This is a genomic window from Dinoroseobacter sp. S375, assembly GCF_049800775.1.
Lineage (GTDB): Bacteria > Pseudomonadota > Alphaproteobacteria > Rhodobacterales > Rhodobacteraceae > Dinoroseobacter.
Genome location: NZ_JBNAFR010000002.1, coordinates 112,257 through 168,493, shown reverse-complemented (window position 1 = coordinate 168,493; position 56,237 = coordinate 112,257). Strand labels below are relative to the sequence as shown.

Annotated in this window: 54 protein-coding genes (2 of these 54 cut by a window edge); 28 read left to right on the top strand and 26 right to left on the bottom strand. The window is 66.0% G+C overall.

Annotated elements, in window-relative coordinates:
* Together ACP150_RS05675 and ACP150_RS05670 are read left to right on the top strand one after the other, a co-directional pair.
* On the top strand, positions 1-667 hold the 3' portion of the coding sequence (locus ACP150_RS05675; protein ID WP_424965590.1) for an alpha/beta fold hydrolase. Its footprint begins 158 nt before the window's first position; the window shows 667 of its 825 coding nt (coding positions 159-825); its start codon lies beyond the left edge, outside the window; its stop codon occupies positions 665-667.
* Positions 664-1,671: a threonine ammonia-lyase gene (locus tag ACP150_RS05670; RefSeq protein WP_424965589.1), complete on the top strand. Its 1,008-nt coding sequence runs from the start codon at positions 664-666 to the stop codon at positions 1,669-1,671. Before ACP150_RS05675 ends, ACP150_RS05670 begins: the two co-directional genes overlap by 4 nt.
* A gap of 9 nt (positions 1,672-1,680) precedes the next feature.
* Here ACP150_RS05670 and ACP150_RS05665 read toward each other — a convergent pair whose 3' ends face one another.
* Positions 1,681-2,022 (bottom strand): hypothetical protein, encoded by a 342-nt coding sequence (locus ACP150_RS05665; protein ID WP_424965588.1) that lies wholly within the window; start codon positions 2,020-2,022, stop codon positions 1,681-1,683.
* Between the two features lie 203 nt (positions 2,023-2,225).
* The gene (hemC, locus tag ACP150_RS05660) at positions 2,226-3,182 is read right to left on the bottom strand and encodes a hydroxymethylbilane synthase (protein ID WP_424965587.1); all 957 of its coding nucleotides are present in this window, start codon (positions 3,180-3,182) and stop codon (positions 2,226-2,228) included.
* Positions 3,183-3,286: 104 nt separating this feature from the next.
* Between hemC and hemE the strand changes: the two genes are divergently transcribed.
* The 4 genes from hemE to ACP150_RS05640 all read left to right on the top strand — a co-directional run bounded on the left by hemE (position 3,287) and on the right by ACP150_RS05640 (position 9,065).
* Positions 3,287-4,321 carry a uroporphyrinogen decarboxylase gene (hemE, locus tag ACP150_RS05655; RefSeq protein ID WP_424965586.1) on the top strand — a complete coding sequence of 345 codons (1,035 nt, stop codon included), beginning with the start codon at positions 3,287-3,289 and terminating at the stop codon, positions 4,319-4,321.
* A gap of 60 nt (positions 4,322-4,381) precedes the next feature.
* Positions 4,382-5,596, top strand: coding sequence for an MFS transporter (locus tag ACP150_RS05650; protein WP_424965585.1), 1,215 nt, complete (start codon positions 4,382-4,384; stop codon positions 5,594-5,596).
* A 54-nt stretch (positions 5,597-5,650) separates the two neighbouring features.
* Positions 5,651-7,369, top strand: coding sequence for a methionine--tRNA ligase (gene metG, locus ACP150_RS05645; RefSeq protein WP_424965584.1), 1,719 nt, complete (start codon positions 5,651-5,653; stop codon positions 7,367-7,369).
* 154 nt (positions 7,370-7,523) lie between these two features.
* Positions 7,524-9,065 carry an ATP-binding protein gene (locus tag ACP150_RS05640; protein WP_424965583.1) on the top strand — a complete coding sequence of 514 codons (1,542 nt, stop codon included), beginning with the start codon at positions 7,524-7,526 and terminating at the stop codon, positions 9,063-9,065.
* Positions 9,066-9,074: 9 nt separating this feature from the next.
* On the opposite strand, the gene msrB is transcribed toward ACP150_RS05640, so the two are convergent.
* Complete coding sequence (msrB, locus tag ACP150_RS05635; protein WP_424965582.1) at positions 9,075-9,551, bottom strand: peptide-methionine (R)-S-oxide reductase MsrB; 477 nt, start codon at positions 9,549-9,551, stop codon at positions 9,075-9,077.
* A 136-nt stretch (positions 9,552-9,687) separates the two neighbouring features.
* Between msrB and ACP150_RS05630 the strand changes: the two genes are divergently transcribed.
* Together ACP150_RS05630 and cobS are read left to right on the top strand one after the other, a co-directional pair.
* Positions 9,688-10,908 carry an NAD(P)/FAD-dependent oxidoreductase gene (locus ACP150_RS05630; protein ID WP_424965581.1) on the top strand — a complete coding sequence of 407 codons (1,221 nt, stop codon included), beginning with the start codon at positions 9,688-9,690 and terminating at the stop codon, positions 10,906-10,908.
* A gap of 128 nt (positions 10,909-11,036) precedes the next feature.
* Positions 11,037-12,020: a cobaltochelatase subunit CobS gene (gene cobS / locus ACP150_RS05625; RefSeq protein ID WP_424965580.1), complete on the top strand. Its 984-nt coding sequence runs from the start codon at positions 11,037-11,039 to the stop codon at positions 12,018-12,020.
* Between the two features lie 168 nt (positions 12,021-12,188).
* On the opposite strand, the gene pssA is transcribed toward cobS, so the two are convergent.
* Entirely contained in the window at positions 12,189-12,962 is a 774-nt protein-coding gene (gene pssA / locus ACP150_RS05620; RefSeq protein WP_424965579.1) for a CDP-diacylglycerol--serine O-phosphatidyltransferase, read from the bottom strand.
* Positions 12,959-13,648 (bottom strand): phosphatidylserine decarboxylase, encoded by a 690-nt coding sequence (locus ACP150_RS05615; protein ID WP_424965578.1) that lies wholly within the window; start codon positions 13,646-13,648, stop codon positions 12,959-12,961. The genes pssA and ACP150_RS05615 overlap by 4 nt, the downstream gene beginning before the upstream one ends.
* Before the next feature lie 401 nt (positions 13,649-14,049).
* On the opposite strand from ACP150_RS05615, the gene ACP150_RS05610 reads away from it, so the two are divergent.
* Entirely contained in the window at positions 14,050-15,402 is a 1,353-nt protein-coding gene (locus ACP150_RS05610) for a DEAD/DEAH box helicase (RefSeq protein ID WP_424965577.1), read from the top strand.
* Positions 15,403-15,416: 14 nt separating this feature from the next.
* Here ACP150_RS05610 and ACP150_RS05605 read toward each other — a convergent pair whose 3' ends face one another.
* Complete coding sequence (locus ACP150_RS05605) at positions 15,417-15,929, bottom strand: hypothetical protein (protein ID WP_424965576.1); 513 nt, start codon at positions 15,927-15,929, stop codon at positions 15,417-15,419.
* A 66-nt stretch (positions 15,930-15,995) separates the two neighbouring features.
* On the opposite strand from ACP150_RS05605, the gene ACP150_RS05600 reads away from it, so the two are divergent.
* The 6 genes from ACP150_RS05600 (at position 15,996) to ACP150_RS05575 (ending at position 22,375) form a co-directional block, all read left to right on the top strand.
* Positions 15,996-16,517, top strand: coding sequence for a DUF2975 domain-containing protein (locus ACP150_RS05600; RefSeq protein ID WP_424965575.1), 522 nt, complete (start codon positions 15,996-15,998; stop codon positions 16,515-16,517).
* Position 16,518: 1 nt separating this feature from the next.
* Complete coding sequence (locus tag ACP150_RS05595; RefSeq protein ID WP_424965574.1) at positions 16,519-16,767, top strand: helix-turn-helix domain-containing protein; 249 nt, start codon at positions 16,519-16,521, stop codon at positions 16,765-16,767.
* Positions 16,768-16,825: 58 nt separating this feature from the next.
* A complete protein-coding gene (gene cobT / locus ACP150_RS05590) occupies positions 16,826-18,700 on the top strand; it encodes a cobaltochelatase subunit CobT (protein ID WP_424965573.1) in 1,875 nt (624 codons plus the stop codon).
* A 178-nt stretch (positions 18,701-18,878) separates the two neighbouring features.
* Positions 18,879-20,006: an endonuclease/exonuclease/phosphatase family protein gene (locus ACP150_RS05585; protein ID WP_424965572.1), complete on the top strand. Its 1,128-nt coding sequence runs from the start codon at positions 18,879-18,881 to the stop codon at positions 20,004-20,006.
* Between the two features lie 140 nt (positions 20,007-20,146).
* Complete coding sequence (locus ACP150_RS05580; protein ID WP_424965571.1) at positions 20,147-21,946, top strand: aminopeptidase P family protein; 1,800 nt, start codon at positions 20,147-20,149, stop codon at positions 21,944-21,946.
* 87 nt (positions 21,947-22,033) lie between these two features.
* Positions 22,034-22,375: a DUF427 domain-containing protein gene (locus ACP150_RS05575; protein WP_424965570.1), complete on the top strand. Its 342-nt coding sequence runs from the start codon at positions 22,034-22,036 to the stop codon at positions 22,373-22,375.
* Positions 22,376-22,559: 184 nt separating this feature from the next.
* Here ACP150_RS05575 and ACP150_RS05570 read toward each other — a convergent pair whose 3' ends face one another.
* From ACP150_RS05570 to ftsY, 3 genes are all read right to left on the bottom strand, one after another.
* Positions 22,560-23,171, bottom strand: a complete 612-nt coding sequence (locus ACP150_RS05570) for an inner membrane-spanning protein YciB (protein WP_424965569.1) — start codon at positions 23,169-23,171, stop codon at positions 22,560-22,562.
* Between the two features lie 14 nt (positions 23,172-23,185).
* Complete coding sequence (locus ACP150_RS05565; RefSeq protein ID WP_424965568.1) at positions 23,186-24,088, bottom strand: EamA family transporter; 903 nt, start codon at positions 24,086-24,088, stop codon at positions 23,186-23,188.
* A gap of 93 nt (positions 24,089-24,181) precedes the next feature.
* Complete coding sequence (ftsY, locus tag ACP150_RS05560) at positions 24,182-25,555, bottom strand: signal recognition particle-docking protein FtsY (protein WP_424965567.1); 1,374 nt, start codon at positions 25,553-25,555, stop codon at positions 24,182-24,184.
* Positions 25,556-25,735: 180 nt separating this feature from the next.
* Between ftsY and ACP150_RS05555 the strand changes: the two genes are divergently transcribed.
* Entirely contained in the window at positions 25,736-26,137 is a 402-nt protein-coding gene (locus ACP150_RS05555; RefSeq protein WP_424965566.1) for a hypothetical protein, read from the top strand.
* A gap of 3 nt (positions 26,138-26,140) precedes the next feature.
* Here the strand turns inward: ACP150_RS05555 and xseA are convergent, their stop codons facing one another.
* Complete coding sequence (gene xseA / locus ACP150_RS05550) at positions 26,141-27,739, bottom strand: exodeoxyribonuclease VII large subunit (protein WP_424965565.1); 1,599 nt, start codon at positions 27,737-27,739, stop codon at positions 26,141-26,143.
* A 78-nt stretch (positions 27,740-27,817) separates the two neighbouring features.
* On the opposite strand from xseA, the gene purD reads away from it, so the two are divergent.
* On the top strand, positions 27,818-29,080 hold the full coding sequence (purD, locus tag ACP150_RS05545) for a phosphoribosylamine--glycine ligase (protein ID WP_424965564.1): 1,263 nt from the start codon (positions 27,818-27,820) through the stop codon (positions 29,078-29,080).
* A 7-nt stretch (positions 29,081-29,087) separates the two neighbouring features.
* On the opposite strand, the gene ACP150_RS05540 is transcribed toward purD, so the two are convergent.
* Both ACP150_RS05540 and ACP150_RS05535 read right to left on the bottom strand, forming a co-directional pair.
* Complete coding sequence (locus ACP150_RS05540; protein ID WP_424965563.1) at positions 29,088-29,858, bottom strand: FG-GAP repeat domain-containing protein; 771 nt, start codon at positions 29,856-29,858, stop codon at positions 29,088-29,090.
* Positions 29,858-30,181, bottom strand: a complete 324-nt coding sequence (locus ACP150_RS05535) for a 2Fe-2S iron-sulfur cluster-binding protein (protein WP_424965562.1) — start codon at positions 30,179-30,181, stop codon at positions 29,858-29,860. The genes ACP150_RS05540 and ACP150_RS05535 overlap by 1 nt, the downstream gene beginning before the upstream one ends.
* A 109-nt stretch (positions 30,182-30,290) precedes the next feature.
* Here ACP150_RS05535 and ACP150_RS05530 point away from each other — a divergent pair, with 109 nt between their 5' ends.
* On the top strand, positions 30,291-30,683 hold the full coding sequence (locus ACP150_RS05530; RefSeq protein ID WP_424965560.1) for an OB-fold nucleic acid binding domain-containing protein: 393 nt from the start codon (positions 30,291-30,293) through the stop codon (positions 30,681-30,683).
* A 75-nt stretch (positions 30,684-30,758) separates the two neighbouring features.
* Here ACP150_RS05530 and ACP150_RS05525 read toward each other — a convergent pair whose 3' ends face one another.
* The 7 genes from ACP150_RS05525 to ACP150_RS05495 all read right to left on the bottom strand — a co-directional run bounded on the left by ACP150_RS05525 (position 30,759) and on the right by ACP150_RS05495 (position 37,780).
* Positions 30,759-32,174 (bottom strand): Do family serine endopeptidase, encoded by a 1,416-nt coding sequence (locus ACP150_RS05525; protein ID WP_424965559.1) that lies wholly within the window; start codon positions 32,172-32,174, stop codon positions 30,759-30,761.
* Positions 32,175-32,439: 265 nt separating this feature from the next.
* Positions 32,440-32,634 carry a DUF2065 domain-containing protein gene (locus tag ACP150_RS05520; protein ID WP_424965558.1) on the bottom strand — a complete coding sequence of 65 codons (195 nt, stop codon included), beginning with the start codon at positions 32,632-32,634 and terminating at the stop codon, positions 32,440-32,442.
* Entirely contained in the window at positions 32,634-33,518 is an 885-nt protein-coding gene (gene hflC, locus ACP150_RS05515) for a protease modulator HflC (RefSeq protein ID WP_424965557.1), read from the bottom strand. Before hflC ends, ACP150_RS05520 begins: the two co-directional genes overlap by 1 nt.
* A complete protein-coding gene (gene hflK / locus ACP150_RS05510; protein ID WP_424965556.1) occupies positions 33,518-34,675 on the bottom strand; it encodes an FtsH protease activity modulator HflK in 1,158 nt (385 codons plus the stop codon). The genes hflC and hflK overlap by 1 nt, the downstream gene beginning before the upstream one ends.
* A 66-nt stretch (positions 34,676-34,741) precedes the next feature.
* Positions 34,742-36,193 (bottom strand): FAD-dependent oxidoreductase, encoded by a 1,452-nt coding sequence (locus ACP150_RS05505; RefSeq protein WP_424965555.1) that lies wholly within the window; start codon positions 36,191-36,193, stop codon positions 34,742-34,744.
* A 44-nt stretch (positions 36,194-36,237) separates the two neighbouring features.
* Entirely contained in the window at positions 36,238-37,020 is a 783-nt protein-coding gene (gene rpiA / locus ACP150_RS05500; protein ID WP_424965554.1) for a ribose-5-phosphate isomerase RpiA, read from the bottom strand.
* 103 nt (positions 37,021-37,123) lie between these two features.
* Complete coding sequence (locus tag ACP150_RS05495; RefSeq protein WP_424965553.1) at positions 37,124-37,780, bottom strand: thiamine diphosphokinase; 657 nt, start codon at positions 37,778-37,780, stop codon at positions 37,124-37,126.
* Positions 37,781-37,955: 175 nt separating this feature from the next.
* On the opposite strand from ACP150_RS05495, the gene ACP150_RS05490 reads away from it, so the two are divergent.
* A complete protein-coding gene (locus ACP150_RS05490) occupies positions 37,956-40,139 on the top strand; it encodes a hypothetical protein (protein WP_424965552.1) in 2,184 nt (727 codons plus the stop codon).
* 96 nt (positions 40,140-40,235) lie between these two features.
* Here the strand turns inward: ACP150_RS05490 and ACP150_RS05485 are convergent, their stop codons facing one another.
* Both ACP150_RS05485 and ACP150_RS05480 read right to left on the bottom strand, forming a co-directional pair.
* Complete coding sequence (locus tag ACP150_RS05485) at positions 40,236-40,466, bottom strand: DUF2842 domain-containing protein (protein ID WP_424965551.1); 231 nt, start codon at positions 40,464-40,466, stop codon at positions 40,236-40,238.
* A 14-nt stretch (positions 40,467-40,480) separates the two neighbouring features.
* The gene (locus ACP150_RS05480; RefSeq protein ID WP_424965550.1) at positions 40,481-41,776 is read right to left on the bottom strand and encodes an adenylosuccinate synthase; all 1,296 of its coding nucleotides are present in this window, start codon (positions 41,774-41,776) and stop codon (positions 40,481-40,483) included.
* Positions 41,777-41,934: 158 nt separating this feature from the next.
* On the opposite strand from ACP150_RS05480, the gene ACP150_RS05475 reads away from it, so the two are divergent.
* The 4 genes from ACP150_RS05475 (at position 41,935) to ACP150_RS05460 (ending at position 45,570) form a co-directional block, all read left to right on the top strand.
* Positions 41,935-42,330, top strand: coding sequence for a DUF6524 family protein (locus ACP150_RS05475; RefSeq protein WP_424965549.1), 396 nt, complete (start codon positions 41,935-41,937; stop codon positions 42,328-42,330).
* Between the two features lie 74 nt (positions 42,331-42,404).
* Complete coding sequence (gene secG / locus ACP150_RS05470; protein WP_424965548.1) at positions 42,405-42,773, top strand: preprotein translocase subunit SecG; 369 nt, start codon at positions 42,405-42,407, stop codon at positions 42,771-42,773.
* 188 nt (positions 42,774-42,961) lie between these two features.
* Positions 42,962-44,605, top strand: coding sequence for a CTP synthase (locus ACP150_RS05465; protein ID WP_424965547.1), 1,644 nt, complete (start codon positions 42,962-42,964; stop codon positions 44,603-44,605).
* 104 nt (positions 44,606-44,709) lie between these two features.
* Positions 44,710-45,570, top strand: coding sequence for a PhzF family phenazine biosynthesis protein (locus ACP150_RS05460; protein WP_424965546.1), 861 nt, complete (start codon positions 44,710-44,712; stop codon positions 45,568-45,570).
* A 100-nt stretch (positions 45,571-45,670) separates the two neighbouring features.
* Here the strand turns inward: ACP150_RS05460 and ACP150_RS05455 are convergent, their stop codons facing one another.
* Positions 45,671-45,931: a hypothetical protein gene (locus ACP150_RS05455; protein ID WP_424965544.1), complete on the bottom strand. Its 261-nt coding sequence runs from the start codon at positions 45,929-45,931 to the stop codon at positions 45,671-45,673.
* A 108-nt stretch (positions 45,932-46,039) separates the two neighbouring features.
* On the opposite strand from ACP150_RS05455, the gene ACP150_RS05450 reads away from it, so the two are divergent.
* Complete coding sequence (locus ACP150_RS05450) at positions 46,040-46,654, top strand: gamma-glutamylcyclotransferase family protein (RefSeq protein WP_424965543.1); 615 nt, start codon at positions 46,040-46,042, stop codon at positions 46,652-46,654.
* Here ACP150_RS05450 and ACP150_RS05445 read toward each other — a convergent pair.
* The gene (locus tag ACP150_RS05445) at positions 46,592-47,977 is read right to left on the bottom strand and encodes an MATE family efflux transporter (protein WP_424965542.1); all 1,386 of its coding nucleotides are present in this window, start codon (positions 47,975-47,977) and stop codon (positions 46,592-46,594) included. The two genes, ACP150_RS05450 and ACP150_RS05445, sit on opposite strands and share 63 nt — an antisense overlap.
* Positions 47,978-48,097: 120 nt before the next feature.
* Entirely contained in the window at positions 48,098-49,420 is a 1,323-nt protein-coding gene (gltX, locus tag ACP150_RS05440) for a glutamate--tRNA ligase (protein ID WP_424965541.1), read from the bottom strand.
* A gap of 169 nt (positions 49,421-49,589) precedes the next feature.
* On the opposite strand from gltX, the gene ACP150_RS05435 reads away from it, so the two are divergent.
* Complete coding sequence (locus ACP150_RS05435) at positions 49,590-51,065, top strand: class I adenylate-forming enzyme family protein (protein ID WP_424965539.1); 1,476 nt, start codon at positions 49,590-49,592, stop codon at positions 51,063-51,065.
* Positions 51,050-53,056: a 3-hydroxyacyl-CoA dehydrogenase NAD-binding domain-containing protein gene (locus ACP150_RS05430; protein WP_424965538.1), complete on the top strand. Its 2,007-nt coding sequence runs from the start codon at positions 51,050-51,052 to the stop codon at positions 53,054-53,056. The genes ACP150_RS05435 and ACP150_RS05430 overlap by 16 nt, the downstream gene beginning before the upstream one ends.
* A gap of 7 nt (positions 53,057-53,063) precedes the next feature.
* Here the strand turns inward: ACP150_RS05430 and ACP150_RS05425 are convergent, their stop codons facing one another.
* Positions 53,064-54,377 carry a cytochrome-c peroxidase gene (locus ACP150_RS05425; RefSeq protein WP_424965537.1) on the bottom strand — a complete coding sequence of 438 codons (1,314 nt, stop codon included), beginning with the start codon at positions 54,375-54,377 and terminating at the stop codon, positions 53,064-53,066.
* On the opposite strand from ACP150_RS05425, the gene ACP150_RS05420 reads away from it, so the two are divergent.
* Together ACP150_RS05420 and ACP150_RS05415 are read left to right on the top strand one after the other, a co-directional pair.
* Positions 54,360-54,845 (top strand): tetratricopeptide repeat protein, encoded by a 486-nt coding sequence (locus ACP150_RS05420; protein WP_424965536.1) that lies wholly within the window; start codon positions 54,360-54,362, stop codon positions 54,843-54,845. The genes ACP150_RS05425 and ACP150_RS05420 overlap by 18 nt on opposite strands.
* A gap of 34 nt (positions 54,846-54,879) precedes the next feature.
* The gene (locus ACP150_RS05415; protein ID WP_424965535.1) at positions 54,880-55,599 is read left to right on the top strand and encodes a hypothetical protein; all 720 of its coding nucleotides are present in this window, start codon (positions 54,880-54,882) and stop codon (positions 55,597-55,599) included.
* Between the two features lie 36 nt (positions 55,600-55,635).
* On the opposite strand, the gene dctP is transcribed toward ACP150_RS05415, so the two are convergent.
* Positions 55,636-56,237: the 3' portion of a TRAP transporter substrate-binding protein DctP gene (gene dctP, locus ACP150_RS05410; protein WP_424965534.1), read on the bottom strand. It continues 457 nt past the right edge of the window; 602 of the gene's 1,059 nt are visible here — the last part of the coding sequence; the start codon falls outside the window, past its right edge; it ends in the stop codon at positions 55,636-55,638.

Sequence of the window (56,237 nt, the reverse complement as noted above, 5' to 3'; positions counted from 1 at the left end):
TCGGGGGCGCGGACAAAGCGACTGGGCCGATCACGCCAGCTACACCTTGCAGCAGGAGGGGACCGACGCGCTGCAACTGCTGGATCATCTCGGCATCGACAAGGCCGCGATCCTCGGGACCTCACGCGGCGGGCTGATCGCCATGGGGCTTGCGGCAGTGGTCAAGGACCGGCTCCTGGGCGTGTGCCTGAACGATATCGGGCCCGAACTCGACCCCAAGGGGATCGACGTGATCAAGGGCTATCTGGGACATAACCCGGCCTTCAAGACTCATGCGGAAATGGCCGCCGAACTGCCCAAGCTGATGCGCGGCTTCGCCAATGTGCCCGCCAGCCGCTGGATGGAGGAAGTGACCAAGCATTATACCGAGACCGAGCGTGGGCTGCAGATCACCTATGATCCGAAACTGCGCGATGCGGTGCTGGAATCCGGCGCGACCCCGGCCCCGGATCTCTGGCCGTTTTTCGATGCCTTCGAGGGGCTGCCATTGGCGATCATCCGCGGGGCCAATTCGGATCTTCTCAGCGCCGAGACGGTGGCCGAAATGAAGCGCCGCCGCCCGGACATGATCGTGGCCGAGGTGCCGGACAGGGCCCATATCCCCTATCTTGACGAGCCGGAAAGCATCGCGGCGCTGCGTGCTTTCATCTCAGCGCTCGGCGCATGATCGCACCGGACCCCGGGATGATCCGCGCGGCTGCCGCGCGGCTTGCGGGGCATATCCGGCGCACGCCCCTCCTGCACGCGCCCGCGCTCGACGCAGTTGCCGGGCGCAGGGTCTGGGTGAAGGCCGAAGCGCTGCAGCATACGGGCTCTTTCAAGGCGCGGGGAGGCTGGGCGGCGGTGTCCGCCCTGACGGAGACCGAGCAGAGGCGCGGTGTGCTCGCCTATTCCAGCGGGAACCATGCCCAGGGGGTGGCGCGCGCCGCCAAGGCCTTTGGCGTGCCTGCGCTGATCATCATGCCCCGCGACGCCCCCGCGATCAAAGCGGAGACGACCCGGGCGCTGGGGGCGGAGCTGGTCTTTTACGATCGCGCCACGGAGAACCGGGAGGAGATCGGCGCGGCGCTCATGGAGGCGCGCGGTCTGACCCTGATCCCGCCCTATGACCATCCGCAGGTGATGGCCGGTCAGGCCACGACCGGGCTGGAGATTGCCGAACAAGCGGCCGAGGTCGGGGTCGACACGGCGGATGTGCTGGTCTGTTGCGGGGGCGGCGGTCTCAGTGCCGGCACGGCGCTGGCACTGGCGGACACCGCGCCGGATCTGCGGGTGCGCACCGTGGAGCCGGAGGGATTCGACGACATGGCCCGCTCCCTCGCGGCGGGGACGCGGGTGACCAATGCGCAGCGCAGCGGTTCGATCTGCGATGCGATCCTGACGCCGACCCCAGGGCAGCTGACCTTTCCTGTCCTGCAGGCGCGGGCCGGGCCCGGGCTGGTGGTCAGCGAAGATGACGCGCTGCGGGCCATGGCCCTTGCCGCGCAGCATCTGAAACTGGTGTTGGAACCGGGCGGCGCAGTGGCCCTGGCCGCGGCGCTGTTCCAGCCGGAGGCTTGCGCAGGCCCGGATGTGATCGCCATCGCCACGGGCGGAAATGTCGAGCCCGGGATGCTGGCCCGCGCCTTGGCACGGGGACCCGCGCAAAGCTCGGCGTCCGCCAAGTCCTGAGATGCCGTGTCAGGCGGCCTCGACCCGCGCGGCGAGCCCGTTCACCAGATAGGCGAGCGACGCGCGCTTGCCCCGAGGCACCCGGCTGGAGATCAGGAAGGCCACGCTGGCGCTGTCACAGGCAATGGATCGCTCGACCAGACGCAGCAGCCATGTCTCGTCAAAGGTGATGCTGCCCGCTTCGGGCCCATGCCATTCGGGCGCGCGTTCCAACGCCTGCCCCAGCGTACGCGCCACCGCATCGGCGAAGTCATAGGCCGAAGCCTCTTCCCGGAGGGACAGGACGGCACAGGCCTTGAAGAGATCAAGCCGCGCGGCACTGCGCGATGCATCCGCGCGCTGGCGGATCAAGGTTAGGACGTGCTGTGTCTGATCGTCGTTTGGGACGTCTCGCAACGCCTCCGCCGGTAGATACGTCATGTCAGGCCTCAGAATACTCGCGGCACGGAAAACTTGGTAAACCTAGTCTGACAGAGATTGAGATTTCCCAAAGGGACCGCTCGCCGCAGCGCAGCGATCCGTCGCATGTTGTGGCGAAAACCAGCCAGAATCCGTCAGGCTTGCACAGTAAGCCAGCTGAAGAAGTCCTTGGGTGCGCGCGCGCGCAGCCTCTCGGCGACTTCAGTGCCCATTTTCGCGGCATCCTCAATCGGTGCGGTTTCCGCATCAATCAGAACATCCGAGCCGTCAGGGCGCAGAATCTCCGCCCGCAGATGGACGGTGCCGTCCTTCAGCTCCGCCAGCCCCGCGATGGGTGTTTCGCAGGACCCGTCCAGCGCCGCGAGATAGGCGCGCTCGCAGGCCAGTCGCTGCCCCGAGGGGCCGTCGTGAATTGCCGCCAACATCTCGGCCGCGCGCATATCATCGGCGCGGCGTTCGATCCCGATGCAGCCCTGGGCGACCGCGGGCAGCATGTCCTCGGGCGAGATCGCCGTACGCGGCACCTCGTCCATGCCCAGACGGTTGAGCCCGGCCATGGCGAGGAAGGTCGCCTCGGCCACCCCGTCGCCAAGTTTCTTCATCCGGGTCTGCACATTGCCGCGAAACTCGACCAGTTTCAGGTCGGGACGCCGATGGGCGAGCTGCGCCCGGCGCCGCAGGGAGCTCGACCCCACCACCGCGCCCTCGGGCAGATCCGCGAGCGTGCCCCCATCCAGGGTCACAAAGGCATCGCGCACATCCTCGCGCGGCAGATAGGTATCCAGAAGCAGGCCCGCGGGCTGCTCCACCGGCATGTCCTTCATGGAATGCACGGCGATATCGATCTTCCCGGACAGCATGTCCTCTTCGATTTCGCGGGTGAACAGGCCCTTGCCGCCGATCTCCTTCAGGGGGCGATCCAGCACCCGGTCCCCGGTCGTCTTGATCACCACGATCTCGAACGCCGCCTCGGGCAGATCAAAGGCCGCCATGAGCCGCGACCGCGTCTCATGGGCCTGCGCCAAAGCCAGCGGAGAGCCACGTGTGCCGATTTTGAGAGGTGAAGCGGGGGACGGAAGTGTGATAGCCATAGGTCATTCTCTATATGTGTCAACTTGACTTGACAACCGATTACCGGTGTAACGTTGACAGCACGAGGGGGACTCGTCGTCCCACACACTAAGGAATGACCTCCATGACTGACAGAAAAAAACTTCTCCGCGCGCTGGACGGAGAGACGCAAAAGGTCCCACCCATCTGGATGATGCGTCAGGCGGGGCGCTATTTGCCGGAATACCGCGCCACGCGGGCCCAGGCGGGTGATTTTCTGTCCCTGTGCTACAACTCGGAACTGGCCGCTGAGGTCACGCTGCAGCCGATCCGGCGCTACGGCTTTGACGCGGCGATTCTCTTTGCGGATATCCTGCTGATTCCCGACGCTCTCGGCGCGGATCTGTGGTTTGTGACGGGCGAAGGACCGCGCCTGTCGACGATCACGGATATGGCCGGTTTCAACGCGTTGAAACCGGCGGACGCGATCCATGATCATCTGGCGCCCGTCTATGAGACCGTGCGGATCCTGTCGCGCGAGCTGCCATCCGAGACCGCGCTGATCGGCTTCGCCGGCGCGCCCTGGACCGTGGCGACCTATATGATCGCCGGGCGCGGCACGCCGGATCAGGGCCCGGCACATAAGCTCATGACCGAAGCGCCCGAGGTGTTCGATGCGCTGATGGATCGGCTGACCGAGGCGACCATCGCCTATCTCTCCATGCAGATCGAGGCCGGCGCCGAAACGGTCAAGATCTTCGACAGCTGGGCCGGATCGCTCAAAGGCGCGGCGTTTACCAAATACGCGCTGGAGCCCACCAAGAAGATCATCGCCGCGCTCAAGGCCAAGCATCCGAACGTGCCGATCATCGCCTTTCCGCGCGAGGCGGGGGACGGCTATATCGGCTTTGCCAAGGCGACCGGGGCCGATTGCGTGGCACTGGACAATTCGGTCTCCGCCGCCTGGGCGGCCGAGCATGTGCAGGTCGATGGCTGCGTGCAGGGCAACCTCGCCTCTTCGCACATGGTGACCGGGGGTCAGGCCCTGATCGACGAGACGCGCGAGATCGTGCAGGCCTTCTCGAAGGGGCCGCATATCTTCAACCTCGGGCACGGGATCACCCCGGATGCGGATCCCGAGAACGTGCAGCTCATGATCGACACGGTGCGCGCCCAGTAATCCCGGGCCCTGCCGCCAAGTTCGGCGGGGCACCCAAGACGCGGCGAGGTCCGCTGCCCCATGCGCCTGCTCATCACCTTTGCGGCCCTGTTCGCCTCCGTGGCCCTGTTGCAGGTCTCTTCCGGGGCGGTGGGGCCGCTGGACGCAATTTCGGGCTCGGCACTGGGCTTCAGCACCGCCGAGATCGGCTTTCTCGGCTCGGCCCATTTCATCGGGTTCTTCTTCGGCTGCTGGAGCGCGCCGCGCATCCTCGGCTCGGTCGGGCACGCGCGGGCCTTTGCGGTGTTCACGGCAGCGGGGGCGATCGGGCTTCTGGCGCATATGATGCTGGTCCATCCCATTGCCTGGGCCGGGCTGCGGATTGCGACGGGGATGTGCATCGCGGGCTGCTACACGGTGGTGGAAAGCTGGCTGCAGGCGCGTCTGACCAACGAGACACGCGGGCGGGCCATGGGGCTCTATCGCTTCGTGGATCTGGGCGCGGCCCTGGTGGCGCAGCTGATGATCGGTGTGCTGCCGCCCGCGGCCTATCTGTCGTATAATCTGCTGGCAATCCTGTGCTGCGCAGCCCTCCTCCCGCTTGCCCTGACGCAGACCACCGCGCCCGAGGTCCCCAAGGCCCCGCGCCTGCGCCCGGGCCTCGCCTTCGCGCGCTCCCCCCTCGCCGCAGCGGCGGTGGTGGTGGCCGGTCTGACAGCCGCGGCCTTTCGCATGGTGGGACCGATCTATGGGCAGGAGGTCGGCCTGCGCCCCGACCAGATCGGGCTGTTCCTGGCAGCTTTCATTCTCGGCGGCGCATTGGCGCAATTCCCGGCCGGATGGCTCGCGGACCGGTTCGACCGCCGCTACGTGATGATCGGCTTCTCGCTCGCCGCGATCCTGAGCTGCGGCGTGACCATTTACACCCAGAGCAGCGGCACCCTCGCCGTGTTCGGGGCCGCATTGTTCTTTGGCCTGACGACCTTCCCGATCTTCTCGGTGGCCGCCGCACACGCCCATGACTTCGCCGAAGACCACGAACGGGTCGAGCTGTCGGCGGCGCTGATGTTCTTCTTTGCCAGCGGAGCAATTGCGAGCCCGCTGGTCTCGTCCCTGCTGATCGATGCGTTCGGCCCCATGGCGCTCTTTGTGTTTCTGGCCATGGGGCATCTGGTGCTGGTGGGGTTCAGCCTGGCGCGGATGCGGGTGCGCGCGGCCCCGACAGAGCGGACCGATTACGTCTATACCCCGCGCACCAGCTTCACCATCGGGCGGCTTCTGGGCCGCAAGCGCTAGACCTCTGCGCGCGGCTGCGTTAGGCCATGCGGGCACTTCAGAAGGTCCCGCGCCATGGCTCGCATCCTCATCACCTCCGCGATTCCCTATATCAACGGGATCAAGCATCTGGGCAATCTCGTCGGCAGTCAGCTTCCGGCGGATCTCTATGCGCGCTACTGCCGCGCGCGGGGCAACGAGGTCATGTTCATCTGCGCCACCGATGAGCACGGCACGCCCGCCGAGCTGGCCGCGGCCAAGGCCGGCAAACCCGTGGCCGCGTATTGCGCCGAGATGCATGCGGTCCAGTCGGATATCGCCGATCGCTTCGGCCTGAGCTTTGACCATTTTGGGCGCTCTTCGTCCGAGCGGAACAAGGCGCTGACCCAGTATTTCGCCGGACAGCTCGCCGAGAACGGGCTGATCGAGGAAGTCGAGGAAAGCCAGGTCTATTCCCATGCGGATGGGCGATTCCTGCCGGATCGCTATATCGAGGGCACCTGCCCCAATTGCGGCTATGACAAGGCCCGTGGGGATCAGTGCGAGAACTGCACCAAGCAGCTGGATCCGACGGACCTGATCGAGCCGCGCAGCGCGATCTCGGGCTCGACAGATCTGGAGGTGCGGGCGACCAAGCATCTCTACCTGCGCCAATCCGCGCTGAAGGATCAGCTGGATGCCTGGATCGACAGCAAGACCGACTGGCCCGTGCTGACCACGTCGATTGCCAAGAAATGGCTCCATGACGGCGACGGATTGCAGGATCGGGGTATCACCCGGGATCTGGATTGGGGCGTGCCGGTCAAAAAGGGCACCGAGGATTGGCCGGGGATGGAGGGCAAGGTCTTCTATGTCTGGTTCGATGCCCCCATCGAATACATCGCGGGCACGGCCGAATGGGCCGATGCGAACGGGTTGGACGATGCCGCGTGGGAGCGGTGGTGGCGCACCGACAAGGGGGCCGAGGATGTCCGCTATGTCCAGTTCATGGGCAAGGATAACGTCCCCTTCCACACCCTGAGTTTCCCGGCCACGATCATGGGATCCGGCGCGCCGTGGAAGCTGGTGGATTACATCAAGTCCTTCAACTACCTGACCTATGATGGTGGCCAGTTCTCGACCAGCCAGGGGCGCGGGGTCTTCATGGATCAGGCGCTGGAGATCCTGCCGGCGGATTACTGGCGCTGGTGGCTTCTGAGCCATGCGCCGGAGAATTCCGATGCCGAATTCACATGGGAGAATTTCCAGGCCTCGGTGAACAAGGATCTGGCCGATGTGCTGGGCAATTTCGCGAGCCGCGTGACGAAATTCTGCCGGTCGAAATACGGCGAGGCGGTTCCGGGCGGCGGCGCCTATGGCCCTGCCGAGGTCGCGCTGATCGCGGATCTGACAGAGAAGCTGCGCGCCTATGAAGGGCATATGGATGCCATGGATGTGCGCAAGGCCGCGGCCGAGCTGCGGGGCATCTGGGTGGCTGGCAACGAGTACCTGCAGGCCGCCGCCCCCTGGACCGTGTTCAAGACCGATCCGGATGCGGCCGCCGCGATCATCCGGCTGGGCCTGAACCTCGTACGGTTCTACGCGGTGCTCTCGGCGCCCTTCATCCCCACGGCCAGTGCGGATCTGCTGCGCGCCATGCGCGCCGAGGATGCCCAGTGGCCCGAGGATGTGGCCGAAGCCCTTTCAGCCCTGCCGCCGGAGCATGCCTTTGACGTCCCCGAAGTGACCTTTGCCAAGATCACCGACAGCGACCGCGAGGACTGGGCCGAACGTTTTTCCGGAATTCGCAGCTGAACGCATTGCATTTGCAAATTGCAAAGCTACCTTCTTTGTCAGGGGAGTGCCTCTTTGGGATGGTCATACGTCTATCTCAAATGTAGGTTTGGACCTGATCTAGGGACTTGGCGCAATGCCTGAGACGACACTAAACGGCCTGCAGTCACATGTGATGAACCCCTTCTCGGAGTTCTTTGCCAAAGCACCGATGATGATGCATTCGGTGGATCGGGACGGTGTGATCGTCGCAATCAGCGCCTACTGGGCCTCGCGGCTGGGCTATGACCCGAGCGAGATGGTCGGCCGGGACCTGACGGATTTCATGACACCGCAATCGGCCAATCGGGTCCGGACCGAGTTCATCCCGACCCTGATCCGCACCTCTTCGGTCGAGCGTGTGAGCAATGTTTTTCTGCGCAAGGATGGTAGCCTGTTTCCCGTGCTGGTCTCCGCCGTGGCCCTGCGCGACAAGGACGGGTTGTTCGAACGCTCTCTCTCGATCGTGACGGCGGATGATGGCACGGACGGGCTACACCAGGATCTGCAGAGCGCCCTGATGAAGGCCGAGGATGCCAGCCGCGCCAAGAGCCGGTTCCTCGCCGCCATGAGCCACGAGATCCGCACTCCGATGAACGCGATCCTCGGCTTTGCACAATTGCTCAAGCTGTCGGATCTGGACGCCAAGCGGCGCGGCCATGTGAATGCGATCATCTCGGCGGGCGGGCAGCTGATGAACCTGCTGACCGATCTGCTGGATCTCAGCCATATGGAAACCGGCCAGATGCGGGTCGAGACCCGGCCCACCCTTCTCCAGCCCATGCTCGATCAGGTGGCGGACTGGTGGTACAGTTCGGTCTCGGAAAAGGGCATCACGCTGAAGGTGCTGATCGACGAGGATCTGCCCGACTGCGTTCTTTCCGACAAGGTGCGCCTGCAACAGGTCCTCAACAACTTCCTCGCCAACGCCCTGCGCTACACGGATGAGGGCGCCATCACGCTCAAGGTCACGGAAGTCTCGCGCGGGGCCGGGATCTGCCGGATGCGTATGGAAGTCACCGATACCGGGATCGGCATCTCCGAAGAACAACAGGCCCTTCTCTTCCGTCCCTTCGTCCAGATCGAGAGTGATTTCGGCAAGGATCGCGGCGGCTGGGGGCTTGGCCTGTCGATCTGCCACAACATCGCCAGCGCCATGGGGGCCGAGATCGGTGTGACCTCCACCCCGGGCGCGGGTTCGACCTTTCATTTCGAGCTGAGCGCCCCGGTGGAAGAGAAAACCGCACGCTCCGCCCCGCCGATCCGCGCGGCGGACCTCGCCGCAACCTCCGAGAGCCTGAATGTCCTCATCGCCGAGGATAATGAGCTGAACCAGAAGGTGATGGAGGCGATGCTCCGCGATCTGGGACACAACCCGATCGTGGTGTCCAACGGGTTCGAGGCGGTGGAGGCGATCATCTCGGACAGCTTTGATCTGGTGCTGATGGACATCACCATGCCCGGACTCGACGGGCTGGGCGCAACCGAACAGATCCGGACCAGCGCCCCCGACAAGAGCGGCGTGCCGATCATCGCCTGCTCGGCCCATGTGGGCGGCGATGTGCAGGCGCGTTACCGCAATGCCGGGATCGATGATTTCCTGCCCAAGCCGGTGGATCCGTTCGAGCTGCAATCGGCAATTGACCGGGCGGTGAAACGCTCCGGCCCCGCAGCCTGAGGCCTCGGATCACGCCGCGCGGAAGGTCAGCGCCACACCGTTCAGGCAATGACGCTTGCCCGTCGGCTTCGGCCCATCGTTGAACACATGGCCCAGATGCCCGCCACAGCGGCGGCAATGCACCTCGGTGCGCACCCGCAAGAGCTTGCGGTCGGGCTTGGTGCCGATGGCATTGTCCAGCGGCTCCCAGAAGGACGGCCAGCCGGTGCCGCTGTCATACTTGGTGCGCGACGGATAAAGCGGCAGGTCGCAGCCAGCGCAATGATAGGTCCCGGCCCGCTTCTCGTCGTTCAGCGGGCTGGTGAAGGGACGCTCGGTGCTTTCCTTGCGCAGGACCTTGAACTGCGCCGGGGTCAGGCGCTTGCGCCATTCCGCCTCGCTCATGGTGATCTCGAAAGTGCCCTCTGACGCGATCAGGGTCTGCGGCAGCACGGCTGCGCTGGCCAGAAATCCGGTCGTGGCAGCAAGGAAGTGACGGCGGTTCATGGGGCATCCTTTCGATCGTGTGAGAGGTATATAAGCGCAGCGTCCGGTCCCTGTCCCGATTACGACAGGCGCGTCACGCGCTTGTGTGCGCCCGTGAGGGCTTGCCTCTGCCGCCCGGCTGGGCCATCCCGCGCCCATGGCCACTCCGCAAGACAGTTACACCACCGTGATCCTCGGCGCTGGCGCCGCGGGCATGATGTGCGCCGCCCATGCGGGTCCGGGCGTGCTCGTACTCGATCACGCGGCGAACCCGGGGGAGAAGATCCGGATCTCCGGTGGCGGGCGCTGCAATTTCACGAACATGTATGCAGGCCCCGAGAATTTCATCTCGGCCAACCCGCATTTCGCGAAATCCGCGCTGAGCCGCTACACCCAGTGGGATTTCATCGATCTCGTGGCGCGGCACGGGATCCCGTATCACGAAAAGACCCTGGGCCAGCTCTTTTGCGATACATCCTCCAAGGACATCATCCGGCTGCTGCGCGACGAGATAGACCGGGCGGGGGCTATGCTCTGGCTCAAAACCACGCTCGACGAGGTCTCCCATGATGGGGCGCGGTTCCGCCTGCGTGTGACCCGAGAGGGGCAGAGCCGGGAGGTGACCGCGCAGCATCTGGTCGTGGCCTGTGGCGGCAAGTCGATCCCCAAGATCGGGGCGAGCGATCAGGGCTACCGCCTTGCGCGGCAATTCGGCCATGCCCTGACCGAGACACGCCCCGCCCTCGTGCCCCTGACCTTTGGCGCCGAGGCCGCCTTTGCGGATCTGGCTGGCGTGGCGAGCCCCGCCCGCATCGCGGCGAATGGCACCAGTTTCGACGAAGCGCTCCTGTTCACCCATCGTGGGTTGTCGGGCCCGGCGATCCTGCAGGTATCCTCCTATTGGCGCGAGGGCGACGGGATCACGGTGCACCTTTGTCCCGAGGTCCCGTTCTTCGAGGAACTGCGTAGCCGGCGCAGCACGGCCGGACGGCGGGATCTGGCGACGGTCCTGACCGAGTGGCTGCCCAAGCGTCTCGCCCAGAGCATCGCCGCCCGGGTCGCCCCAGAGCTTGCCGGGCGCGGCAATCTCGCCGATCTCAGCGATGCGCATCTGCGGGCGGTCACGGACGCGCTGACGGAGTGGCATCTCAAGCCCACGGGGACCGAGGGCTACCGCAAGGCCGAGGTGACCCTGGGCGGGGTCGAGACCGGCGGGCTGTCCTCCCGCAGTCTCGAAAGCCGCACCCAGCCCGGGCTCTACTTCATCGGCGAGGTCGTGGATGTGACCGGCTGGCTGGGCGGGTACAATTTTCAGTGGGCCTGGTCCTCGGGCTGGGCGGCGGGACAGGATATCGCGGCGAAAACCCGGGCGGGCTGAGCGGATCGGGCGAGAAAACCCCGCCCTGACGGGCTGGACCCCCCTTTCCCTCGGCGCGCCCTACGATATGTTGCGCAGAAATACCCCCCGGGTCTGGCCCGGGCGACTCAACAGATTCGGGGACACGAATGGCGGACGGCAGCTTGGATATTGGCAAACCCACGGAAGAGATCTCGGTCCGCGAAGTGTTTGGCATCGATACGGAGATGAAGGTGAAGGGGTTCGCCGATGGCTCGGACCGCGTGCCGGATATCGACAGCACCTACAAGTTCGACCCGGACACGACGCTGGCGATCCTCGCCGGGTTCTCCCACAACCGCCGGGTGATGATCCAGGGCTATCACGGGACGGGCAAGTCGACCCATATCGAACAGGTCGCGGCCCGGCTGAACTGGCCCTGTGTGCGGGTCAATCTCGACAGCCATATCAGCCGGATCGACCTGATCGGCAAGGATGCGATCAAGCTCAAAGATGGGGTGCAGGTCACCGAGTTCCACGAGGGGATCCTGCCTTGGGCCCTGCGCAACCCGACCGCGATTGTGTTCGACGAATACGATGCGGGCCGCGCGGATGTGATGTTCGTGATCCAGCGGGTTCTGGAAGTGGACGGCAAGCTGACCCTTCTGGACCAGAACGAAGTGATCACGCCGAACCCGTATTTCCGGATCTTCGCGACCTCGAACACCGTGGGCCTAGGGGATACGACGGGCCTCTACCACGGCACGCAACAGATCAACCAAGGCCAGATGGACCGCTGGAGCCTTGTTGCGACGCTCAACTATCTCAGCCATGACGCAGAGGCGGCGATCGTGCTGGCCAAGAACCCCCATTACAACACCGAGGCCGGGCGCAAGACCGTGGGCCATATGGTGACCGTGGCGGAACTGACCCGGACGGCCTTCATGAATGGCGATCTCTCGACGGTGATGAGCCCACGGACCGTAATCGCCTGGGCGCAGAATGCAGAGATCTTCCGCAATGTGGGCTATGCCTTCCGGCTGACCTTCCTCAACAAATGCGACGAGCTGGAACGGGAGACCGTGGCCGAGTTCTATCAGCGTTGCTTTGACGAGGAACTGCCCGAAAGCGCCGCGTCCAACGCGCTGGGATAAGGGCCCGGTGGCGCACTCCGCATGCGGAGCGCGCGGGCCCGCTCAGCACATCCGCTTCGCCACAGATACCGACGACAGTCCAATTCCGCTCAAAAGACCTGCTCGCGCGTCCGCCGCGCGCTGCCGCAGGCAGGGCGCGGCCACCGGGCTACCCTGCCCGCCCAACGCTCAGCTGTCGCCGGGATCGGAGCCCGGCGGCTCCGGCTTGGGACGCCGCATCACCAGAGCCCAGACCACAACCGCCGCATAGGCCAGGCACAGAATCACAAGGGTCGTCCAGGCAAAGGTGAACACAGCCGCCACTACCGCCACGAAGCCCACGAGGAAGAATTTCACGTTCTCCCGCGAGACCCGCGTGGTCTTGAAGGACCATGTGGGGATCCGGCTGATCATCAGGTAGCCGATGATCATCATGTAGATCATGATCACGGGCCCCGGAACGATGGGCGCATCGGCCACCGCGAAAGAGGCAAACATCGGCAGCATCACCAGCATCGCCCCGGCAGGCGCGGGTACGCCGGTAAAGAATTCCGACAGTTTGCTCGCGCCTTCATCCGCCTTGCTCGTGGCGTTGAACCGTGCCAGCCGCACCACGCAGCACACGGTAAAGACCAGCACCGAAATCCAGGCCGCGCCCCGCATGTCCTGCAAGGCCCAGAAATAGATCAGGAGCGGCGGCGCCACCCCGAAATTCAGGAAATCGGCCAGACTGTCGAGTTCGGCCCCCATCTCGCTGTCACTGCCTAGCGCGCGGGCCAAGCGACCATCGAGCCCGTCCAGCACCGCGGCAAACAGGATGAGCAGCACCGCGCGTTCGTAATTGCCGTCCACCCCGAAGCGGATCGCCGTCACCCCCGCGCAGATCGCCGCAACCGTCAGCATGTTCGGCAAGAGCTGAACGATGGCGAACTCCTTGCGGGGCTTGCGCGGCGGGCGGGTCATGCGGGCTGCTCCTCCGCCGCCATCGGCGCGCCAAGATCCGCCAGCACGGTTTCTCCGGCGACCATGGTCTGTCCGACCATCACCGAGGGTTCGACCCCCTCGGGCAGGTAGACATCGACCCGGCTGCCGAACCGGATCAGTCCGAACCGGTCCCCGGTGGCGAGCGCCTCGCCGCCGGTGACGAAGCTGACGATCCGCCGCGCCACGAGCCCGGCGATCTGGACCACGGCGACTTCACGTCCATCGGCCATCTCGAGGCAAAGGGAGTTGCGCTCGTTGTCTTCGGACGCCTTGTCGAGCGAGGCATTCAAAAACTTGCCCGGGCGATAGGCCACAGCTTTGACCGTGCCCGGCACGGGCGCGCGGTTCACATGGCAGTTGAACACGTTCATGAAGACACTCACCCGGGTCAGGGGCGTGTCCGCCATGCCCAGTTCGGCAGGCGGCACCGCAGGCTCGATCAGCGACACGACGCCATCTGCCGGGCTGATCACCAGCCCGGGGCGCGTGGGCGTGACCCGCTCGGGGTCCCGAAAGAAGTAATAGCACCAGACGGTCGCCCCGACCCCGATCCAGCCGAGCGGCTCCCATAGCAGAAACAGCGCCAGCGCCACGGCGGCGAAGATCGCCACGAATTTCCGGCCCTCGGGATGCATGGGCTTGATGAAGGTATCGGTCATGCGCATGGGCGCTTCGTGCTCCGTTCGGGGTCCAGTCGCCCCAAGCGCTAGGGCCAAATCGGCCCTATTGCAACCGCGTTTGACGCAACGGAGCCCCCGTGGCGCGCCCTGCCCGACCTGCGCCTTGTGCGCCAAGCCCTTGACGTGGCGGCGGATCTGCCCCATCTACGCCACAGCGAAACTGGTCCTGCCGCGTGAGCAGAGCCGTCGGCCTCGACCCGAAGACCTTCGACGGACACCAGATCGCCACCCACCGGTTCCCATTCACGCCTGGGCCCTGCGGAGAGTTGACGGTCCGGGGAGACGCCCCACCGCCCTTCGCACCCACCCGTGCCATGCGCCGCCCAGACCGGGCCGCATGGACCCAATGCCTGCGCCCCAACGGCGCGGAAAGGACATGATCCTTCATGGATTTTGATATGCTGGGGCTCTCGCCCCGTCTTGTGGCCGGCCTCGCCGCCCAGAACATCACCGACCCGACCCCGATTCAATCCCGGGCGATCCCGCACGGATTGAACGGACGCGACGTGCTTGGCCTCGCCCAGACCGGCACCGGCAAGACCGCCGCCTTCGGTCTGCCCCTGCTCGACAAGCTGCTGAAAGAGGGCACCAAGCCCGCGCCGCGCACCTGCCGGGGCCTGATCCTCGCGCCGACGCGCGAGCTGGTCAGCCAGATCTCCGAGAGCCTGCGGGGCTTCACCGAGGGCAGCCATCTGCGGATCAACCTGATCGTGGGCGGCGTCTCCATCAACCCGCAGATCAAGCGCCTGGAAAAGGGCGCGGATCTGATCGTGGCCACGCCCGGCCGCCTGATTGACCTGCTGGACCGCAAGGCCGTGCGCCTGTCGGACACCCGCTTTCTGGTGCTGGACGAGGCCGACCAGATGCTGGACCTCGGCTTCATCCATGCCCTGCGCAAGATCGCACCGCTTCTGCCGAAAGAGCGTCAGACGATGCTCTTCTCGGCGACGATGCCCAAACAGATGGAAGAGCTGAGCCGCGCCTACCTGACCGATCCGGTCCGGGTAGAGGTCTCGCCTCCGGGCAAGGTCGCGGACAAGATCACCCAATCGGTGCATTTCGTGGACCAGAGCGAGAAGCCCTCCAAGCTGATCGAGCTGCTGGCCCATCACCGCGATGAACTGGCGCTCGTCTTTGCCCGGACCAAGCACGGGTCCGACCGGCTGGCCCGTAAGCTTGCCGCCGCGGGCTACGAGGTCGCCGCGATCCATGGCAATCGCAGCCAGGGCCAGCGCGAGCGCGCGCTCAAGGCGTTCCGCGAGGGCACGCTCAAGGTGCTGGTGGCTACGGATGTGGCCGCGCGCGGGATCGACATCCCAGACGTGCGCTTCGTCTATAATTACGACATGCCCAATGTGCCCGAGAACTTCGTGCACCGGATCGGGCGGACCGCCCGTGCCGGGCGCGACGGACAGGCCGTGGCCTTTGTCGCGCAAGACGAGATGGGCGAGTTGCGCGCCGTGCAAAAGGTGATGGGCCTCACCCTGCCCGTGGCCGGTGGCGCCCCGTGGGAGAGGGATGAGGAACGCGCCAAGCCCAAACGCAACGGCGGCGGTGGTGGTGGCGCAGGTCGCCGCCGCGGCGGTCCCGGCGGCAATGGCGGCGGGCAGAAGCGCAAGACCACAGCGGCCACGCCGAACCCGGGCCGCAGCGCCAAGGGCACTGGCGGGCCGGGCAAGGCCCCGGGCAAACCCGGCAACAAGCGTCAGCGGCCGCGCCGCGCCCGCAGCGCGGCCTAAGCCCTGCGCCCGCCTCAACAGGCGGGCACGGGCACGCCCTCTGCGATCAGGTCCAGCCGCGGCGCGACCGGCACGAACGGCCGGTCCGGCGCAACCTGTATGAAGACATCCACGATTTGCGGCCCCTCGGCGCGCGCCCCTGCCATGCAGGGCGCCGCAGAGACCGAGAGCTGGCCAGCCGTGTCCGGATCCTCGGCCTTCAGGGCGAGGATCGCCTGACGCGTGTCCTCCAGCAGGGCCGCGTCTTCCTCCGCGACCCCGAAGAGCCAGCGCGCGCCTTCAGCCGCGCGGCGCTCGTCGAGGATGAACTCCTCTGACACCGCGCGCCCATCGGGCGCCGCCGCGCGCAGCAGCATCACCGCCCCCTCGGGCGCCACGCGCAACCCATCGCTCACATCCACCGCGACCGTCACCGCCGCCAGATCGCTGGAGAGCGGGTCAAAGCGCGCAAGCTCCACCATGCTCATCACGGGCACCTGCCCACATCCGGCGAGCCCGATGGCCGCCACCCAAGTCAGTTGTCGCATCGACACCTCGCTAGACACGAATCATTTATTGTTTTACATTAAACTATCACTGCGAGGATTGAAAACATGGGATCTGCTCTTCCATCAAATCTGGGGCGTCTCTGCCGGGGGCTCTCCCATGGCTGCGCGTTGGGCTGTGCCGCGCTGATTGCCGCCTATGGCGTGGTGCTGGCGGATCCATCCGCGTTCCTGCCGCCGATCGAGACCGCGACCGGGATCACCCCGGGCAAGTGGCGCGCACTTGCCCTGCTGACGGCGGTACTCTTTGCGCCTGCGCTCATCGCGCTCTGGACCGCGCGGGGTCTTCTCGCCCGCTATGGGCGCGGCGACGTGTTCAGCGCCGGGAACGCGCGCGCCATCCGGCGGATCGGGGTTGCCCTGCTGGCCGGCACGGGGCTGGCGATCGCCGGGCGGACGGTGGCGATCCTGATCCTGACCCATGACAACCCACCCGGCGCGCGGTCGCTGACAGTGTCGCTGGCCAGTCACGACCTTCTGCTGGCACTGCTCGGGGCGCTGTTGCTGGTGGTGGGCTGGGTCATGGCCGAGGCGACCCGGCAGGCGGATGAAAACCGGCTTTTTGTCTGAGATGGGGATTGTCGTCACCCTCGATGTGATGCTGGCCCGGCGCAAGATGCGCTCGCGCGAACTGGCCCGGCGGATCGGCATCACCGAACAGAACCTGTCGCTCCTGAAATCCGGCAAGGTGAAGGGCGTCCGCTTCGAGACGCTGGCCGCTATCTGCGCCGTGCTGGAGTGCCAGCCGGGGGATCTGTTGACATTCGAGGGCGATCCGGCGGCCGGGCCCTCTGGCCAATCCTCCCCATCCGCTCCATAACACCTATATGTGTCCAGCGGCCCCGCCGCATGGCCCCTCTCACGACACGCAGGCTCCGATGTCCAAGCCCGACAATCCCGTTGAACCGTTCAAGAAGGCGCTGGCCGAGGCGACCCGTGTGCTCGCCGATGATCCGGATATCGCCGTCACCTATTCGGTGGACCCGCCCGGCATGACCTCGGACGCCATGCGGCTGCCCCAGATCAGCCGCCGGATGACCCGGGACGAGGTGCTCTTTGCGCGCGGCACGGCGGATGCCTATGCCATGCGGCGCAAGTATCACGACGCGGGCACCCATGTGAAATACGAGCCCGCTGGGCAGATGGCGCGCGACCTCTACGAGGCGATGGAAACCGCCCGCTGCGAGGCCATGGGCGCGCGCGCCATGCCCGGCACCGCGGGCAATATCGACGCCAAGATCGAGGCCGAAGCGACCCGCAAGGGCTATGACCAGATCACCCAGGCCTCCGAGGCCCCGCTGGCCATCGCGGCGGGCTACCTGATCCGCCATCTGGCCACCGGGCGCGACCTGCCCGAGGGGGCGCAGAATGTGATGGATCTGTGGCGCGATCACATCGAGGACCAGTGCGAGGATACGCTCGCCTCCCTGCAGGAGGATCTGAGCGATCAGGCCGCCTTCGCCAAGCTCGCCCGGCAGATCATCGACGATCTGGGCTATGGCGATCAGCTGGGCGATGACCCCGACCAGCAGGAGGAGGAGTCCGAGGACAGCTCCGAGCAGGAGGAACAGGAAGAAAGCGCCTCGGATGAAGGCAATGACGGGGACGAGCAGACCGAACAGGGTGAGGCCGCCCCGGACCCGACCGACATGCAGGAAATGGACCCGGCCCAGGCCGAAGTCGCCATGGATGACTTCGCGGATATGGAGCTTGGCGACGAGGCCGAGCTGCCCGAGGGCGAAGCCCCGCTGGACCCGCCGCCCCCGCCCGCCCATTCCGATGCGGACCCCAATTACATCGTGTTCCAGACCGAGCATGATGAAGAGATCAAGGCCGAGGAGCTGGCCGAGGCGGCCGAGCTCGAACGCCTGCGCGCCTATCTCGACCAGCAGCTGGAACCGCTCAAGGGGGCGGTCTCGCGTCTGGCCAACAAGCTGCAGCGGCGTCTGCAGGCCCAGCAGAACCGCAGCTGGAAATTCGACATGGAGGAAGGCATCCTCGATGTGGGCCGCCTCGCCCGTGTGGTCGCCAACCCGACCACCCCGCTCAGCTTCAAGGTCGAGCAGGATACCGAGTTCCGCGATACGGTTGTGACCCTCCTGCTGGACAATTCCGGCTCCATGCGCGGGCGTCCGATCTCGATCGCGGCGATCTGCGCGGACGTGCTCGCACGCACGCTGGAACGCTGCCAGGTCAAGGTCGAGATCCTCGGCTTCACCACCCGCGCGTGGAAAGGCGGGCTGAGCCGCGAGAAATGGCTCGCCGATGGCCGCCCGCAGCAGCCCGGACGCCTGAACGATCTGCGCCACATCATCTACAAGCAGGCCGACGCCCCCATGCGCCGGACCCGGAACAATCTGGGCCTGATGATGAAAGAGGGCTTGCTGAAGGAAAACATCGATGGCGAGGCGCTGGAATGGGCCCACCGCCGGATGCTCGCGCGGCCCGAGGCCCGAAAAATCCTGATGGTGATCTCGGACGGCGCGCCGGTGGATGATTCCACCCTCTCGGTGAACCCGGCCAATTACCTCGAAAAACACCTGCGCGACGTGATCGCCATGGTCGAGAAACGCCGCGCGGTGGAGCTCATCGCCATTGGCATCGGCCATGATGTGACCCGCTATTACGACCGCGCCGTGACCATCACCGATGTGGAACAGCTCGCCGGGGCCATGACCGAACAGCTCGCCGCGCTCTTCGACACCAATCCGCGCGCCCGGGCCCGGGTCATGGGCATGAAGCGCGCGGGCTGACCGCCCAAAAACCGCCAGACGGAGGAGAAGCGCGCCCGGACAGGGCAGCGCGTCCTCCCCCTCATTGTTCCTCAAATACTCACATCCCGACCGTGCCGCCGCCGCGCCCGCCAGACGCGGCGCGCCGCGGACCCGCATGTGATAGGCTGCAGGCACCGCGCCCAAAGGAGCCGTTCACATGACCAAATTTCGCCTGTGCAGCTTCAACATCGAGAACCTCTTCACCCGGTTCGACTTCTCGGCCTTCTCCGACCCCGATGCCGCGCGCTACCTCTCGCCCATCGTTCAATTCTACGGCGATTTCGGCGATGACGACCTGACAAAATTCGACGCCTTCAAACGCATGGTCGAGACCGCCGCCATCGCGCAGGATGACGACAAGCGCCAGCAGACCGCGCTCGCCATCGCCGAGGCCGACGCGCATCTCTACTGCCTGCAAGAGGTCGACGGCTTCGGCCCGCTGACCCGCTTTCTCGAGGCCTATGTGAAGAAGACCATGGGCGAGAGCTTCCACAACCGGGTGCTCCATGAAGGCAACGACATGCGCGGGATCGATGTGGCCGCGATCTCGGTCCGGAAATTTCCGTTCTACAGCCGCAGTCACGCCTGGCTCACCGGATCGGTGATCGACGACACCCCCACGGGCCGGGCCCTTCTGGAGGCCTACCCCCTTGCCAAATCGCGCGCCCGCTCCCTGCGCGCGGCGCGGGTTTTTCGCCGCGACTGTCTCGAGCTGGAACTGGCCGTGGGTGACGATCGCCTGTCGCTCTTCAACTGCCATTTCAAATCCATGGGCGGGCGCGACGCAGAGAAATCCCTCGCCACGCGTCAGACCGAGGCGATCCTCGTGCGCGAGCTGATCACCCGCAAATTCGCGGATCCGGCCACGGCCCTCTGGGCGATTTGCGGCGATCTCAATGACGCGCTCGACTACCGCTTCGTCAGCTCGGTCAAACAGCCCGATGGCAGCTTCAACGAGACCCGGAAAGACAAACCGCCCTCGGGCGAGGACGGCTCGGGCGTCGCTCCGCTGCTCGAGGACGGGTTCGGTATCAACCTCGTGGCGTCCCAGCCGGAGGCCGAACGCTGGACCCATTATTATGCAGGCGGGCGCTCAAAGACACAGCTTGACTACATCATCGTCTCGCCCGCGCTGGCCCAGCGCGTCCGTGGCACGCCCGAGATCCTCCGGGCCGGCATGCCCCACAGGGTCCCGAACCTTGCCACGGCCCGTTATCCCCGCATCGGCTGGGACCGCCCCAAGGCCAGCGACCACTGCCCGGTGGTGGTTGAGTTCGACATCTAGGGCACGCGGCACCGCGCAACATCCCGCAGACCGCGCCCTGCCGGGCGGCGGGGACCGCGCGAAACCGGCCGGACCGATTGGCATGGCAGTTTCCCCGCGAAACGCTATCTTAGGCCCTCTAGCACAAGACGTCGGACTCCATGTTTCAATCCTTTTCTGCCACCACCACGCCCGAGCAAGGGCCACCCCGGCTTGCCGCCCTGCGCGCGGAGATGACCCGCGCCGGGGTCGATGCCTTTCTCATTCCTCGGGCCGATGCCCATCAGGGGGAGTATGTGGCCCCGCGCGACGACCGGCTGGCTTGGCTCACCGGGTTCACGGGCTCGGCCGGGTTCTGCATCGCGACGGCAGAGACGGCCGGGGTTTTCGTGGACGGACGCTATACACTGCAGGCGCGGCAGCAAGTGGCGACAGAGGCCTTCACACCGGTGCCCTGGCCCGCGACCCAGCCCGGGCCCTGGCTGACCGAGACCCTGGGCACGGGGGTGATCGGCTTCGATCCCTGGCTGCACACCCATTCCGAGATTGCGCGGCTCGGCAAGGGGCTGGGCACGGGGCTGAGCCTGCAGCGGGTCGAGAACCTCGTGGACCGGATCTGGCCGGACCAGCCCGCCCCCCCGCAAGGCGCGGTCATCATCCATCCCGACGCGCTGGCCGGACGCAGCTCTGCCGAGAAACGCGCCGAGATTGCCGAGACCCTGCGCGAGAACGGCGCGACCGCGACCATTCTGACGCTGCCCGACAGCCTGTGCTGGCTGCTCAACATCCGTGGCTCGGATATTCCCCGCAATCCGGTGGTCCATGCCTTCGCGATCCTGCATGCGGATGGGACCTGCGATCTGTTCATCGATGCGGCAAAACTGTCCGATGCGCTGCATACCCATCTGGGTCCGGATATCCGGACCCATTCCCCAGACAGCCTGAACCCGGGGGTGATGGCGCTGACCGGTCCCGTGCGCGTGGATCCGGCCACCGCCCCCGTGGCGATCTTCGATCTGCTCGAGAGCGCCGGGATCGAGGTTCAGCCAGCCGAGGATCCCTGCATCCTGCCCAAGGCCTGCAAGACCAAGGCCGAAATCTCGGGCACCGCCGAGGCGCATCTGCGCGATGGCGCAGCCATGGTCGAGTTCCTCGCATGGCTGGATGCGCAGGATCCGGCAAGCCTGACCGAGATCGACGTGGTTCGCGCGCTCGAAGGGTTCCGCGCGGCAACGGGTGCTCTGCGCGACATCAGCTTCGACACGATCTGCGGCGCGGGTCCCCATGGGGCGATCGTGCATTACCGGGTGACCGAAGACACCAATCGCGCGGTCACCCCCGGAGATCTCCTGCTGGTGGATAGCGGCGGGCAATATGCCGATGGCACAACGGATGTGACCCGCACCATGGCCACGGGCACCCCGCCCGAGGGGGCCGTGGCCGCCTTCACCCGGGTGCTGCGCGGGATGATCTCCGTCAGCCTTGCGCGCTGGCCCAAAGGGCTGGCCGGGCGTGATCTGGACGCGCTGGCCCGCGCCCCGCTCTGGCAGGCCGGACAGGATTACGACCACGGTACCGGGCACGGGGTCGGAGTCTATCTCTGCGTGCATGAGGGGCCGCAACGGCTCAGCCGTGTCAGCGAGGTGCCCCTGCGCCCGGGCATGATCCTGAGCAACGAGCCCGGCTATTACCGCGAAGGGGCGTTCGGGATCCGGATCGAGAACCTCGTCGTGGTCACCGAGATGCCCCCGCCCGAGGGCGGCGATCCCGCGCGCGAGATGCTGGGATTCGAGACACTGACCTATGTGCCCATTGACCGGCGGCTGATCGATCTCGACCAACTGGCCCCGGCTGAACGCGCCTGGCTCGATGCCTATCACGCCCGGGTGCGCAACCATCTCGAGACCCGGGTATCCCCCGCGGCCCGGGATTGGCTGTTTCGCGTGACCGAGCCGCTCTGAGCGGAACCGGCCAGACCATCGCAACAAAACTGATACAGTCCGCGTCCTACTACACGGGATACGGAGAACCGAAGGAAGGGGAGTGCCATGAGCGACCATATCAAGATCCACAAAGCCGAGGGGGTCTGGACCGTCCGGGCGGATGGGGCCGTTCTGGCAGAGAGCGAGAATGCCCTGGAGCTTGTGGAAGGCAGCAGCGACCCGGTCATCTACTTTCCGCGCGCCGATATCGGCATGGCCTTCCTCGAGCCCTCGGAGACCCGCTCCCACTGCCCGTTCAAGGGCGATGCGAGCTATTACTCGATCCACGCCTCCGCCGGGCTGATCCCGGATGCGGGCTGGTCCTATGAAAGCCCCAAGGACGGGGTGGCGCGTATCCGCGACCACATCGCGTTCTACCCGCATAAAGTGACCGTCGAACGCATCTAGTCCGACGGCCTCGCGGCCTGCTACCGGGTCGCGGGGCCGGATCAATGGGCCCAGAGCCGAAAGCGGGGAGTCGCGCCGCGCGCGACGGGGGCACCGCCCCCAAATCTGGCACGCAGTGCGCATGGACTTGCGCCGCAGGCGCGCATTTTGACAGCCCTGCCAGCCCGCGCATCCGGTGTGACGATCAGGTCTCCGGGTCGTCCTTTTCCAGCGAATACCGCTCCAGCATCCGCGCCTGCGCGATGAAGAACGCGAACAGCGCCGCGGGCAGAGCAAAGGTTTCGAACTTCACCCAGAACTCGGTATCCATGGTTCGCCAGACGATCTCATTGGCGATGGCCATGGCCGCGAACATCGCCGTCAGGCGCTTGGTCAGCCGCATCCAGCCCTCCTGCGCCAGCGGCATCAGATCCTCCATGACGAAGGCCAGATAGGATTGCCCGCGCAGCAGCCCGATCCCGAGGATCGTCGCGAACATGCCGTAGACGATGGTGGTCTTGATCTTGAAGAAGGCCTCGTCATTGAAGATCACCGTAAGCCCGCCGAAGACGATGACCAGCACGGCAGTCATGATCTGCATCCGGCTGAGCTTGCCCGTCAGCTTCCACAGGATCGCGATCGACAAAAGCAGAACCGGCACAAAGCCCGCGGTTGCGACGATGAACCCGTCATAGTCGCGGCCCCAGATCGGATATACCTCATCCTTGATCCGCATGTAGACGACGAAAAAGCCCAGAACGGGGCCCAGCTCCAGGGCCATCTTGACCCAGGGGTTGATCGGTTTCTGCTCTGCCATCGGGCCTCTCTCACTCATCCTGCGACTTCCACTATCACAGCCCCCGCCGCAATCAATGCCATCAGGCCCATCCGGCGCGGACCCACGGTCTCCTTCAAGAAGACCCAGCCGATCACGGCCGCAAAGACGGTGGAGGTTTCGCGCAGGATCGCGGCTTCTCCCACCTTGTCGAGCCGCGTGGCCAGCATGATCGAGCCGAAACTGCCGATCGCCACCACGGCACCGATGGCCCCCCGCAGGGCGAGCGGTCCGAGTGCGGGCGCCGCCACCATCCGGCGCCAGCGCAGGGCAGCCACCCAGGGGAACACGAGGCTGTCAATGAAGAAGAACCAGGCGAGGAAGGTAAAGGGATCCGCCGTCGCACGAATGCCGTAAGCGTCGAAAGTCGTGTAGAGCGCCACGAAGAGGCCCGTCGCCACCGCCAGCCCCAGCGCCGGCACAAGCGTGTCCCGGTCCAGCTCGATATGGACCAGATTGTAAGCCGCAAGCCCGAAGATCCCCGCCAGCAGCACCGCCACCCCGACCCATTGCAGCGGGGCGAAGGTCTCGCCGAAGATCAGATAGGCCCCGAACACCGTGAAAAGCGGTCCTGTTCCGCGCACGACCGGGTAGACCACCGTGTAGGCCCCCTTGGAATAGGCAAAGCCCTGCAGGATCTTGTAGGCGGTGTGGATCAGGAACACGCCCGCGAAGATCGGCCACATATGGGCCTCGGGCCAGGGCACGACGAAGAGGGCAATTGGCGTTGCGATGACGAAGAGGGCCGCGTCGATTGCGCCCCGGGATAACCAGGGATCGTGGCGGCCCTTCTGCAACGCGCCAAAAATCGCGTGCAGGAGCGCCGCCGTCAGGGCAAGCATCAGGGCAAGGGACTTGCCGTCTGCGGTCCCTTCGAGGCTGATCAGCCAGTCGCTCACCGGTTAGTCCTTGCGGCGGGGAACGGAGGGGGGCTGTCTGCCCCCCGCGCGGGCAAGCCGCGCCCCCCCGAGGATATTTCGAGACTTAAGACCTCAGCGCTCGAGACCGGTGAGCGCATCGGCAAACTCCTCCGGGTCGAAGGGGGCGAGGTCGTCGATCTGCTCGCCGACGCCGATGGCGTGGATCGGCAGGCCAAACTTGTCGGCCAGCGCCACGAGCACACCGCCTTTGGCCGTGCCGTCGAGCTTGGTCATCACAAGGCCCGATACATCGGCGAGCTTGCGGAAGGTTTCGACCTGGCTCAGGGCGTTCTGTCCCGTGGTCGCGTCCAGCACGAGCAGGGTGTTATGGGGCGCGGTCTCGTCGACCTTGCGGATCACCCGCACGATCTTGGCGAGTTCCTCCATCAGGTCCGCGCGGTTCTGCAACCGCCCGGCCGTGTCGATCATCAAAAGATCCGCGCCGGTGGATTGCGCCTGTTTGATGGCGTCAAAGGCGAGCGAGGCCGGGTCCGAGCCCTCGGGCGCGGTGAGCACCGGTACACCGGCACGATCTCCCCAGACCTGCAGCTGTTCGACCGCCGCAGCGCGGAAGGTATCCCCGGCAGCGATAACCACGGATTTTCCAGCGGCCCGGAACTGGCTTGCCAGCTTTCCGATGGTCGTGGTCTTGCCCGATCCGTTGACCCCGACCACCAGGACGACCTGGGGGCGTTTGGGATAGATCGGCAGGGGTCGTGCCACAGGTTCCATGATGCGGGCGATCTCATCCGAGAGGATCCGCTGGATATCAGCTGTGGATACTTTGCGCCCCATCCGGCCTTCGGCGATATTCGCGCTGACCCGCAGAGCGGTGTCCACGCCCATATCCGAGGCGATCAGCACCTCCTCGAGGCTTTCCAGCATGGCGTCATCCATGACGCGGCGCATGGTTGGGCCGCTTGGGGTTGGCGCGGGAGCGGGCTCAGGGGCGGGTTTGGGGGCTGCTGCCTGCGGGGTTTCAGGGGCAGGCTGCGCTGTGCCTCCGCCGAAGAGGCGGCCCATGAGACCGGGTTTGCGTGCGGGTTCGGCCGTCGGGGCCGATGTCTCGGGGATCTCAGGCTCAGGCTCAGGCTCAGGCTCAGGCTCAGGCTCAGGCGGTGTCGCGCGCTCTGGGCGGGGCGCAATCTCTTCGACAGGATCCGCGGGCGCGGGCGGCTCCGGATCCGCGGCAACGGGCTCGGGCGCGACGGGCTGGTTCGCTGTGGCAGTGTCCGGCGCGGCAACCGTGGGCTCGGATGTGATCTCCGGCTCCGGAATAGGAGCTGCGGGCGCAGGCGGCTTCGCCGTCTCGGCCTCTGGCGCGGGCGCAGGGGGCGGTGGGGTCGCGTCAACCTCGCCACCATCCTCGACGATCGCGTCCAGCCCTTCCTCCAGCTTCGAGGAGGATTTGAACATCCGGGTCTTGAGCTTCTTGAAAAACGACATCGGGGGCCTTCTCGCGGGGTCTACACCTCTGGCTCACACCTAATCCCCCCTGTCCCGGAGGAAAAGCCCGCAGCCCGCTTCTGCGTGGATTCGCCCGGGCCTGATGCGGCCCTGCCGCCCGCATCGCTCCGCGCGCCAACAGGGATCGACGGATGCCGGGCGCATTGCTAGCCTGCGGTCATGCTGCGCGCGCTCTGCCTTTGCCTGATCACGGCCCTTCCTGCCACGGCCATGGCGGAAACGCCCCTCTCCGGGGTGGATTTCGCGGCGCGGGTGACCGGCAAGACCATCTATTTCGAGCAATACGGCCGCGCCTATGGCGCCGAAACCTATCGCGGCGACGGATCGGTCACCTGGCGGTTCTCAGGGGAGGAGTGCCGCGAGGGGCACTGGTACCCGGAGGAAGATGCCATTTGTTTCGTCTATGACTACGCGCCGGACGCGCCGCAATGCTGGCACTTCTTCGATCAGCCCGAGGGGCTGGTGGGGCGGCTGGTCGGGGCGGATCCGCTGGATGACCTTACGGGGCGTCGCGAGAGCCCCGCGCCGCTGATCTGCGACCAGCCCTATCTTGGGGCGTGACCCCTAGAACAGCGAGCCTTGGTCCGGTGGAGGCGGCTTGCGTTTGCGCGCGGCGGAGGGCTTGGGCTTGGGTTTGGGCGTGACCGGCTCTGCCGGGGGCGCGTCGCTGGTGGCCACGGCGAGGCGTCCATCCTGGAACTGGATCTCGAGCGCTGACGCCTCTGCAGCCCGTGCCCGGGTCGTGACGATCGCCTCGCCGGCGCGCACCACCGCATAACCCCGTTTCAGCGTCGCCTCGTAGCCCACGGTGGCGCGCACGCGCTCGAGCCCCTCAAGCGCCGCGCGCCAGCCAGAGACCTGCGCGGCAGACACCCGCGCCAGCCGGGCCGAAAGCGCGTCGAGCTGCTCGCTGTCGCGACCCAACTGCCGGGAGAGCACCTCGGGGCGCAGCCGTGCCGCGCGGGTCGTCAGGCGCTCGGATTGCAGGGTGACGACCCGGGGCAACGCGGTATCGAGCCGCTTGCCCGCCTGCGCCGTCCGCTGCGCGCCCGTCTCGATCTGCGTGCGCAACAACCGGGGGCGCAGGGCGGCCCCTGCCTCGGCCAGCGCGCCGCGCTTGGCCTGGGTTGCACTGCGCAAGGCGGTGGGCAGCCGCGCCGCCGCATGGTCGAGCCGCTGGGAAGGCGTGCTCAGCAACTCCTCGGCGCGCGGCAGGGCCCGGGACAGGTCGCGCACCCGCTGGCCCCGGGCGCGCACGCCCCCGGTCAACCCGGTCAGCATCCGCGCGCCCAGCGTGTCGAGCCCCGCCAGCAGGTCGAGCCGCACGGGCACGGCCCGCTCGGCCGCCGCCGTCGGCGTGGGCGCGCGCAGATCCGCGGCGTGGTCGATCAAGGTCGTGTCCGTCTCGTGCCCCACGGCCGAGATCAGGGGGATGTCGCTTTCGGCCGCGGCGCGCACCACGGATTCCTCGTTGAACCCCCAGAGATCCTCGAGGCTGCCCCCGCCCCGCGCCACGATCAGCAGATCGGGTCGCGGCAGCGCTCCGCCCGGGGTCAGCGCATTGAAGCCGCGAATGGCGTTCGACACCTCGGGCGCGCAGTTCTGCCCCTGCACCGCCACCGGCCAGATCAGCACCTTGCGCGGGCAACGCTCGCGCAGGCGGTGCAGGATATCCCGGATCACCGCGCCGGAGGGGCTGGTCACCACGCCGATCACCTCGGGCAGAAACGGGATCGGACGCTTGCGCCCCTCGTCGAAAAGCCCCTCGGATGCGAGCTGCTTGCGCCGTTTCTCGAGCATCGCCATGAGCGCGCCGACCCCGGCCACGGCGATGCGGTCCACATTGATATTGTAGCGGGACGAGGGCGCATAGGCGCTCAGCTTGCCCTCGACCACGACCTCCAGCCCCTCTTCGGGCATCACACCGAGGCCTGCCACCTGACCTTTCCATGTGGTGCAATTGATCACCGAACGGTCATCCTTGAGGTCAAAATAGAGATGCCCGGACTTCGCCCGCATCACCCGGCCCAGCTCACCCTTCACGCGGACGCGGCCAAACTCCCCCTCCAGCGTGCGCTTGATCGCGCCCGAAAGCTCCGAGACCGTGAATTCCGGCGCATTCTGACCCGGCTGGGGATCGTCGATCAGATCGAAATCGGACATTTGGCCTCGCTTGCCTCGCTTTGCGTCGCATCTTAGAACGCGGCAACCCCGGGTAAAAGTCAAAGGACGCGGCAGATCATGAACATCCTCATTCTCGGCAGCGGCGGTCGCGAACATGCCCTGGCCTGGGCGGTATCCCAGAACCCGAAATGCGACCGGCTGATCGTGGCCCCGGGCAATGCGGGCATGGCCGAGATCGCCGATTGCGCCGCGCTGGATATCGAGGATCGCAACGCGGTGGTCAGCTTTGCCGAAGAAGCCGCCATCGATTTCGTGATCATCGGGCCCGAAGCACCCCTCGCCGCCGGGGTCGCGGACCGGCTGCGCGAGGCGGGGATCCTGTGCTTTGGCCCCTCGGCGGCGGCGGCCCAGCTCGAAGCCTCCAAGACCTTTACCAAGCAGGTCTGCGATGCGGCGGGCGCGCCGACTGCCGCCTATGCGCATTTCACCGAGGCCGCCGCGGCTCGGGCCTATATCGAGGCGCAGGGCGCGCCCATCGTGGTCAAGGCCGATGGTCTGGCCGCGGGCAAGGGCGTGATCGTGGCGATGACCGAGGCCGAGGCGCTCGCGGCGGTTGACGACATGTTTGGCGGGGCCTTTGGCGGCGCCGGAGCCGAGGTTGTGATCGAAGAGTTCATGACCGGTGAAGAGGCCTCCTATTTCGTGCTCTGCGATGGCGAGACGGTTCTGCCCATCGGAACCGCGCAGGATCACAAGCGCGCCTTTGACGGCGACAAGGGGCCGAATACGGGCGGCATGGGGGCCTACTCCCCCGCCCCGGTCCTGACCGATGCCATTGCCCAGCAGGCGCTGGACGAGATCATTCGCCCCTCCATGGACGAGATGGCCAGGCGCGGCATGCCCTATCAGGGGGTGCTCTATGCCGGTCTGATGATCGAGAACGGGCGCGCGCGGCTGGTGGAGTACAATGCCCGCTTCGGTGATCCGGAATGTCAGGTCCTGATGATGCGACTCGGGGCGCAGGCGCTGGATCTGATGCTGGCCTGCGCCGAGGGCAAGCTGGCCGAGGCCAAGGTCAACTGGGCCGAGGACCATGCCCTGACCGTTGTGCTCGCCGCCGAGGGCTATCCCGGGTCCTATGAGAAGGGGACCGAGATCCGCGGGGTCGAGGATCTGCCCGAGGACAGCGCCAACATGGTCTTCCATGCGGGCACCAGGCGCGAGGGCGGACGGCTTCTGGCCAATGGCGGGCGGGTGCTCAACGCGACAGCCCGTGGCGCAAGCCTCGCCGAGGCGCAGGCGAAGGCCTATGCGCTGGTGGACGGGATCGACTGGCCCGAGAGCATGGTGCGGCGCGACATCGGCTGGCGCGCGCTCTGAGGCGTGCTCAGGGCGCGCAGCGCAGCGCCTCCGCAAAGCCCGCCGGGGTGGCCGGATAGGGCAAGGCCTGCCGCGAAAGCTGGCCTGCGGTGAACCGGACAGCAACCGTGCCGGACCAGTTCGCCTCGGCCACGATCATCTCCAGCGCGCCCGCGCAATCGCGCACCCCGCCCGAGATGAAATCCTCGCCGATCCGGTGATTGGTGACGCCAGGCATGGCGGCGACTTGGGTCAGGGACCGGTTTTCGTAGCGCCAGAGCAGCAATGTCTTGGCCAGATGCGGACGGTCGATATAGCCGATCTCCACCGCGCCATCGCCATCGAAATCCGCCGCACCAATGGGCGCGAGCCAGCGATTGGTACGCCCGATATGAGGCGTGGCGGCTATCTTGCCCTTGGGGCCATAGACCGCGAGTTGCCCGCCGAGATCCCGGTGGCTCTCGACCACCACGACCTCCGCCGCGCCATCCCCGTCGAGATCCACGACACGCGGGGCCAGATCCTCGAACACGGAATGCTCCGGCAGCACGATGCGCAGGCGACGCCCGCGATCGGTCACGATGGACAGACTGCCATATTCGATGGCATCGCCGAGGACACCATGGGCATAGCGGGTGGTCTCATCCCCATACTCGGCGGACACCACCCCCTCAGCGGCCTGAGCCGCGCCCGAGGCCAGCCAGGGGGCGGCCAGCGCCACAAGCGCGGCGGCCCGCAACGCGCCGCGGGCCCGCGCGGCCCACGAGCGCGGCGCCCGACGCGGCGCCCGGTGGATCATCAGATCTGCTTCTCGGGCATCTGCACCACGAGACCGTCGATCGCATCGCTCACCTTGATCTGGCAGGTCAGGCGCGAGCGCGCGGGATCAGGCTCGAATGCAAAATCCAGCATGTCCTCTTCCATGGCTTCCTTGCCGGGGATCTTCTCGACCCAGTCAGGATGGACATAGACATGGCAGGTCGAACAGGCGCAGGCCCCGCCGCAATCGGCCTCGATGCCGGGGATGTTGTTGTCCCGTGCGCCTTCCATGACGGTCAAACCATTGGCCACCTCGACCACATGCTCCGTCCCATTATGCTCGATATAGGTGATCTTCGCCATTCTGACCGTCGTCCTTTGCTCTGCAAAACAAGTGTTAACTCTCACATAGATCAGCCATGCAGAATTGGCCAGCCTTGCGAAACCCGATAAATGTTCTACTTATGTTCTCATGCCGCCATCCAGCGACCTCCCGGCCCCTGCGCAGCCCCCCTGGCCCCGGCCCCCGGCCTGTATCCCGGCGGACCTGATGCACCGGCCGCCCAATGGCGCGCGGGTCTGCGTGGCCGGGCTCGTGCTGCTGCGCCAGCGGCCGGGCACGGCCCATGGCGTGATCTTCATCACGCTCGAGGACGAGACCGGCACAATCAATGTGGTGGTCTGGAACAAGATCTACGAGCGTTACCGCCGGGCCGTGATCGCCGGGCGGATGCTGCGCGTTCGGGGCCGGATCCAGCGCGAGGGCGCGGTGCTCCACCTGATCGCCGATGAGATCGAGGATTGCTCCGACATGCTGGACGCCCTGCTCCGCCCCGAGATCTGCCGCGCCGCCGACCAGCCCTGAGCCCACGGAAAAACGCGCCCCCGGTCTCCCGGAGGCGCGTCTGTCTCTCATGCCGAGACCTCGGTCTCGCGCGGTTCAGTTCAGTGCGAGCGCCACGAAGCGCGGCTCGTTATCCCGCCGCACCAGTAGCAGGATCGAGTTGCGCCCGGCCTCTTTTGCGGCGTCGATACGCGCCTCGAGATCATCTGCCGAGGCGACCTTCTCCTGGCCGGCTTCGGTGATCACATCCCCTGCCCGCAGACCCTTTTCATAGGCCTGGGAGTCTTCATCGACATCGCTGACCACCAGACCGGCAAGGCTGTTGGTGATCCCGAGCTGCTCGCGCAGCTCATCGTTCAGCTCGGTCACGGTCAGCCCCATGATCTCTCGCTCGATGGGCTCATCGGCAGGGGCCGAGACCGGCACGGCCCGCTCAGCATCCTCGCGGCGACCCAGGGTCACCAGCAGGGTCTGAGTCGCGCCGGAGCGGAACACGACCACGCGCACGGCCTTGCCGACGGCGGTGTTGCCGACGATCTGCACAAGCTCGCGCGTATCTTCCACATCGCGCCCGTCAAAGGTCAGGATCACGTCGCCCGCTTCCATACCGGCATCGAGGGACGGGCCGTCCGGCACATCCGTGACCAGCGCCCCGGCGGCCTTTTCGAGGCCCAGTGCCTCGGCCACATCATCGGTGACATCCTGAATGCGCACGCCCAGCCAGCCGCGACGGGTCTCACCGAACTCCTTGAGCTGGTCGACCACATTGGTCACCACGCCCGACGCCATCGAGAAACCGATGCCGATCGAGCCGCCATTCGGCGACAGGATCGCGGTGTTCACGCCGATCACGTCTCCATCCATGTTGAAAAGCGGACCGCCCGAGTTGCCCCGGTTGATCGCCGCGTCGGTCTGGATGTAGTCGTCATAGGTCCCGGACAGGGCACGGTTGCGCGCCGAGACGATCCCGGCAGACACCGAGAAGCCCTGGCCCAGCGGGTTGCCCACGGCCATCACCCAGTCGCCCACGCGGGCCGCATCGCTGTCGCCGAAGCTCACGAAGGGCAGCGGCTCATCGCTCTCGACTTTCAGCAGGGCGATATCGGTGTTGGGGTCGGTCCCGATCACCGTCGCTTCGAGCTCTTCACCAGAGAAAAACTCGATCAGGATCTCATCCGCCTGCTCGATCACGTGGTTGTTCGTGACGATGAAGCCATCCTCGGAAATCACAAACCCCGAGCCCAGCGCGTTGGAGCGGCGCTGACGCGGGGCGGGACGCCCCTCTTCCTGCTGGCGGTCCATGAAGTCGCGGAAGAAGTCTTCCAGCGGGGAGCCTTCGGGCACGATGGGCTGCGGACCACCGGGGGTGGCCACATTGGTCGACGTGGTGATGTTGACCACTGCCGGGCTCACGCGCTCGGCCAGATCGGCAAAGCTGCCGGGCATGTCGCGCGCCTGGGCGACGAGGGTCTGTGCCAGCACCAGCGCGAGGGCCAGCAGAGCTGCCGCCATCGCATGAAGGGGGGTTACCCGCCGGGACGCGGGGGTCGCGACTTGCGCAATGACCTGCGGCTCGCGTCGCTGTAATTCGTGTCTGTTCACTCTTGGGGTCCTCCTGAACATCCGCCACGGGGGAGCGGGTCTTTAGGTCTCGTCACGGGACAGAGCCCATGCTGTCCCAGATGTTTTCATTGCCTGCGCCATATTCAAGCGGTCTGACTCTCGCGCGCCGTCACGTAGACGTGACATGCTCGGGCGGAAGTCTTCCATGGGACGGCTATGCGGCCAAGCTCTTTCCCACCCAAACCAAGATAGTACCTAGGGCAATCGCGCCCAAACCCAAGCCGCGTCTTATGGTAACGGGCATCCGGGCAAATGCGGCCAACAGATCCTCGATACGCGAAGGGGCCAGTGCGAACACCAGCCCCTCGATCACGAAGACCAGCCCGAGGGCGGTCAGCAGCGTTTCCATCACCGATCGGCGCGTGCCGCGGTGCCGTCCAGATAGTCGAAGAACTCGCTGTCGGGTGCGATGACCATGGTCGAGTTCGAGCCTTGCAGCGCGCGCTCATAAGCGGTCATGGAGCGGTAGAATTCAAAGAATTCCGGATCCGCGCCAAAGGCCCCGGCAAAGATGGCGTTCCGACGGGCATCGGCCTCACCTCGGGTGATGTCGGCTTCCTTCTGGGATTCCGAGACCAGTTCGACCACGGTCCGGTCGGCCTGGGCGCGCACCCGCTGGGCGGCTTCCTCACCGCGCGCGATCTCGTCCGCGGCTTCCCGTTCCCGTTCCGCCCGCATCCGGGCGAAGGTGGCATCCAAGTTCTGCGTCGGCAGGTTGGTCTGCTTGAGACGCACATCGACCACGTCGAGGCCGATATCAAGCGCACGCGCCCGGGCACCGGCCGTGATCCGCGCCGTCAGCGCGCCACGATCCGAGGACAGGATGGTGTTCGAGGTAACTCCGTCCGAACCGAGCACTGCCCGGATCTGCGGGTTGAGAATGGCTTCGAGCCGCTGCTCGGCCACCCGCATGCCCCCAACACCGACCGCTTGCCGGAACTGGACCACGTCCGAGATCCGGTACCGCGCAAAGGCATCGACGACCAGACGCCGGTCATCCGACGGCGTGACTTCGATCGGTTGGGTGTCGAGGCTCAGGATCCGGTCGTCATAGCGCACGACCTCCTGAATGAAGGGGATCTTGAAGGCGAGACCCGGGTCTTCCTTGACGGCCTTGATCTGACCGAACTGGAGGACGAGGGCTTTCTCGCGTTCATCCACGATGAAGAGCGAATTGACCGCGACGAAGACCACGGCTGCAGCCGCGATGAGGGCGACAGAACCTTTTTTCATCAGTTCGTCCCTCCGGCCGGACGGCGCAATTCGTTCAGGGGCAGATAGGGCACGACACCCTGGCCGCCGCCATCCACATTATTGTCGAGGATCACCTTGTCGATCCCGCCCAGAACACGCTCCATCGTTTCCAGATAGAGACGCTTGCGGGTCACTTCCGGGGCGTTCTGATACTCGGACAGAACCGCCGTGAAGCGGCTGGCTTCACCTTCGGCCTCGTTCACGACCTGCGCGCGGTACGCTTCGGCCTGTTCCAGGAGCTGCGCGGCTTCACCACGCGCGCCCGCGAGAACACGGTTGGCATAGGCGTCGGCCTGACGTTCCAGCCGGTCCCGCTCCTGCTCGGCGGCCTGCACTTCGCGGAACGCGTCGATCACCTGCTCGGGCGGGTCGGCCCGGTCGAGGTTGAGACGGACGATGTTGATGCCGCTGTCATAGCTGTCGAGGGTCGTCTGGATCAGATCCTGCACCTGTTGCGCGATCAGTTCGCGGTCCCGGTTGAGGATCGGCGCCAGCTCGGACTGCGCGATCACTTCGCGCATGGAGGCCTCAGACACCGCGCGCACGGTCTGCTGACCATCCCGCAGGTTGAAGAGGAATTGCGCCGGATCAGAAATGTTCCAGACCACATCGAAGTCGATATCGACGATGTTTTCATCGGTGGTCAGCATCAGACCATCCTCACCGCGCGCGCTGCTGGTGCGGGATGTGCCGATCTCCTCGGTGTTTTCCCGCGTCACCGGCAGGACCTCGGCGGTCACCAGTGGCCAGGGGGCGAAGTTCAGACCGGGATTGCCCACGGCGGAGAACTCTCCGAGGAACAGTTCGACCGATTGTTCTTCGGGCCGCACCGTGTAGAGCGACGAATACACCCAGAGACCCACCGCAGCCAGAGCGGCCAGGGCCACCGTGCCCTTGGTGATCTTCGGGCCACCGCCGCCACCGCCCGGGCCACGCCCGTTGGTGCCGCCGCCGCGACCGCCCATGAGGACGCGCAGCTGCTCCTGGCCCTTTTTCATGATCTCGTCGATTTCCGGGATCTGACCGTTGTCACCGGGGCCACCGGGCCGTCGGCCGCCGCGATTGTCACCGCCTCGGTTGTCGCCACCGTTGCGACCACCCCCGCCGCCCCAGGGTCCACCGTTGTTATTCGCCATCCGTTTTCCTTGTCGTCTGCATATCGTCGTAACTCCCCTCAGGACATGGTTGCGCACGCCCGGATATCAAGCGCTCCGCATCGGTGATTTCATCGTGACCAACTCTTCGGAGATGGTCGGATGCACCGCGCAGACCCTGTCGAAATCTGCTTTTGTCGCGCCCATTTTCACCGCGATCCCGGCAAGCTGGATCATCTCGCCCGCGTGATCCGCAACGATGTGGCAGCCCAGAACCTTGTCCGTCGCCTGACTGACGACAAGCTTCATCAGCACCCGGTCGGACTTGCCGGCAAAGGCGCCCTGCATCGCCCGGAAGGAGGTGCAATAAATATCCACCGGCTCCTGTTCGCGGGCCTCTTCCTCGCTCAGACCGATCGTGCCCAGCTCGGGCTGGGTGAAAATCGCCGAGGGAATAAGCTCGTGATCAGGCTTGGTGGGATTGCCTTTGAAGACCGTCTCGACGAAGGCCATGCCCTCGCGGATGGCCACGGGTGTCAGCTGCACCCGGTTGGTGACATCGCCGATGGCGTAAATCGAGGGGATGTTGGTCTGGGAATACTCATCCACGACCACCTCACCACGCCGCCCGACCGCGACCCCGGCCTCCTCCAGGCCGAGCCCGGATGTAGAGGGGCTACGCCCGGTGGCGAACATCACCTGGTCATAGACGCCCTCCTGACCATTGGTGGCCTTGACCCAGACCGGGCCACTTCCGGATCCCGCCTCGGTCAGCGCGGCCGTGTCCTGAGCCGCAGCCCCCATGGCCGGGTCCGTGCTCGTCAGGATCTGCGCGTTTTCGGCATCGGAGGCCGCGCGCATCTCGACGATATTGGTGCCGAGATGCAGGTTCACACCCTTCTCGCGCATGGCCTCGGCCACCAGCCCGCGTGCCTCGTCATCGAACCCGCGCAGGATTTGCGCCCCGCGATAGTACTGCGTGACCTCCACACCCAACCCGTTGAGAATGCAGGCGAACTCGCAGGCGATATAGCCACCGCCAATGATCAGAACCGATTTCGGCAGGCTCTCGAGCTGAAAGATCTCGTTCGAGGTGATGCCCAGATGTGCGTTCGGCAGATCCGGGCGCACCGGGTGCCCGCCCGTAGCGATCAGGATATGCTTGGCGGTCTTGGTCTCGCCCGTGGCAAGCTTCACCGTATGCGGATCGGCGAGGGTTGCGCGGCTGTCGAAAATCTCCACATCCGAGCCGTTCAGAAGACTGCGATAGACCTCCTCCAGCCGGTTCAGTTCGGAATTCAGCTTGGTCCGAAAGGGCAGCCAGTCGAAATCGCCATCCTGGATGTCCCAGCCATAGGCGCGTGCCTCCTCGGGCATCTCGCCATAGCCGGAGGCAAAGACCATCAGCTTCTTGGGAACGCAGCCCCGGATCACACAGGTCCCGCCCATGCGATACTCTTCGGCAAGCGCCACCTTGGCCCCTTCGGCCGAGGCCACGCGCGCCGCACGGACGCCGCCGGAGCCCCCCCCGATGACGAACAAGTCGTAGTCAAAACTCATGGGGTCGCTCCTGTCTTCCACGCCGGGCCCACCCGGCCCGGTCGTTACAGGTCGGAGAATACGTTGCCCGCGCCGGGGACTTCAACCTGCTCTTGGTGCACGCTTCCGGCATTGATATCGCGCAGCTCGACAGATCCGTCACCCTTGCCGATCACCACGACGTCGCAGATATCGAGGAAAAGTCCGTTCTCCACCACGCCTGGCAACTGGTTCAGCACCAGCGAGAGCTGGCGAGCGTTTCCAATGCGTTGCAGATCGAGATCGACGATGACATTGCCCTCATCGGTGATATAGGGCGCGTCTCCGTCCATCCGCAGGCGGGTTTCCCGGCCCGTCACATCGATATTGACCAGCGTCTCCTCGATCAGGGTCTTGGTGGTCTCCCACCCGAACTTGATCACCTCCACCGGCAGCGGAAAGGCCCCGAGCGTTGCCACGGCCTTGGACGAATCAGTGATGACGATCATCTGGTCCGACGCGGTTGCCACGATCTTCTCCTGCAGCAACGCGCCCCCGCCGCCCTTGATCAGGTTCAGGCTGGGGTCGAACTCATCGGCACCATCAATGGTCAGGTCGAGCCATTTGACATCGTCGAGGGTCGTGACCGTCAGGCCCAGCTCGCGCGCCAGCTCCGCGGTGCGCGTGGAGGTCGCGACGCAGGTGATCTGCATGCCCTCCTCGGCCACCACTTCGGCCAGATGGCGCACCATCCAAGCCGCGGTTGAGCCGGTGCCAAGGCCAACGCGCATACCATCTTCGATGAACTCGACTGCGCGTTTGGCCGCGACGTATTTGGCGCGATCAATGGGGGACAATTCTCCGGACATAGGGCCTGCTCCTCGACGGTCACGGGCCGCTTATGGGACAAAAGCGCGCGATGCGCGAGACCGGTCCGCGATTTTCCTGAAATTCTCGTGATCCTCCGAGGATTCATGCGCGTTTTTCAGGCCAACCCTCCGATTGCCGCCGGTATTCGATCAGTTCCGCGAGGTGTTCGGCGGGTGCGATCACCAGACAGGCCGGGTCCGAAGCCTCGATTGTGACTCGCGGCGCATCCACGCTGTTGGAAGTGCCGATGCGGTCATGCGGGTCCAGCCACTCCGCCGTGAGGGGCCAGCGCAGCCCAGTGGTCGTCATCCGCACCGGCTGCATCGGAAAGAGAGACAGGCGGGTCTTTTGCGGCAGACGGAGCACGGCGCGTGGCGGCGCCAGGGTCACCACATCGGTCTCCGAAACCAGCAGGACGTTGCGATGGGCATGGCGCAGAAGGGTGTGGAAACAGGCCAGCTCGTGATCCACCCGCCCCCCGAGAAAGCCGACGCCAAGCGCCAGATCCGCCGGGACCGTGCGCAACGCCTTGTCGAAATCCGTGCTCTCCTGCTCGGGAATATGCGTCACGGGGATGTCCGAAAACGCAGGCGGCAGCGCGTCCGGCTGGCTGTCGAGATCCCCGAGGATATGGCTCGGGACGGCGCCAAGTGCGGCTGCATGGGCGACGCCACCATCCACCGCAACGAGAATCGGTGCCTGGGCCAGCGCCGCCTGAATCACGGGATTCGGCGCGGGCCCAGCACCCAAATATGTCACGAATGTGGCGGAATTTTTCGGGAGTTGGGCCATTTCATGACCATTTTCCGAGGCTTGCCAAACTTCAACCATAATTGCCGAAAATTAGGGAATTTTTCTTGTTTTTGTTTGTGAAATGGAAATTGCAGCCCGTATTTTATGTCAGCTGGCTCGGGGGAAGGAAGTGAGCAGGCACATGCAAGATTCGAACAAGTTCCTGACGGTCTCTTACGGGACCTTCTCCTGCACCCTTGAGGGGTTCGAGGATCCGTTCTCGGCGATGAAGGACATCGCCGAGTATTTTCGCGATCTTGCCGCCGAGGATCGGTATTTCGGTGCCGAGCCTCCGACGCCCGATGCGCAGATGCTCCAGAACATCGCCCAGCGCCGCGCCACGACCGACGTGAATGCGGATCTGCGCGACGGGGGCGTTCATCTGACACAGGCGCAGCCGGACCCCGGCAGCGCCTTGGCCGAGGATGAGATGCCTGCCGAGACCGAAACGGTTTACGAGGAGGCCAACGCCCCGACCGAGCCCGACATTGCAGCGGCCGTGTTGGCGGATCCGATCGTGACTGCCCCGGAGGAACCTCCGGTCTTCGCCGAGGATCCGACGCCCCCGCAGGACGCCGAGGCATGGCGCGGTGTCGAGGATGTGAACGCCTTCTTCCAGATCCCCTCAACCGGGTTGCCCCGCCCCAGCGCGCCTGCGGATGCCACACCGGATCTGACCGCCACCGGCCTCAGCGCCTCCAGCATTGCCGCCAAATTGCAGCGGATCCGCTCGGTGGTGGCCGCAAATGTCGCCGACAGCACCGCAGACCTCGAAGCGCGGTTCGAGGTCGAGGATAGCGACGACCTGACCGACGATGTCACCTACGTCCTGCCGTCTCAGGACAGTGGCGACATTGTGGAACCGAAGGCAGCTGAGGCTGAGGCTGAGGCTGAGGCTGAAGCTGAAGCTGAAGCTGAAGCTGAAGCTGAAGCTGAAGCTGAAGCTGAAGCTGAAGCTGAAGCTGAAGCTGAAGCTGAAGCTGAAGCTGAAGCTGAAGCTGAAGCTGAAGCTGAAGCTGAAGAAACCTCGCGCGCGCTCCAAGACGACACAAGCCCGGAAGTCGACCAAGAAGACGAAACCGAGGCACTTCTCGCCCGAATTGCTGGCGACAATACCGAGCTCGTGGACGCTTTCGATGCGGATCTTCGCATTGATCACAAGGATCCCGTTGAGGACAGCATCGCCGAGAAGGCGCAGTCAGACGCGCCGTCGGATGACGTGGAGCAAGACGTCATTACCGCGACCCTCGCCCGGCTCGGCGAAACCGAGGAAACCCCGGATACCGCCACAGCGCCGGAGCTTTCCACCGATGCTGCACAAGCAGACCCCACTGATGATATCGTAGAACAGCAACTCACAGAGGACACGGGATCTGCGGCGGAATCGGACACCATTCCACCCCTTGGCATCCAACACTCCGATCTCGAAGCCGCCGTTTCCCTTCTGAGAGGGCGCGATGCTCAGCGTCCGCAGGCGTTCCGGCGCGATACGGACGCTCAGGAGGACGTTCCAGCGGATCCCGAGCCGGTCCTCGCGGATGACATTCTCTTCGACGAGGCGCCCGCGCCCGAAGACCGCTCTGCGCTGTTCTCACCCGTTGATGATGCCGAGACCGTGGACCGAATCCTCGCCAAGACCGATGATGCGCTCAACGAGGAAGGCGCGCAGCATCGCCGCAGCGCCCTGAGCCATATCAAGGCCGCGGTGGCCGCGACATTTGCCGAGCGCCTTATTCCAGGCAAGCGCAAATCCAAGACCGAGATGGACACTGAGGCGCACGACCCCGGCCTGGAGCTGGATCATGCGACAGCCGCCCCTGAGCCTGCGGACAGCGCAGAAACGTCGCCGGATGCCGACATCTCGGATCTCGAGGAAGCGATTGGCGCGGCGGAGACCAAGCACGGCAGCCCCGCGGCACAGGACAGTCCCCCGCCTCTGATGCTGGTTCCTCAGGCACGGGTGGATTGGGAGGACACGGATCCCGCCGTCCGGCCGCGCCGGATCACCCGCACCGCCATCGCAGGTCAGGACAAAACCCGCGCGCTGGACACAGGGTTCGCGACCTACGCGGAGTCCGTCGGTGCCACCGAATTGCACGAACTGCTCGAAGCCGCAGCGGCCTATCTGAGCGTCGTGGAGGGGAAAACCTATTTCTCGCGTCCGGAGGTCATGCATATGGTCATGCGCCACGACCACGATCGCAGTTTTTCCCGCGAAGACTCCTTGCGGAGTTTCGGAGATCTTCTGCGCAATGGCACGATCGAAAAGATCGAGCGTGGCCAGTTCGTGATTTCAACGGAGTCGCGTTTCGTGGCGAACGGCTAGGACGGCCCGAGCCTGCCAAACAGCCCCACGCAGTCTGGGACCAGATGCAGCCGCAGATGCTTCACCTGTCCGATGCATCCACCGCGCTCTGCGTCGTCAGGCGTCGTCCCGCGGCTGATCCGGATCCGGCTGCCCGATCCCTTTGAACACGAACTTGAACGGCACCGCCCAGATGATCCCGAGCCCGACATAGACGCTCAGTTCAACCCAGAAGGGCGGACGGTCCAGCAGGTTCAGGATCGTCACCGCCGCCACGATATAGGCTGGCAATCCCAAAAGTAGGATCACCAGCGCCCATCGCCGCCGCGCCTTGTAAGATAACGCCATCGCTCTGCCCGTGTTCAGTCCGCGAAAGGGTCCGTCACGAGGATCGTGTCATCTCGTTCCGGTGAGGTGGAAAGTAGCGCCACCGGGCATTGGATCAACTCCTCGATCCGGCGCACATATTTCACCGCGTTGCCCGGCAGGTCGGCCCAGCTCCGCGCGCCTTCCGTGCTGTCGGACCAACCGGCGATTTCTTCATAGACCGGCTTGCACCGCGCCTGGGCATCCGCCGCGGTCGGCAGGTAATCCAGCGTCTCTCCGTCCAGCTCGTAGCCGACACAGATCTTGAGCGTGTCGAACCCGTCCAACACATCGAGCTTGGTCAGCGCGATCCCATTGACCCCGGAGGTCGCGCAGGTCTGACGCACCAGCGCCGCATCGAACCAGCCGCAGCGGCGCTTGCGCCCGGTGACGGTTCCGAATTCACGACCACGCTCGCCCAGGCGCTGCCCCTCCGGCGTGTCGAGCTCGGTGGGGAACGGCCCTTCGCCCACCCGGGTGGTATAGGCCTTCACGATCCCCAGCACATAGTCGATGGAACCGGGTCCGATCCCGACCCCGGTCGCGGCCTGACCGGCGATCACATTCGAGGAGGTCACAAAGGGATAGGTGCCGAAATCGATGTCCAGCAGCGCGCCCTGCGCCCCTTCAAACAGGATCCGGCGGCCCGCCTTGCGCTTCTCGTTCAGAACCTTCCAGACCGGAGCCGCGTATTCGAGAATCGCCGGCGCGATCTCCTGCAGCTGCGCAATCAGCGCATCACGGTCCACGGGCGAGATCCCCAGCCCCTTGCGGAGCGGATCATGGTGCTGCAGCGCGCGATCGACCCGCGCCTCGAGCGTCGCGGCATCGGCCAGGTCCGCCACGCGGACCGAGCGGCGCCCGACCTTGTCTTCATAGGCGGGACCGATCCCGCGCCCGGTTGTCCCGATCTTGGTCCCCTTGGACGCCGCCTCCTCGCGGGCGCGGTCGAGCTCCCCATGGATCGGCAGGATCAGCGGCGTGTTCTCCGCGATCATCAGCGTCTCGGGCGTGATCTCGACACCCTGCGACCGGATCTGCGCGATCTCCTTCACCAGATGCCACGGATCGAGCACGACGCCGTTGCCAATCACCGAGAGCTTGCCGCCCCGCACCACCCCCGAAGGCAGCGCGTTCAGCTTGTAGACCTCGCCATCAATCACAAGCGTATGACCTGCGTTATGTCCGCCCTGGAAACGTGCGATCACATCCGCGCGTTCCGAGAGCCAGTCCACAAGCTTGCCCTTGCCCTCGTCGCCCCATTGCGCGCCCACGACCACTACGTTCGCCATCTCGGCCCTCACTTCGTGTTTCAGGAAACCCGCGCCGGTATATCCATGCTGGTCCGGTGGGGAAACCGCAAAATGCGCGGCGCGGGCGCGCAGCACTGGACGCGCGGGGCGGTATTTGGCAGCACGGGCGCAAAGGCGCGCCAAAACGAGGGACAAAGATGGACATCCTGATCCGCTGGCTGGCGGCATTCCTGCTGCTGGCTGCCACCTATAATCCGACGGATTTCAACTATATTCGCTGGGCTTTGGGCAATCACGAGGCGCGATTGTCGGTGGTGGTCCTGCTCGGGCTGCTGCTGAGTGTCGGCTATATCATCTTTCTGCGCGCGACCCTGCGCTCCATCGGGCTGTTCGGGATGATCCTGATCGCCGCGATTTTCGCGGCTCTGATCTGGGTTCTTTATGATCTGGGCTTGCTGCGGCTGGAGAATCCCGGGGTCCAGACCTGGCTGGGCATTCTCGCGCTGTCCATCGTTCTGGGGGTCGGGCTGAGCTGGAGCATCGTGCGCCGCCGCCTCAGCGGGCAGGCGGATGTGGATGACGTGGACGCCTGAGACATCTGAGGGCTTGCGAGCCGGTCCCGGACGCCTTAGGTAGCCGGGGTCCGCATAACGAGGCCGAACCGTCCATGGAAAACGTCATCCTGATCGTCCACCTGCTCCTGGCGCTTGCGCTGATTGGCGTGGTGCTCCTGCAGCGCTCCGAAGGGGGCGGTCTGGGTATGGGTGGCGGTGGTGGCGGCGGCGCCATGACCGGACGGTCGGCTGCGACCGCCCTCGGCAAGATGACGTGGGTTCTGGCCATCGCCTTTATCGGCACGTCGATCACGCTGACGATCCTCGCTGCGGCGAATTCCAACAACGCCTCCGTGCTGGACCGGCTGACCGATCAGCCCGTGCCGCCCCCGGTGGAGCAGAACGACCTGCTGCCCCCGGCCTCGGACCTGTTGCCGCCCGCGTCCAGCGACCAGCCCCTGCTGCCGCCGCGCGCGGAGTAAACCCTAGTCCTAGGGAAAAAGTTAACGCGGACCGCAGGATATAGCGGTCCGGTTGCCAAAGCGGGACGAATCCTTTACAGGTTAAATCCCGTGGAGACACGGGTTCAGGGGCCACGATTCCCCTGCATCCTTTCCAAAATTTTGCAAGATCCCCAGGGAAACGGGGATGGACGGGAGAGCCGAGCCCAATGGCACGCTATGTTTTCATCACGGGCGGGGTTGTCTCTTCGCTGGGTAAGGGACTGGCCTCTGCGGCCCTCGGCGCGCTGCTGCAGGCGCGTGGTTTTTCGGTCCGCCTGCGCAAGCTGGATCCGTATCTGAACGTGGATCCCGGCACCATGAGCCCGTTCGAGCATGGCGAGGTCTTCGTGACCGATGACGGGGCCGAGACCGACCTCGACCTCGGCCATTACGAGCGGTTCACCGGCGTCGCCGCGCGGCGCACCGATTCCGTCAGTTCCGGCCGGATTTATTCAAATGTGCTCGAGAAAGAGCGGCGGGGCGACTACCTCGGCAAAACGATCCAGGTGATCCCCCATGTCACCAACGAGATCAAGGATTTCCTCGATATCGGCGATGACGAGGTCGATTTCATGCTCTGCGAGATCGGCGGCACGGTCGGCGATATCGAGGGGCTGCCCTTCTTCGAGGCGATCCGCCAGTTCGGACAGGACAAGCCGCGCGGGCAATGCATCTTCATGCATCTCACGCTCCTGCCCTGGATCGCGGCCTCGGGCGAGTTGAAGACCAAGCCGACTCAGCATTCCGTGAAAGAGCTGCGTTCCATCGGCATCGCGCCCGATGTGCTGGTCTGCCGCTCCGAGGGGGCAATCCCCCAGAAGGAGCGCGACAAGCTCGCACTGTTCTGCAATGTCCGCCCCGAGAGCGTGATCGCGGCGCAGGATCTCAAATCCATCTACGAGGCGCCGCTGGCCTATCACCGCGAGGGGCTCGATCAGGCGGTGCTCGACGCGTTCGGCATCTCGCCCGCCCCGAAACCGGACCTGAGCGTGTGGCATGATGTGGCCGACCGGATCCACAACCCCGAAGGTGAGGTGACCGTCGCGATCGTGGGCAAGTACACCCAGCTCGAGGACGCGTATAAATCCATCGCCGAGGCCCTGACCCATGGCGGCATGGCGAACCGGGTGCGCGTGAAATCCGAATGGATCGACGCCGAGATCTTCGAGCGCGAGGACCCGGTGCCGCATCTTGAGAAATATGACGCCATCCTTGTGCCGGGCGGCTTTGGCGAGCGCGGCACCGAGGGCAAGATCAAGGCCGCGCAATTCGCCCGCGAGCACAAGATTCCCTATCTGGGGATCTGCCTCGGGATGCAGATGGCCGTGATCGAGAGCGCGCGGAACCTCACGGACCTGACCGATGCGGGCTCCGAGGAGTTCGATCACGAGGCGGGCAAGCGCCGCTTCACGCCCGTGGTCTATCACCTCAAGGAATGGGTGCAGGGCAATCACAAGGTCGAGCGCAAGGTGGATGATGACAAGGGCGGCACCATGCGGCTCGGGGCCTATACCGCACAGCTTGTCGAGGGGTCCAAGGTTGCCGGGATCTATGGCAGCACCACGATCGAGGAACGGCATCGCCACCGCTACGAAGTGGACATCAAGTACCGGGATCAGTTGCAGGCCGAGGGTCTGATCTTTTCCGGCATGTCCCCCGATGGCCGTCTGCCCGAGATTGTCGAGGTGAAGGACCATCCGTGGTTCATCGGCGTGCAATTCCATCCGGAACTGAAGTCGAAGCCGTTCGAGCCGCATCCTCTCTTTGCGGATTTCGTGCGGGCCGCCAAGGAGAACAGCCGCCTCGTCTGAGGCGCAGGGTTTGGCGCGCGGGTCTGGGGCGCGGGGGTCTGGGGGCGCTGCCCCCGGCGCGATGCGCCTCCCCCGGAGTATTTCCGGAACAATGAGAGGCTGCGATGACGCTTCCGTTTCATGTCTATGACGTCTTCACTGACACGCCGTTCACAGGCAACCCGCTGGCCATTGTCGAAGAGGCAGACGCGCTGAGCACGGCGCAGATGCAGATCATCGCGCGGGAGTTCAACCTGTCTGAGACGATCTTTGTCCAGCGGCCGGAGGATGCGACACAGACGGCGCGGGTGCGGATCTTCTTTCCAACCGGTGAGATCGACTTTGCCGGGCATCCGACCATCGGCTGCGCCCTGCATCTTGCGGCACAGCGCGGTCTCGACCGGGTGGTGCTGGGCGAGAACGCGGGCCCCGTGCAGGTCGAGATTGCCGACGGGCGTGCCACGCTCTCGGCGCCGGTCCTGCCCCACCCGCATGGGCCAGAGTGTGATCCGGCACTGGCCGCCCGCGCGGTCGAACTGGACGGTGTCGGCTTCGGGTGCCACCGTCCCGGCGTGTTTGCCGGGGGACCGGCCTTTGCTTATCTTCCCGTGGCGGATCGCGCGGCCCTGCAGCGCGCCCGCCCGATCGAACCCTATTGGTCCGAGCTGATGACCGCCTGCGACGTGGACAGCGCTTATCTCTATACCCCGACGCCAGAGGGCTATGCCGCGCGGATGTTCTCGCCCACCGCGGGGATCCCCGAGGATCCTGCGACCGGCTCGGCCAGTGCGATCCTCGCAGCGCAGTTGCTCGTTTCTGGGGCGTTGCCCGAGGGATCCACGCGCCTGAGCCTGACCCAGGGCGAGGATATGGGGCGGTTGAGCCGGATCGGGTTCGAGGCCCAGGTGACCGATGGCGCCCTGTCCCGCGTGCGGATCAGCGGGCAGGCCGTGCGGATCTCGCAGGGGCGCATTTGTCGTCCCTGATCGCTCTGACCGCAGGCCCGAACGCAGAAAAGCCGCGCTGGCCCGCGCGGCTCGTTCCCGTGTCCAGAGACCGGAGAGTTCGCCCGAAGGGCGAGCGTTGTCAGAAGATGACGCGGATCAGCAAGAGGTTCGGCACGATCATCGCGAACCACAGAACGAACCATTTCGACGCGCCGGCCACCTTGCCGAATTTGCTGCCGCCCTGAACCGCTTCGCCATATCCCGCAGCTGCCGCCATCCAGGCATAGCCCGAGGCTTCCTTGCGGCGCTTCTCGGCCTCGATGGACGCGAGGGCCGCGGCGTGCTTCTCTGCGTAGGGGTTGTCGATATAGGCGCGCTGGCGATCTTCGAGATTGGACATGGTCTCTCCATAAGGTCTGGTAGGGGGGTACATGTGGCGCACATGCGCAGGGTCAAGTTTCCGGGACCCCTACTTGTTGAAACGCGCTGATCCGGGCAAGGTTCCGCCATGACGCTCCTGCCCGCTGAGACCCCGCATTTCTTTGGCTATGGCTCGCTCGTGCATCGCGGCACCCATGACTATCCGGTGCGTATGCGGGCAGAGGTACGGGGCTGGCGCCGGGTCTGGCGGCACTCCCGCCACCGCAAGGTTGCCTTCCTGACGGTCACGCGCGCGCCGGGCGCGTCCATCGCCGGGCTCGTTGCGGCCGTGCCGAACGCGGATTGGGCGGCTCTGGATGCAAGGGAGCGGGCCTATGACCGGATCCGGCTTGGGGCCCATGAACAAGCCGAGGCGACCACGCTCGACCTGCATGTTTATGAGGCCAGTCCCCACCATGTCGCGGATCCGGACCAGCGCCATCCGATCCTGCTGAGCTATCTCGACACGGTGATCGGCGGGTATCTTGCGGAGTTCGGGCGCGCGGGTGCCGAGGCCTTCTTCGAGACGACAGATGGTTGGAATGGTCCGGTGCTCAACGACCGGAGCGCGCCGATCTATCCGCGGGCCCGCCCCTTGCCAGGCGCGGACCGGGCGCTTGTCGACAGCGCTCTCGCCGCCCTATCGGCGCAGGTGCAAGAGCCCGAGGAGACGGGCCTGCCGGGCGAAGGGCGCGCGCTCTGAGCTGCCCGGTTGGGCCATGACCCGCCGCGCCAGCCAGATCGCCAGAAGCCCGAAGAGAATTCCGCCGACCGCCTGCCCGATCAGCACCCCCAACGCCCCGAACCAGAGCGCGCCGAGCATCACGAACGGGATTGTGCCGACCGTGTGCCGCCCCCAGTTGAGCCAGGTCGAATAGAACGGGTGGCCGAGGTTGTTGAAGGCCGCATTGGCCACGAAGAGTGCGCCGTTGAAAAAGAAGGTCAGCGCCAGGGGACCGCAGAACAGGTAGACCAGCGCCCGCGCCTCGCCCGTGGCCTGAAACAGGTCCGCCAGCGGTGCGCGCGCCAGATAGAGCAGCAGCGCCGCCGCGACCACGTAGAGCCCCGTGAACAGCAGCCCGTCGCGAAAGGCCCGCCGCACCCGGTCCGGCTGGTTTGCACCGAAATTCTGACCGATGATCGGCCCGATCGCTCCGGACAGCGCGAAGATCACGCCGAACGCCACCGGGGTCAGGCGCGAGACCATGGCCAGCCCCGCCACCGCATCCGGCCCGTAGGCCGCCATGGCGCGGGTGACATAGGCCTGCCCCAGCGGTGTGGCGAGCTGGGTCAGGAGCGCCGGGGCCGCGATGGCCAGATGCGGCCCGAAATCCAGCGCGAGACGGCGCAGCCCGGGCCGGATCAGGCCGCCATATTCCTGAAAGATCGGGCGCAGGGCGACTGCGGCAATGGCGATCCGCGCCGCCACCGAGGCGAGCGCTGCACCGACCAGCTCCAGGTCCAGAACGAAGATCAGGATCGGATCGAGCACGCCATTGACCAGCGAGCCCCAGATCGTCGCCATCATCGCCGCGCGCGCCGCCCCATGGGCGCGCAGGATCGCGCCCCCGGCCATTCCGATCATCAGGAGCGGGAGGCTCGGCACCACGATCTGAAGGTACAGCACCGCAAGATCCGCCGTGGCCCCCTCTGCACCGATGAGATGCACCAGCATGTCGAGATTGACCCAGACCAGGGCCGCAAAAAGCGCCCCGAACAGCACCCCGTAGATCAGCGAGGTCGAGGCCTGTTGCCGGGCGAGGTCTTCATCCCCGGCCCCCAGCGCCCGGGCGACCAGCGCCCCGGTGGCGATGGCCACACCGATCCCGAAGGAGGTGGTGAAGAACAGGATCGCGCCCGCATAGCCCACCGCCGCGGCCAGTTCCGCCTGCCCCAGCATCGCGATGAAGATCATGTCGAGGAAATCGACGAAAAACACCGCGACCAGCCCGACCGACGCGGTCAGCGACATCACGGTGACATGGCGAAAGAGATTGCCTGTCAGGAATTTGGCAGCTTCGGACATCGGGCCTCCGGGGTCACGCGAGCGTAGCGAGCCCGGGGCCGTCTGTCCAACCCGAAGGTCTGGCGCGCGCATCCGCGGCAGGCCCGGCCAACCGCCGGGCCAGCGCCGGGCCGGATCCGCTCAGAGCGTCGGTTTTTTCTGCAGCAGGCGCATCACATCGGCCATCTCGGGACCGCGGTCGAGCCCGGTCACCGCCCGGCGCAGCGGCATGAAGAGGCCCTTGCCCTTGCGGCCCGACGCGGCCTTCACCTCGGCGGTCCAGCTCGACCATGTGTCCGGGCCATAGGGCGGCTCCGGCAGGCGGGCGAAGGCATCGGCGACGAAATCGCGGTCTTCCTCGGCCACCTTGGGGGCCCCGCCATCGCGGAAGAGATGCCACCAGCCCGGCAGATCCGAGCGCGTGGTGATATTGGCGCGTGCAACCTCCCAGAAGGTCTCGGCCAGATCCGCTGGCACACCCAGTGCCGCGATCTCGTCGGCCATCTCGGCAAACGGAACCCCGTGCAGGAACCGCGCCGTCAGCGGCAGCAGGTCGTCACGGTCGAATTTGGTGGGCGCGGATCCAAAACTGCTCAGATCGAACCCTTCGATCAGCGCATCCAGACTGTCGACCAGCTCCACCGGCTGGGACGAGCCGAGCCGCGCCATCAGGCTCAGAAGCGCCATGGGCTCGATCCCGTCCGCGCGCAGATCGCGCAGGGCCAGCGTGCCGAGCCGCTTGGACAGCGCCTCGCCCTGCGGGCCGGTCAGCAGCGAGTGGTGGGCAAACTCCGGATGGCCATGACCGAGCGCGGCCATGATCTGGATCTGGGTCGCGGTATTGGTCACATGGTCCGAGCCGCGCACCACATGGGTCACGCCCATTTCGGTGTCATCGACCACCGAGGCAATTGTATAGAGCACCTGACCGTCGCCCCGGATCAGCACCGGGTCCGAGACCGAGGCCGCATCGATCGACAGATCCCCGAGGATGCCATCGGTCCAGGCGATCCGTTCGTGATCCAGCTTGAACCGCCACACCCCCTGCCCGCGCTCGGCACGCAGGGCTGCTTTCTCGTCCTCGGACAGGGCCAGCGCCGCCCGGTCATAGACCGGGGGCTTGCCCATGTTGAGCTGCTTCTTGCGCTTGAGGTCGAGCTCGGTGGGCGTCTCGAACGCCTCATAGAACCGGCCCGCCGCGCGCAGGGCATCGGCGGCCTCGGCATAGCGGTCCAACCGCTTGGACTGGAACTCGATCCGGTCCCAGGTGATGCCGAGCCAGCTCAGATCCTCCTGGATCGCGTCCACATATTCCGGCTTCGACCGCTCGGGATCCGTGTCATCGATGCGCAGGATGAACGTGCCGCCCGCCTTACGGGCAATCATGTAGTTGAACAGCGCGGTGCGCAGGTTGCCCACATGAAGGTAGCCGGTGGGCGACGGCGCGAAACGGGTGGTGGTCATGGTAGTCTCCTTGCCCGGTCCCTTTCCATACTCGCGCGCCATTGTCCACGCAGTATGCCGCAGGCCGCACCCCGGGCGGGTGTTTGACAATCGCGGCAAGTTCCCGTCCCATAGCACTGCCGAACTTTGGGAGGAGGGAGGACATGGGCGCTGAAACAGGCGACCGGACGTGACGGGGTACTTGCATGATCTGATCGCTGCAGCCCCGGACACATCTCACTGGACCCGGGACGGGCACAGCTATGGCAACCTGCGCGCAGAGGTATCGGCACTGGCCGAGACGCTGGCGCGGCATGGGGTGCATCCCGGCGACCGGGTGATGCTGATCACCGAGACCTGCCGCCCGGCCATTCACGCGATCCTCGCGCTCAGTCGCCTTGGTGCGACGGTCGCGCCGGTCAATGCGCGCCATACACCCGCCGAGATCGCAGCACTCCGGACCCATCTGCAGCCGCGCGCCGTGCTGATCACCCCCGACAGCTCGCCCGAGGCCGCAGCCCATGGCACAACGCTGGGCGCGCACCCTCTGGCGGACGGGCTGGCCATGACCCCGCCCGAACCCGTGCCCCCCTCGGCCTGCCCCGCGCGACCCGAGGACCGGATCGCCGCGATCCTTTACACGACCGGCACGACCCAGACCCCCAAGGGCGTCATGCTGAGCCATGCCAACCTGTGCTGGAACGCCCGGACCTCCGCCGATCTGCGGGATATGGTGCCGGGGGATCTGGTGCTCGCGGTCCTGCCGATCACCCATATCTTCGGCTTTGCCTCGGTGGTGCTCTCGGCGCTGGCCACCGGCGCGCGGCTCTGGCCCATGGCACGGTTCGATCCCGCCCGCGTGGCTGCAGCGCTGGCCGCGGGGGTCAGCGTCTTTCCCGGCGTGCCCCAGATGTTTGCCCGGCTGATCTCCGAGACGACCGCGGGCTCCGCGCCGGATCTGCGGTATCTTTCAGCCGGGGGCGCACCGCTCGATCCCGATTGGAAGACGCGGATCGAGGCGCGCTATGGCCTGCCCCTGCATAACGGCTACGGGATGACCGAGGCCAGCCCGGGGATCTGCGCCACGCGCCCCGCCGCGCCGCGCGCGGATATCTCTGTCGGCACCGCCCTGCGCGATGTGCGCCTGCGGCTCGATCCCGAGGGCGCGCTGGAACTGCGCAGCCCCGGCGTGATGCGCGGGTATTTCCGCGACCCGCTGGCCACGCGCGCAGCCCTGACCCCCGATGGCTGGCTGCGCACCGGCGATCTGGCAAGGATCGACCCCGATGGCGCGGTGCATATCCTTGGCCGCGCGAAGGAGCTGATCATTCGCGGCGGCTTCAACATATACCCGCCCGAGGTCGAGGCGGCCCTGTCGCTCCACCCGGATGTGGCACAGGCCGCGGTGATCGGGCGCCCCCGCGCCGGGGATGAAGAGGTGCTCGCCTTCGTCCAGACCACCGCGCCCGTGCGCGAGACGGCCTTGCGCGACTGGTTGCGCGCGGATCTGGCCCCCTACAAGATCCCGGCGCGGATCCTCGTGGTCGACAGACTGCCCACCGCCCCCACGGGCAAGATCCTGAAACACAAGCTGCTGGACATGTTCGCCCATGACCTGCCCCATGATCTGCCCCCCGAGACGGAGACCCCATGCCCGGCCCAGTAACCACGACGCGCAGCGGACAGGTCGCGCTGGTCGCCCTCGACAATCCACCGGTCAACGCCGCCTCGCACGCGCTGCGCAGCGCATTGGTCGAGACCCTGCACACCCTCGATGCGGATCCGCAAATCAGGGTGATCGCGCTCTACGGTGTCGGGCGCGGCTTCATCGCGGGCGCGGATATCCGCGAGTTCGGCAAGCCACCGCGCGACCCGCTCCTGCCCGAGGTCTGCCTCGTGCTGGAACGCTGCGCGACGCCGGTGATCTCGGTTTTGCATGGCGCGACCCTGGGTGGCGGGTTCGAGGTGGCACTTGCGACCCATGCCCGGGTGGCCCTGCCCGGCGCGCTTTTCGGCTTTCCCGAGGTGACGCTCGGCATCCTGCCTGGCGCGGGCGGCACCCAGCGCGCGCCGCGGCTCGCGGGTCTGGCCCCGTCGCTGGAACTGATCACCACCGGGCGGCGCATCGGCGCCGAGGAGGCGCTGGAGCTCGGCCTGATCGACCGGATCTGCGACGGCGCGCCGGCGGAGATCGCCCTGCAGATGGGCGAGGCCGTCCTCGCGGGCGATCTGGCGACCCGGGTCACCGGGGCCTGCGACGTGCCCCCTGATCAAGCCGCGCTGGAAGCCGCCCGCAGCAAGGCTGCAGCCTCGCCCCTCTTTGCGCCGCTGCGCTGCGTGGAGGCGGTGGCGGCCAGCGCGCTGCCGCTGGACGCGGGGCTCGCGCAGGAGCGCGCCCTGTTCAATGACTGCATGGCCTCGCCCCAACGCGCCGCTCTGATCCGCGCCTTTTTCGCCGAACGCGCCGTGGCCAAGATCCCAGAGGCCGAAGCCACTCCCCGCGACATCCAGAGCACCGGGGTGCTCGGCGCGGGCACCATGGGGCGCGGGATCGCGGTTGCGCTGCTGATGGCGGGGCTGCCCGTGACGCTGGTCGAGCCCAAGCCCGCGATCCGCGCCGAGGCCGAAGACTGGATCATGAGGGCGCTGGACGGGGCGGTCGCGCGTGGCAAGCTCAGTACCCCCGGGGCCGAGGCCGCGCGGGCAGGATTGCGGACTGCCGACGACCTGAGCGCGCTGGCGGAGGTCGATCTGGTCATCGAGGCCGTGTTCGAGGATCTCGATCTCAAGCAGGAGGTGTTCCGCGCGCTCGATGCCACCTGCAAGGCCGGGGCGATCCTCGCGACCAACACCTCCTATCTCGATATCGACCGGATCGCGGCGGCCACGGCGCGCCCGGCGGATGTGATCGGTCTGCATTTCTTCTCGCCCGCCCATATCATGCGGCTGCTGGAGGTCGTGGTGGCCCGCGACACCGCGCCCGAGGTCGTGCGCACGGGCTTCGCGCTCGCCAAGCGGCTGCGCAAGGTGGCTGTACGCGCCGGGGTCTGCGACGGGTTCATCGGCAACCGGATGCTGGCCCGGGTCCGGGCCGAGGCAGACGCGCTGGTCCTTGAGGGCGCCACCCCGTGGGAGGTAGACGCCGCACTCGAAGCCGCAGGTTTTGCCATGGGCCCCTTCGCGGTCTCGGATCTTGCCGGGCTCGATATCGGGCAGGCCGGGCGTCAACGGCGGGGCGAGGTGGCCCCCGTCTCGGACGCGCTCTGCGACAGGGGCTGGTTCGGGCGCAAGACCGGGCGGGGCTATTACCTGCACAAGGGCAAGTCTCGGGTGCCGAACCCGGATGTCACCCCGCTGATCGACGCCGCGCGTCACACCCCGCCGCGCAGCTTCACGCCCGAGGAGATCACCACCCGATACCTGACCGCCATGGCCGCTGAAGGGGCGCAGATCCTCGCCGAGGGAATCGCCCTGCGCCCGATCGACATCGACGCGGTCACGCTCTTTGGCTACGGCTTCCCGCGCCATCTGGGCGGACCGATGCATTGGGCCGACGAATTGGGGCTCGGGACGTTCATCGACCGGCTCGGCGGCAGCGCACCCGAGATCCTGCAACAGCTCCATCTGGAGGGCCGCAGCCTCGCCGATCTGAACTGAGCCCCGCTCAGTCCACGGGCAGGCCGCTCGGCACGGTCTCGGGACGCCCGAGCGGCCGGGTCTCGGCACTCTCTCCGGTCAGCGCATGAAGAAAGGCGATCAAATCCGCCACTGCCGCATCGGACAGGGTCACGGGCGTGATATCGAGAACCGCCGCTTGGCGCGCGATCTCTGCCCGGTCCGACCGGATCACGAAATCGATCTCGGCCAGCCAGGGCACCTCGGGCAGTTGCGCCACCGCAGGGGTCCACCCGGCGCGCGCCGCGGCCGGGTCGAGATGATGGCGCAGGATCCCTTCCAGCGTCGGGTAGGCGCCGTTATGCCCATAGGGCCCGGTCAGGGCGACATTGCGCAGGGGCGGCGTGCGGAACCGATACGCATCCTCAAGCCGGTTGCTCTCCCCCACCCGGCCCATATCGCGGGGGATCGGATCCCATTGCCGGGTCCGGCCGGGTCCAAAGGCGGGCAGGCCAAGGGCGTGGAATTTCTGATCCGTCAGAAGCGGGCCGGAATGACAGGTCGCGCAGCCCGCATCGCCAAAGAACAGATCCATGCCCCGGGCCGCCTCGGGGCTGAGTGCGTCGGTGTCACCGGCCAGATAGGCGTCAAAGGGGCTGTCGAAATTGGCCCATTCCGTGCCGATAAACGCAGCCAGCGCATTGGCGATCTCGACAATCGTGACCTGCTCGGGCGCGTCGATATGATCAAAGCTCGCCACGAACATCGCACCATAATCCGGGATCGTACGCACCCGCTTGGCGAGGATCGGCCAAGCCGCGTCGATCCGGTCATGGACCGCGCCAGCGATCTCGTTCTCCTTGGGGTTCCCGGCCATCTCGAACTGCGCCACCAGCGGCAGCACGGCTTGCGCGGCAAGGATGCTCTCGAAGCCCTCGGGCAACCACTCCTGCGCGGGGGAGTTGAACCCGTTTCCGTAAAGGTCCGAGACCTCCAGCCGCCCGTCATGGAAGAGAACCTCCACATCGCGATGCCCGAGGTTCCACAGTGCCGGCGCATTGCGCGGGATGCGCTTGCGGATCCGGTCTTCGCCCATCCCGGCCGTGCGCTTGGGCCCGACCCCGGTCCCGCCTTCACCGATCCCGAGGCTCAGCCCATCCGCGCCCCCATGGTCATGGTGATGGCAGGTCCCGCAAGAGATGTTTCTGTTGCCCGACAGGATCTTGTCATAAAACAGAAGCTGACCGATCCTCGCCTGATCGGGATCGAACGGATGAAAATCCCCCGGGCCCAGAGGATCCGGAAGCTCCGCCAGGGCGGGGCCTGCGAGAAGGAAAGCGACAAGATGAAGGCAGCGCTGCATGGGGCGATTTTGGCGCTCTTTATCGGAGTTTCAAGTCCAGCTTTTGCCGATCTGGAACCTGCGCGCGATCTGATGGAAGAGGGCCGCTTTGCCGAAGCCAAGGATCTGCTCTGGCCCGCCGCGCGCTCCGGCAATGCCGAGGCCGAGGAACTGATCGGGGTGATGTATGCGCTGGGGCTCGGGGTCGATCAGGATTACACCCGCGCCTTCGAGTGGTATCTCCGCTCGGCCATGAAGGGGCATCCGGGTGCGCAATCGGGCGTCGGGTGGTATTACGAGGTGGGTTTGGGGATGCCCGGCCCGGATCTGGTGCGGGCCTATATGTGGTACGTCCTGAGCGCGATTGGCGGCGACCCGGATGCCGCCGACAGCCAAGAAGAGGTCCGCAAGAAAATGACCGCAGATCAGGTCGCCAAAGCCCATGAGCTGGTCGATGACTACAAGGTCTGGATGTACCCGTTCCGGTGAGTGTCACCACCCCAAAACGCGCAGGAGGACCAGCATGCCAAACTGCATCGCATGCGATCAGAGCATCAGTGACAACGCCCGGATCTGCCATATCTGCGCGACACCGCAGAAAACCTTCTGGCGCAGCCTGGGCCGCATCGTGGCTATCGCGTCAGCGATCTCCGTGGTCGGTTCGGCCCTGACCGTCGGCGTGACCTTCTACCCGCAGGCCCGCGCGCTCTTTGTCCCGCCCCGACTGGAGCTCTACCAGGTCGAGATTCTCCCGGTGCCGCGCCGCTCGACATCGGAGCCTGAGCGCGAGCGCTGGGAGTTCTCGGTGGCCAACAAGGGGCGCACGGATCTGTTTCTGACGCGCATCGTGATCGCGCCAACGGGCATCGCGCAAGACTACATACGCGGCAAGAACTTCGTTGTGAATCAGGAGGTCAAGCAGGGGGAGAACCACGTGGTCCGGCTCGTGGTCGCAAAACCGGATCCGAGGTTTCAGCCTCTCTCTCAAACCGCGTTTGACGAGTTTGCCGAGACACGGGGCCCGCTCGATGGACGGCGCTGCATGACCTTCAGGGTCCGCCCCGCCGACCTCTTTGGCTCGGAGGCGCCGAGCGAGATCCGCATCGCGAATTCCGAGATAGACCTGCAATCGACGCTGTTGGTGAGTTCGATCAGTACGGGTGGCGATCTCGACCCGCAGGTCCAGGAGCTCGCGATCAAGGGCATCCGGGTCGGCCTGAACCGTCCCGGATGTATCGACTAGGGCCCATCGCGACCTGCGCGATGGACCCTGTTTTGCTCAGTTCAGATCTGCGGCACGGGCGGCGTTGATCTCGGCCTCGGCCTCGGCCACGGCGGCGTTCAGCGCCTCGAACACCTCTTCGCCACGGCCGACATTGGCCTTGAACCAGTCAAACACCGGAGCGGCCGCTTCCTTGAAGGCGGCCTTTTCGTCCGGGGTCGGCACGTAGAGGTCGCCGCCACCGGCCACGAATTCCTCATAGGCCGCGATGGATTTCCGCTTCGGCGAGGCGAAGGTCGCCTGCTGCAGCGCATAGAACCCGTCCACCACGACGCGGCGCATGTCTTCGGGCATCTCGAGGAAGCGCTGGTTGCTCATCCACCAGAGCGCACCCATATACGCATGTCCATCGAGGGTCACATATTGCAGGCCCGCATCGGGGAATTTCATGCCCATGATGTCGGTGATGCCGTTCTTGGACCCCTCGACCACACCGGTCTGGAACGAGGTGAAGAGCTCCGGCCACGGGATCGGGGTCGGGGAGGCGCCGAGCGCCCGGACCAGTTCCTGCGGCAGGTCGGCGACCACGGTGCGGATCTTGAGGCCTTCCATGTCGGCGGGTGCGGCCACGCGGCGCTCGGTATTGGCAAAGTTGCGCC

Coding starts and splice junctions, on each gene's coding strand:
- hemE (WP_424965586.1), top strand. CDS start 3,287: ATGACTGACAGAAAAAAACTTCTCCGCGCGCTGGACGGAGAGACGCAA.
- ACP150_RS05465 (WP_424965547.1), top strand. CDS start 42,962: ATGGCACGCTATGTTTTCATCACGGGCGGGGTTGTCTCTTCGCTGGGT.
- purD (WP_424965564.1), top strand. CDS start 27,818: ATGAACATCCTCATTCTCGGCAGCGGCGGTCGCGAACATGCCCTGGCC.
- xseA (WP_424965565.1), bottom strand. CDS start 27,739: ATGTCCGATTTCGATCTGATCGACGATCCCCAGCCGGGTCAGAATGCG.
- rpiA (WP_424965554.1), bottom strand. CDS start 37,020: ATGTCCGGAGAATTGTCCCCCATTGATCGCGCCAAATACGTCGCGGCC.
- ACP150_RS05430 (WP_424965538.1), top strand. CDS start 51,050: ATGCCCGGCCCAGTAACCACGACGCGCAGCGGACAGGTCGCGCTGGTC.
- ACP150_RS05630 (WP_424965581.1), top strand. CDS start 9,688: ATGGCCACTCCGCAAGACAGTTACACCACCGTGATCCTCGGCGCTGGC.
- ACP150_RS05650 (WP_424965585.1), top strand. CDS start 4,382: ATGCGCCTGCTCATCACCTTTGCGGCCCTGTTCGCCTCCGTGGCCCTG.
- ACP150_RS05490 (WP_424965552.1), top strand. CDS start 37,956: ATGCAAGATTCGAACAAGTTCCTGACGGTCTCTTACGGGACCTTCTCC.
- ACP150_RS05615 (WP_424965578.1), bottom strand. CDS start 13,648: ATGCGCATGACCGATACCTTCATCAAGCCCATGCATCCCGAGGGCCGG.
- msrB (WP_424965582.1), bottom strand. CDS start 9,551: ATGAACCGCCGTCACTTCCTTGCTGCCACGACCGGATTTCTGGCCAGC.
- ACP150_RS05575 (WP_424965570.1), top strand. CDS start 22,034: ATGAGCGACCATATCAAGATCCACAAAGCCGAGGGGGTCTGGACCGTC.
- ACP150_RS05520 (WP_424965558.1), bottom strand. CDS start 32,634: ATGGAAACGCTGCTGACCGCCCTCGGGCTGGTCTTCGTGATCGAGGGG.
- cobS (WP_424965580.1), top strand. CDS start 11,037: ATGGCGGACGGCAGCTTGGATATTGGCAAACCCACGGAAGAGATCTCG.
- ftsY (WP_424965567.1), bottom strand. CDS start 25,555: ATGTCGTTTTTCAAGAAGCTCAAGACCCGGATGTTCAAATCCTCCTCG.
- ACP150_RS05475 (WP_424965549.1), top strand. CDS start 41,935: ATGGACATCCTGATCCGCTGGCTGGCGGCATTCCTGCTGCTGGCTGCC.
- metG (WP_424965584.1), top strand. CDS start 5,651: ATGGCTCGCATCCTCATCACCTCCGCGATTCCCTATATCAACGGGATC.
- ACP150_RS05480 (WP_424965550.1), bottom strand. CDS start 41,776: ATGGCGAACGTAGTGGTCGTGGGCGCGCAATGGGGCGACGAGGGCAAG.
- ACP150_RS05505 (WP_424965555.1), bottom strand. CDS start 36,193: ATGAGTTTTGACTACGACTTGTTCGTCATCGGGGGGGGCTCCGGCGGC.
- ACP150_RS05540 (WP_424965563.1), bottom strand. CDS start 29,858: ATGATCCACCGGGCGCCGCGTCGGGCGCCGCGCTCGTGGGCCGCGCGG.
- hemC (WP_424965587.1), bottom strand. CDS start 3,182: ATGGCTATCACACTTCCGTCCCCCGCTTCACCTCTCAAAATCGGCACA.
- ACP150_RS05485 (WP_424965551.1), bottom strand. CDS start 40,466: ATGGCGTTATCTTACAAGGCGCGGCGGCGATGGGCGCTGGTGATCCTA.
- secG (WP_424965548.1), top strand. CDS start 42,405: ATGGAAAACGTCATCCTGATCGTCCACCTGCTCCTGGCGCTTGCGCTG.
- ACP150_RS05640 (WP_424965583.1), top strand. CDS start 7,524: ATGAACCCCTTCTCGGAGTTCTTTGCCAAAGCACCGATGATGATGCAT.
- ACP150_RS05525 (WP_424965559.1), bottom strand. CDS start 32,174: ATGGCGGCAGCTCTGCTGGCCCTCGCGCTGGTGCTGGCACAGACCCTC.
- ACP150_RS05415 (WP_424965535.1), top strand. CDS start 54,880: ATGCCAAACTGCATCGCATGCGATCAGAGCATCAGTGACAACGCCCGG.
- hflC (WP_424965557.1), bottom strand. CDS start 33,518: ATGAAAAAAGGTTCTGTCGCCCTCATCGCGGCTGCAGCCGTGGTCTTC.
- ACP150_RS05555 (WP_424965566.1), top strand. CDS start 25,736: ATGCTGCGCGCGCTCTGCCTTTGCCTGATCACGGCCCTTCCTGCCACG.
- pssA (WP_424965579.1), bottom strand. CDS start 12,962: ATGACCCGCCCGCCGCGCAAGCCCCGCAAGGAGTTCGCCATCGTTCAG.
- ACP150_RS05600 (WP_424965575.1), top strand. CDS start 15,996: ATGGGATCTGCTCTTCCATCAAATCTGGGGCGTCTCTGCCGGGGGCTC.
- ACP150_RS05610 (WP_424965577.1), top strand. CDS start 14,050: ATGGATTTTGATATGCTGGGGCTCTCGCCCCGTCTTGTGGCCGGCCTC.
- ACP150_RS05535 (WP_424965562.1), bottom strand. CDS start 30,181: ATGGCGAAGATCACCTATATCGAGCATAATGGGACGGAGCATGTGGTC.
- ACP150_RS05445 (WP_424965542.1), bottom strand. CDS start 47,977: ATGTCCGAAGCTGCCAAATTCCTGACAGGCAATCTCTTTCGCCATGTC.
- hflK (WP_424965556.1), bottom strand. CDS start 34,675: ATGGCGAATAACAACGGTGGACCCTGGGGCGGCGGGGGTGGTCGCAAC.
- ACP150_RS05460 (WP_424965546.1), top strand. CDS start 44,710: ATGACGCTTCCGTTTCATGTCTATGACGTCTTCACTGACACGCCGTTC.
- ACP150_RS05425 (WP_424965537.1), bottom strand. CDS start 54,377: ATGCAGCGCTGCCTTCATCTTGTCGCTTTCCTTCTCGCAGGCCCCGCC.
- ACP150_RS05455 (WP_424965544.1), bottom strand. CDS start 45,931: ATGTCCAATCTCGAAGATCGCCAGCGCGCCTATATCGACAACCCCTAC.
- ACP150_RS05580 (WP_424965571.1), top strand. CDS start 20,147: ATGTTTCAATCCTTTTCTGCCACCACCACGCCCGAGCAAGGGCCACCC.
- ACP150_RS05670 (WP_424965589.1), top strand. CDS start 664: ATGATCGCACCGGACCCCGGGATGATCCGCGCGGCTGCCGCGCGGCTT.
- ACP150_RS05530 (WP_424965560.1), top strand. CDS start 30,291: ATGCCGCCATCCAGCGACCTCCCGGCCCCTGCGCAGCCCCCCTGGCCC.
- ACP150_RS05595 (WP_424965574.1), top strand. CDS start 16,519: ATGGGGATTGTCGTCACCCTCGATGTGATGCTGGCCCGGCGCAAGATG.
- ACP150_RS05450 (WP_424965543.1), top strand. CDS start 46,040: ATGACGCTCCTGCCCGCTGAGACCCCGCATTTCTTTGGCTATGGCTCG.
- ACP150_RS05605 (WP_424965576.1), bottom strand. CDS start 15,929: ATGCGACAACTGACTTGGGTGGCGGCCATCGGGCTCGCCGGATGTGGG.
- ACP150_RS05585 (WP_424965572.1), top strand. CDS start 18,879: ATGACCAAATTTCGCCTGTGCAGCTTCAACATCGAGAACCTCTTCACC.
- gltX (WP_424965541.1), bottom strand. CDS start 49,420: ATGACCACCACCCGTTTCGCGCCGTCGCCCACCGGCTACCTTCATGTG.
- ACP150_RS05420 (WP_424965536.1), top strand. CDS start 54,360: ATGAAGGCAGCGCTGCATGGGGCGATTTTGGCGCTCTTTATCGGAGTT.
- ACP150_RS05570 (WP_424965569.1), bottom strand. CDS start 23,171: ATGGCAGAGCAGAAACCGATCAACCCCTGGGTCAAGATGGCCCTGGAG.
- cobT (WP_424965573.1), top strand. CDS start 16,826: ATGTCCAAGCCCGACAATCCCGTTGAACCGTTCAAGAAGGCGCTGGCC.